The organism is Thiofractor thiocamini, assembly GCF_055384375.1.
Genome location: NZ_AP042389.1, coordinates 1,903,161 through 1,960,831 on the forward strand (window position 1 = coordinate 1,903,161; position 57,671 = coordinate 1,960,831).

General features: G+C 32.6%; 63 protein-coding genes and 2 tRNA genes (2 of these 65 cut by a window edge). 53 read left to right on the forward strand and 12 right to left on the reverse strand.

The window, feature by feature from the left end; genetic code table 11:
• Positions 1 to 403, reverse strand: partial view of a transglutaminase-like domain-containing protein gene (locus tag ACZ47B_RS09655; protein ID WP_464894321.1) — the 5' end (the start) only. Its footprint begins 686 nt before the window's first position; 403 of the gene's 1,089 nt are visible here — the first part of the coding sequence; the start codon lies at positions 401 to 403; its stop codon lies off the left edge, out of view.
• 210 nt (positions 404 to 613) lie between these two features.
• Between ACZ47B_RS09655 and ACZ47B_RS09660 the strand changes: the two genes are divergently transcribed.
• The 3 genes from ACZ47B_RS09660 (at position 614) to gltA (ending at position 3,156) form a co-directional block, all read left to right on the forward strand.
• A tRNA-Ser gene (locus tag ACZ47B_RS09660) sits at positions 614 to 702 on the forward strand.
• 229 nt (positions 703 to 931) lie between these two features.
• Complete coding sequence (locus ACZ47B_RS09665; protein WP_464894322.1) at positions 932 to 1,783, forward strand: sulfide/dihydroorotate dehydrogenase-like FAD/NAD-binding protein; 852 nt, start codon at positions 932 to 934, stop codon at positions 1,781 to 1,783.
• Positions 1,771 to 3,156, forward strand: a complete 1,386-nt coding sequence (gene gltA / locus ACZ47B_RS09670; protein ID WP_464894323.1) for an NADPH-dependent glutamate synthase — start codon at positions 1,771 to 1,773, stop codon at positions 3,154 to 3,156. Before ACZ47B_RS09665 ends, gltA begins: the two co-directional genes overlap by 13 nt.
• Before the next feature lie 36 nt (positions 3,157 to 3,192).
• On the opposite strand, the gene ACZ47B_RS09675 is transcribed toward gltA, so the two are convergent.
• The 5 genes from ACZ47B_RS09675 to purT are packed head-to-tail and all read right to left on the reverse strand — an operon-like array spanning position 3,193 to position 6,628.
• On the reverse strand, positions 3,193 to 3,507 hold the full coding sequence (locus ACZ47B_RS09675; RefSeq protein WP_464894324.1) for a hypothetical protein: 315 nt from the start codon (positions 3,505 to 3,507) through the stop codon (positions 3,193 to 3,195).
• Between the two features lie 11 nt (positions 3,508 to 3,518).
• On the reverse strand, positions 3,519 to 4,016 hold the full coding sequence (locus ACZ47B_RS09680; RefSeq protein ID WP_464894325.1) for a YajQ family cyclic di-GMP-binding protein: 498 nt from the start codon (positions 4,014 to 4,016) through the stop codon (positions 3,519 to 3,521).
• 1 nt (position 4,017) lies between these two features.
• The gene (locus ACZ47B_RS09685) at positions 4,018 to 4,956 is read right to left on the reverse strand and encodes a D-2-hydroxyacid dehydrogenase (protein WP_464894326.1); all 939 of its coding nucleotides are present in this window, start codon (positions 4,954 to 4,956) and stop codon (positions 4,018 to 4,020) included.
• Entirely contained in the window at positions 4,953 to 5,465 is a 513-nt protein-coding gene (locus tag ACZ47B_RS09690) for a helix-turn-helix domain-containing protein (RefSeq protein ID WP_464894327.1), read from the reverse strand. The genes ACZ47B_RS09685 and ACZ47B_RS09690 overlap by 4 nt, the downstream gene beginning before the upstream one ends.
• Entirely contained in the window at positions 5,462 to 6,628 is a 1,167-nt protein-coding gene (purT, locus tag ACZ47B_RS09695; protein ID WP_464894328.1) for a formate-dependent phosphoribosylglycinamide formyltransferase, read from the reverse strand. The genes ACZ47B_RS09690 and purT overlap by 4 nt, the downstream gene beginning before the upstream one ends.
• A 134-nt stretch (positions 6,629 to 6,762) precedes the next feature.
• Here purT and ACZ47B_RS09700 point away from each other — a divergent pair, with 134 nt between their 5' ends.
• Complete coding sequence (locus tag ACZ47B_RS09700) at positions 6,763 to 7,506, forward strand: alpha/beta hydrolase (protein ID WP_464894329.1); 744 nt, start codon at positions 6,763 to 6,765, stop codon at positions 7,504 to 7,506.
• Between the two features lie 28 nt (positions 7,507 to 7,534).
• Here the strand turns inward: ACZ47B_RS09700 and rpsU are convergent, their stop codons facing one another.
• The gene (gene rpsU / locus ACZ47B_RS09705; RefSeq protein ID WP_464894330.1) at positions 7,535 to 7,747 is read right to left on the reverse strand and encodes a 30S ribosomal protein S21; all 213 of its coding nucleotides are present in this window, start codon (positions 7,745 to 7,747) and stop codon (positions 7,535 to 7,537) included.
• Positions 7,748 to 7,822: 75 nt separating this feature from the next.
• Here rpsU and ACZ47B_RS09710 point away from each other — a divergent pair, with 75 nt between their 5' ends.
• Positions 7,823 to 8,251, forward strand: a complete 429-nt coding sequence (locus ACZ47B_RS09710; protein WP_464894331.1) for a hypothetical protein — start codon at positions 7,823 to 7,825, stop codon at positions 8,249 to 8,251.
• 11 nt (positions 8,252 to 8,262) lie between these two features.
• Here the strand turns inward: ACZ47B_RS09710 and rplT are convergent, their stop codons facing one another.
• From rplT to ACZ47B_RS09735, 5 genes are all read right to left on the reverse strand, one after another.
• Positions 8,263 to 8,613 carry a 50S ribosomal protein L20 gene (gene rplT / locus ACZ47B_RS09715; protein WP_464894332.1) on the reverse strand — a complete coding sequence of 117 codons (351 nt, stop codon included), beginning with the start codon at positions 8,611 to 8,613 and terminating at the stop codon, positions 8,263 to 8,265.
• 116 nt (positions 8,614 to 8,729) lie between these two features.
• Entirely contained in the window at positions 8,730 to 8,921 is a 192-nt protein-coding gene (rpmI, locus tag ACZ47B_RS09720) for a 50S ribosomal protein L35 (RefSeq protein WP_464894333.1), read from the reverse strand.
• 116 nt (positions 8,922 to 9,037) lie between these two features.
• Positions 9,038 to 9,535, reverse strand: a complete 498-nt coding sequence (gene infC, locus ACZ47B_RS09725) for a translation initiation factor IF-3 (protein ID WP_464895727.1) — start codon at positions 9,533 to 9,535, stop codon at positions 9,038 to 9,040.
• A gap of 20 nt (positions 9,536 to 9,555) precedes the next feature.
• On the reverse strand, positions 9,556 to 11,406 hold the full coding sequence (gene thrS / locus ACZ47B_RS09730) for a threonine--tRNA ligase (RefSeq protein WP_464894334.1): 1,851 nt from the start codon (positions 11,404 to 11,406) through the stop codon (positions 9,556 to 9,558).
• Positions 11,407 to 11,699: 293 nt separating this feature from the next.
• Positions 11,700 to 11,775 (reverse strand) — tRNA-Val (locus tag ACZ47B_RS09735).
• Positions 11,776 to 11,876: 101 nt separating this feature from the next.
• On the opposite strand from ACZ47B_RS09735, the gene ACZ47B_RS09740 reads away from it, so the two are divergent.
• The 48 genes from ACZ47B_RS09740 to mshL form a co-directional block, all read left to right on the forward strand.
• Positions 11,877 to 13,247, forward strand: a complete 1,371-nt coding sequence (locus ACZ47B_RS09740) for a phosphomannomutase/phosphoglucomutase (protein WP_464894335.1) — start codon at positions 11,877 to 11,879, stop codon at positions 13,245 to 13,247.
• Between the two features lie 67 nt (positions 13,248 to 13,314).
• Complete coding sequence (locus ACZ47B_RS09745; protein ID WP_464894336.1) at positions 13,315 to 14,499, forward strand: ATP-binding protein; 1,185 nt, start codon at positions 13,315 to 13,317, stop codon at positions 14,497 to 14,499.
• A 10-nt stretch (positions 14,500 to 14,509) separates the two neighbouring features.
• Complete coding sequence (gene pyrC / locus ACZ47B_RS09750; protein ID WP_464894337.1) at positions 14,510 to 15,523, forward strand: dihydroorotase; 1,014 nt, start codon at positions 14,510 to 14,512, stop codon at positions 15,521 to 15,523.
• Positions 15,504 to 16,154 (forward strand): response regulator transcription factor, encoded by a 651-nt coding sequence (locus tag ACZ47B_RS09755; RefSeq protein WP_464894338.1) that lies wholly within the window; start codon positions 15,504 to 15,506, stop codon positions 16,152 to 16,154. Before pyrC ends, ACZ47B_RS09755 begins: the two co-directional genes overlap by 20 nt.
• A 33-nt stretch (positions 16,155 to 16,187) precedes the next feature.
• Positions 16,188 to 17,045, forward strand: a complete 858-nt coding sequence (locus ACZ47B_RS09760) for a sensor histidine kinase (RefSeq protein ID WP_464894339.1) — start codon at positions 16,188 to 16,190, stop codon at positions 17,043 to 17,045.
• Positions 17,046 to 17,047: 2 nt separating this feature from the next.
• Positions 17,048 to 17,713 carry a 16S rRNA (uracil(1498)-N(3))-methyltransferase gene (locus tag ACZ47B_RS09765; RefSeq protein WP_464894340.1) on the forward strand — a complete coding sequence of 222 codons (666 nt, stop codon included), beginning with the start codon at positions 17,048 to 17,050 and terminating at the stop codon, positions 17,711 to 17,713.
• A gap of 8 nt (positions 17,714 to 17,721) precedes the next feature.
• Positions 17,722 to 18,750: a UDP-glucose 4-epimerase GalE gene (gene galE / locus ACZ47B_RS09770; protein WP_464894341.1), complete on the forward strand. Its 1,029-nt coding sequence runs from the start codon at positions 17,722 to 17,724 to the stop codon at positions 18,748 to 18,750.
• A 44-nt stretch (positions 18,751 to 18,794) separates the two neighbouring features.
• A complete protein-coding gene (locus tag ACZ47B_RS09775) occupies positions 18,795 to 19,109 on the forward strand; it encodes a hypothetical protein (protein ID WP_464894342.1) in 315 nt (104 codons plus the stop codon).
• On the forward strand, positions 19,094 to 19,753 hold the full coding sequence (locus ACZ47B_RS09780) for a nucleotidyl transferase AbiEii/AbiGii toxin family protein (protein WP_464894343.1): 660 nt from the start codon (positions 19,094 to 19,096) through the stop codon (positions 19,751 to 19,753). The genes ACZ47B_RS09775 and ACZ47B_RS09780 overlap by 16 nt, the downstream gene beginning before the upstream one ends.
• Before the next feature lie 91 nt (positions 19,754 to 19,844).
• A complete protein-coding gene (locus ACZ47B_RS09785) occupies positions 19,845 to 20,129 on the forward strand; it encodes a nucleotidyltransferase family protein (protein ID WP_464894344.1) in 285 nt (94 codons plus the stop codon).
• 111 nt (positions 20,130 to 20,240) lie between these two features.
• The gene (locus tag ACZ47B_RS09790) at positions 20,241 to 20,489 is read left to right on the forward strand and encodes a ComEA family DNA-binding protein (RefSeq protein WP_464894345.1); all 249 of its coding nucleotides are present in this window, start codon (positions 20,241 to 20,243) and stop codon (positions 20,487 to 20,489) included.
• 53 nt (positions 20,490 to 20,542) lie between these two features.
• Complete coding sequence (locus ACZ47B_RS09795; RefSeq protein ID WP_464894346.1) at positions 20,543 to 20,830, forward strand: nucleotidyltransferase family protein; 288 nt, start codon at positions 20,543 to 20,545, stop codon at positions 20,828 to 20,830.
• Positions 20,823 to 21,263: a HepT-like ribonuclease domain-containing protein gene (locus ACZ47B_RS09800; protein ID WP_464894347.1), complete on the forward strand. Its 441-nt coding sequence runs from the start codon at positions 20,823 to 20,825 to the stop codon at positions 21,261 to 21,263. The genes ACZ47B_RS09795 and ACZ47B_RS09800 overlap by 8 nt, the downstream gene beginning before the upstream one ends.
• 21 nt (positions 21,264 to 21,284) lie before the next feature.
• Complete coding sequence (locus ACZ47B_RS09805; protein WP_464894348.1) at positions 21,285 to 21,587, forward strand: MarR family EPS-associated transcriptional regulator; 303 nt, start codon at positions 21,285 to 21,287, stop codon at positions 21,585 to 21,587.
• Between the two features lie 36 nt (positions 21,588 to 21,623).
• Positions 21,624 to 22,007 carry a four helix bundle protein gene (locus ACZ47B_RS09810; RefSeq protein WP_464894349.1) on the forward strand — a complete coding sequence of 128 codons (384 nt, stop codon included), beginning with the start codon at positions 21,624 to 21,626 and terminating at the stop codon, positions 22,005 to 22,007.
• The gene (locus tag ACZ47B_RS09815; protein WP_464894350.1) at positions 21,994 to 23,301 is read left to right on the forward strand and encodes a nucleotide sugar dehydrogenase; all 1,308 of its coding nucleotides are present in this window, start codon (positions 21,994 to 21,996) and stop codon (positions 23,299 to 23,301) included. Before ACZ47B_RS09810 ends, ACZ47B_RS09815 begins: the two co-directional genes overlap by 14 nt.
• Complete coding sequence (pseB, locus tag ACZ47B_RS09820; protein ID WP_464894351.1) at positions 23,301 to 24,287, forward strand: UDP-N-acetylglucosamine 4,6-dehydratase (inverting); 987 nt, start codon at positions 23,301 to 23,303, stop codon at positions 24,285 to 24,287. The genes ACZ47B_RS09815 and pseB overlap by 1 nt, the downstream gene beginning before the upstream one ends.
• A gap of 1 nt (position 24,288) precedes the next feature.
• Positions 24,289 to 25,416, forward strand: coding sequence for a UDP-4-amino-4,6-dideoxy-N-acetyl-beta-L-altrosamine transaminase (gene pseC / locus ACZ47B_RS09825; RefSeq protein WP_464894352.1), 1,128 nt, complete (start codon positions 24,289 to 24,291; stop codon positions 25,414 to 25,416).
• On the forward strand, positions 25,409 to 26,125 hold the full coding sequence (pseF, locus tag ACZ47B_RS09830; protein WP_464894353.1) for a pseudaminic acid cytidylyltransferase: 717 nt from the start codon (positions 25,409 to 25,411) through the stop codon (positions 26,123 to 26,125). The genes pseC and pseF overlap by 8 nt, the downstream gene beginning before the upstream one ends.
• The gene (pseG, locus tag ACZ47B_RS09835) at positions 26,122 to 27,027 is read left to right on the forward strand and encodes a UDP-2,4-diacetamido-2,4,6-trideoxy-beta-L-altropyranose hydrolase (RefSeq protein ID WP_464894354.1); all 906 of its coding nucleotides are present in this window, start codon (positions 26,122 to 26,124) and stop codon (positions 27,025 to 27,027) included. Before pseF ends, pseG begins: the two co-directional genes overlap by 4 nt.
• On the forward strand, positions 27,024 to 27,665 hold the full coding sequence (locus tag ACZ47B_RS09840) for a formyltransferase family protein (protein WP_464894355.1): 642 nt from the start codon (positions 27,024 to 27,026) through the stop codon (positions 27,663 to 27,665). The genes pseG and ACZ47B_RS09840 overlap by 4 nt, the downstream gene beginning before the upstream one ends.
• A complete protein-coding gene (pseI, locus tag ACZ47B_RS09845; protein ID WP_464894356.1) occupies positions 27,652 to 28,674 on the forward strand; it encodes a pseudaminic acid synthase in 1,023 nt (340 codons plus the stop codon). The genes ACZ47B_RS09840 and pseI overlap by 14 nt, the downstream gene beginning before the upstream one ends.
• Before the next feature lies 1 nt (position 28,675).
• Positions 28,676 to 29,443 (forward strand): CBS domain-containing protein, encoded by a 768-nt coding sequence (locus tag ACZ47B_RS09850; RefSeq protein WP_464894357.1) that lies wholly within the window; start codon positions 28,676 to 28,678, stop codon positions 29,441 to 29,443.
• Positions 29,433 to 30,314 (forward strand): N-acetylneuraminate synthase family protein, encoded by an 882-nt coding sequence (locus ACZ47B_RS09855; RefSeq protein WP_464894358.1) that lies wholly within the window; start codon positions 29,433 to 29,435, stop codon positions 30,312 to 30,314. The genes ACZ47B_RS09850 and ACZ47B_RS09855 overlap by 11 nt, the downstream gene beginning before the upstream one ends.
• 8 nt (positions 30,315 to 30,322) lie before the next feature.
• The gene (locus ACZ47B_RS09860; RefSeq protein ID WP_464894359.1) at positions 30,323 to 31,474 is read left to right on the forward strand and encodes a cytidylyltransferase domain-containing protein; all 1,152 of its coding nucleotides are present in this window, start codon (positions 30,323 to 30,325) and stop codon (positions 31,472 to 31,474) included.
• Positions 31,471 to 32,337 carry an NAD-dependent epimerase/dehydratase family protein gene (locus tag ACZ47B_RS09865; protein WP_464894360.1) on the forward strand — a complete coding sequence of 289 codons (867 nt, stop codon included), beginning with the start codon at positions 31,471 to 31,473 and terminating at the stop codon, positions 32,335 to 32,337. The genes ACZ47B_RS09860 and ACZ47B_RS09865 overlap by 4 nt, the downstream gene beginning before the upstream one ends.
• Positions 32,328 to 33,950 (forward strand): hypothetical protein, encoded by a 1,623-nt coding sequence (locus tag ACZ47B_RS09870; protein WP_464894361.1) that lies wholly within the window; start codon positions 32,328 to 32,330, stop codon positions 33,948 to 33,950. The genes ACZ47B_RS09865 and ACZ47B_RS09870 overlap by 10 nt, the downstream gene beginning before the upstream one ends.
• Positions 33,951 to 35,387, forward strand: coding sequence for a lipopolysaccharide biosynthesis protein (locus tag ACZ47B_RS09875; protein WP_464894362.1), 1,437 nt, complete (start codon positions 33,951 to 33,953; stop codon positions 35,385 to 35,387).
• Between the two features lies 1 nt (position 35,388).
• Complete coding sequence (locus ACZ47B_RS09880) at positions 35,389 to 36,738, forward strand: surface carbohydrate biosynthesis protein (RefSeq protein WP_464894363.1); 1,350 nt, start codon at positions 35,389 to 35,391, stop codon at positions 36,736 to 36,738.
• On the forward strand, positions 36,713 to 38,101 hold the full coding sequence (locus tag ACZ47B_RS09885; RefSeq protein WP_464894364.1) for a DUF6418 domain-containing protein: 1,389 nt from the start codon (positions 36,713 to 36,715) through the stop codon (positions 38,099 to 38,101). Before ACZ47B_RS09880 ends, ACZ47B_RS09885 begins: the two co-directional genes overlap by 26 nt.
• Positions 38,102 to 38,266: 165 nt before the next feature.
• Positions 38,267 to 39,640: a capsular polysaccharide export protein, LipB/KpsS family gene (locus ACZ47B_RS09890; protein ID WP_464894365.1), complete on the forward strand. Its 1,374-nt coding sequence runs from the start codon at positions 38,267 to 38,269 to the stop codon at positions 39,638 to 39,640.
• Positions 39,630 to 40,442, forward strand: coding sequence for a glycosyltransferase family 2 protein (locus ACZ47B_RS09895; RefSeq protein WP_464894366.1), 813 nt, complete (start codon positions 39,630 to 39,632; stop codon positions 40,440 to 40,442). The genes ACZ47B_RS09890 and ACZ47B_RS09895 overlap by 11 nt, the downstream gene beginning before the upstream one ends.
• Positions 40,443 to 40,444: 2 nt before the next feature.
• Positions 40,445 to 41,302, forward strand: a complete 858-nt coding sequence (locus ACZ47B_RS09900) for an NAD-dependent epimerase/dehydratase family protein (protein WP_464894367.1) — start codon at positions 40,445 to 40,447, stop codon at positions 41,300 to 41,302.
• Positions 41,299 to 42,261, forward strand: a complete 963-nt coding sequence (locus ACZ47B_RS09905) for an MraY family glycosyltransferase (RefSeq protein WP_464894368.1) — start codon at positions 41,299 to 41,301, stop codon at positions 42,259 to 42,261. The genes ACZ47B_RS09900 and ACZ47B_RS09905 overlap by 4 nt, the downstream gene beginning before the upstream one ends.
• A 51-nt stretch (positions 42,262 to 42,312) precedes the next feature.
• Positions 42,313 to 44,046 (forward strand): polysaccharide biosynthesis protein, encoded by a 1,734-nt coding sequence (locus ACZ47B_RS09910; RefSeq protein WP_464895728.1) that lies wholly within the window; start codon positions 42,313 to 42,315, stop codon positions 44,044 to 44,046.
• A gap of 210 nt (positions 44,047 to 44,256) precedes the next feature.
• Positions 44,257 to 45,459: a type II toxin-antitoxin system HipA family toxin gene (locus ACZ47B_RS09915; RefSeq protein WP_464894369.1), complete on the forward strand. Its 1,203-nt coding sequence runs from the start codon at positions 44,257 to 44,259 to the stop codon at positions 45,457 to 45,459.
• Complete coding sequence (locus tag ACZ47B_RS09920) at positions 45,428 to 45,646, forward strand: helix-turn-helix domain-containing protein (protein WP_464894370.1); 219 nt, start codon at positions 45,428 to 45,430, stop codon at positions 45,644 to 45,646. Before ACZ47B_RS09915 ends, ACZ47B_RS09920 begins: the two co-directional genes overlap by 32 nt.
• A 185-nt stretch (positions 45,647 to 45,831) precedes the next feature.
• Positions 45,832 to 46,101, forward strand: coding sequence for a DUF4258 domain-containing protein (locus ACZ47B_RS09925; RefSeq protein ID WP_464894371.1), 270 nt, complete (start codon positions 45,832 to 45,834; stop codon positions 46,099 to 46,101).
• Positions 46,101 to 46,370: a hypothetical protein gene (locus ACZ47B_RS09930; RefSeq protein WP_464894372.1), complete on the forward strand. Its 270-nt coding sequence runs from the start codon at positions 46,101 to 46,103 to the stop codon at positions 46,368 to 46,370. The genes ACZ47B_RS09925 and ACZ47B_RS09930 overlap by 1 nt, the downstream gene beginning before the upstream one ends.
• 275 nt (positions 46,371 to 46,645) lie before the next feature.
• Entirely contained in the window at positions 46,646 to 52,339 is a 5,694-nt protein-coding gene (locus ACZ47B_RS09935; protein ID WP_464894373.1) for a LamG-like jellyroll fold domain-containing protein, read from the forward strand.
• Positions 52,336 to 53,004 carry a type II secretion system protein gene (locus ACZ47B_RS09940; RefSeq protein WP_464894374.1) on the forward strand — a complete coding sequence of 223 codons (669 nt, stop codon included), beginning with the start codon at positions 52,336 to 52,338 and terminating at the stop codon, positions 53,002 to 53,004. Before ACZ47B_RS09935 ends, ACZ47B_RS09940 begins: the two co-directional genes overlap by 4 nt.
• Positions 53,005 to 53,009: 5 nt before the next feature.
• Positions 53,010 to 53,987: a type II secretion system protein gene (locus tag ACZ47B_RS09945; RefSeq protein WP_464894375.1), complete on the forward strand. Its 978-nt coding sequence runs from the start codon at positions 53,010 to 53,012 to the stop codon at positions 53,985 to 53,987.
• Positions 53,984 to 54,439: a hypothetical protein gene (locus ACZ47B_RS09950; protein WP_464894376.1), complete on the forward strand. Its 456-nt coding sequence runs from the start codon at positions 53,984 to 53,986 to the stop codon at positions 54,437 to 54,439. Before ACZ47B_RS09945 ends, ACZ47B_RS09950 begins: the two co-directional genes overlap by 4 nt.
• Positions 54,436 to 54,960: a prepilin-type N-terminal cleavage/methylation domain-containing protein gene (locus tag ACZ47B_RS09955; RefSeq protein ID WP_464894377.1), complete on the forward strand. Its 525-nt coding sequence runs from the start codon at positions 54,436 to 54,438 to the stop codon at positions 54,958 to 54,960. The genes ACZ47B_RS09950 and ACZ47B_RS09955 overlap by 4 nt, the downstream gene beginning before the upstream one ends.
• A 19-nt stretch (positions 54,961 to 54,979) precedes the next feature.
• Positions 54,980 to 56,476 carry a hypothetical protein gene (locus ACZ47B_RS09960; RefSeq protein WP_464894378.1) on the forward strand — a complete coding sequence of 499 codons (1,497 nt, stop codon included), beginning with the start codon at positions 54,980 to 54,982 and terminating at the stop codon, positions 56,474 to 56,476.
• Positions 56,473 to 57,096 carry a hypothetical protein gene (locus tag ACZ47B_RS09965; protein ID WP_464894379.1) on the forward strand — a complete coding sequence of 208 codons (624 nt, stop codon included), beginning with the start codon at positions 56,473 to 56,475 and terminating at the stop codon, positions 57,094 to 57,096. Before ACZ47B_RS09960 ends, ACZ47B_RS09965 begins: the two co-directional genes overlap by 4 nt.
• Positions 57,093 to 57,497 (forward strand): hypothetical protein, encoded by a 405-nt coding sequence (locus ACZ47B_RS09970; RefSeq protein WP_464894380.1) that lies wholly within the window; start codon positions 57,093 to 57,095, stop codon positions 57,495 to 57,497. Before ACZ47B_RS09965 ends, ACZ47B_RS09970 begins: the two co-directional genes overlap by 4 nt.
• Positions 57,494 to 57,671, forward strand: partial view of a pilus (MSHA type) biogenesis protein MshL gene (gene mshL, locus ACZ47B_RS09975; protein ID WP_464894381.1) — the beginning only. The gene runs 1,256 nt beyond the window's last position; only the first 178 of its 1,434 coding nucleotides appear in the window; it begins with the start codon at positions 57,494 to 57,496; the stop codon falls past the right edge of the window. The genes ACZ47B_RS09970 and mshL overlap by 4 nt, the downstream gene beginning before the upstream one ends.

Sequence of the window (57,671 nt, forward strand, 5' to 3'; positions counted from 1 at the left end):
TATCTGGAATAGGCAGGTTTAATTTACTCGCTTTTTCTATGAGCTTTGGATCAACTCTTCTGTATCTTGTCTCTATCTCCATCTCTATGTGTAAAGTTTTCTTTTTATCACTTTTCTTCCACTTGGTGTATAAAACTTTTGCATCATAAGGATTTTTAAGATTTATATCAAATGAGTCATAATCACCCTTGAAGTTTAAAAACTTAACCTTTTGAAACTCGGCATTAAAAGGAAGAGGATTCCAAAGACGAGCGGGAAACTCTTTTTCATCATATTTGATATCGAAATCCTGTATGACCCTAAATCTTCTTATATTGTCATTATCTGCCAAGAGTAAAGATGGTGAGAGTGAAAGCACGCCGGCACCTATGGCACTATTTTTTAAAAAAACTCTTCTGTTCATTGAAGCATCTCCTTGAATTTTTTGCAAAAATCAAGACGATAAATGTTGCATGAAGGGGTTATGAAGTTTGCAATATTTATGTCAGCCTAAACCTTAGGCAGTTTGCTGATAAAATTATAGTGAAAAAAGATTATATCGCCCTTAAAAAGTAAAAAATATTTTACTTTTGTTATTTTAAGACAAATATGCTATAATCTCATTTCAATTTTTGGGCAGATGGGAGAGCTGGTTTAATCCAGTCGCCTGGAACGCGGCCGTAGGGAAACCTACCGGGGGTTCGAATCCCCCTCTGCCCGCCAGCTACTTCATATTCTTCGATCAAACATATCCCTTGCAAATAGTAGTGATCATAAACATTTAAAACACATAATATTTAACAACTATGTAAATTTATTTAAAATCAGCTAAAAAAAAGGAAATAATATTATTATTTTATATAATTAAAGAATTAATTAATTTTTATAGTGCTAAAATTGTGTTAGTTATTGTGAAGGAAGGGTTAATCACTTCCCACTAAAGGAGGAATATATGTCATTCAAGATCACGAAAATGCTCGATTTGGATTCGATAGACTTTTTTGTTGATGTGGAGGCTCCTGAGGTTGCCGAAAGGTTTCATCCGGGACAGTTTGTCATGCTAATGACCAGGAAAGAAGGTGAGAGGATACCGATGTCCATCCAAAAAGTCAGAGATGGAAAGATAAGCATGTTCATAAGAAAGCTTGGAAAAACTTCAAGAGAGTTAAGAGACGGTTTGACGAGCTTTGAAAATGTCATAGGTCCATTGGGGCACGGTATAGAAGAGAAAAAATATGGAACGGTCGTCGTCGTTTCCGATGCGGTATGCGGCCACGCTGAAAACTATGCTATATGCGAAGCACTAAGTAAGATAGAGGGAAATGATATCATATCCATACAGACTTTTCCAAGCAAAGATGAAATTTATCCTGAAGAGTATCTAGCCAGTAGGTATGCCCACAGACACTTTATAACTACAGAAGATGGAAGTTACGGAGAAAAAGGAAGCTATGTGGTAAAACTTAAAAAATTGATAGACAATGATGTACATATTGATTTTGTCTTTGGAGGAGGAAAACTTCCTACTATGAAAGCGGTTTCCACTCTTTTGGCTATAAACAATATAGACAACTTGTTTACCACAAGACAAATGATGGTTGATGGTTCGGGAATGTGCGGCGCATGCAGGATATATATAGATGGTAAAATGAAACTAGCTTGTGTTGATGGACCAATGTTTGATAGTAGAAAAGTCAACTGGAGCAGAGCGATGAAAAGATATGCGATGTTCAAAAAAGAGGAAAAAATAGCTCTTGAATATTATGAAGCTCATGAAGGAGGATGCGGACAATGCCAAAAATAAAACCAAGAATCCCGATGAAAGAGCAGCCACCGCTTCAAAGGATAAAAAATTTCAAATCCGTTCCCTACGGTTACAGCGAAGAGGAGGCTATGGAGGAGGCAGCGAGGTGTATTCAGTGCAAAAAACCAAAATGCGAACCGGCCTGTCCTGTCAATATAGGCATAAAAGAAATGAATCTTTTAATTTCTCAGGGAAAATTTGAAGAAGCATATCTTTTGGTAAAAGAGGACAACTTTTTCCCGGCTTGTTCAGGTAGGGTGTGCCCACAGGAGAAACAGTGTGAAGGTGCATGTATCCTGGAAAAATTCGATCAGCCTGTTGCCATAGGAAAACTGGAAGCTTTCATAGCTGACTGGGGCAGGACACACAAGGTTGAAGTGGATAAAGTTATAGCAAACAATGAAGACAAGCATGTTGCCATAGTAGGCTCAGGTCCTGCGGGACTTGCTTGTGCTGCTGAATGTAGAAAGTATGGATATGCAGTTACCATATATGAAACACTTCATAAAGCAGGCGGAGTTTTACAGTACGGCATACCAGAGTTTAGACTTCCTAAAGATATAGTGGATCAGGAAGTGAAAAAACTTGAAGATATGGGAGTAAAAATCATACTCAACCATACAGTAGGACAAAATATATATTACTATGAGCTGGTTTCCCAAAATGATGCGGTATTTTTAGCGATGGGTGCAGGTGCTCCAAAATTTATGGGAATACAAGGTGAAAATCCACTGGATGGGGTTTACTCTTCAAACGAATTTCTAATAAGAGCCAATCTTATGAAAGCTTACAAATTTCCAGAGTGGGATACTCCTATAGATGTAGGCAAGATTGTTGCCGTTATAGGTGCAGGAAATGTTGCCATGGATGCGGCTAGAACTGCACTCAGACTAGGGGCAGAAGAAGTTCACATCATATACAGAAGAACAAAAGAGCATGCACCGGCTAGAAAAGAAGAGTTAGAGCACGCACTTGAAGAAGGGATAATATTTCATGAATTGGTAAATCCGGTTAGATTTCACGGCAATGATGATGGATTTATCGACTATATGGAATTGGTCAGAATGGAGCTTGTTGAAGATGAAAATGGAAAACTACATCCTACCCCTATAGAAGGAAGTACGTTTTATATGGGAGTAAATACAGTCATAGAAGCACTTGGAACAGTGCCCAACAGGCTATTTTTAGACAGAGCTCCGGAGATAAAAAGAGATGAAAGAGGCGTTATCATAGTGGATGAAAATATGATGACAAGCGTGGAGGGTACTTTTGCCGGTGGTGATGCGGCAAGTGGTGCGGCAACAGTCATAAAAGCTCTAGGCGAAGGGAAAAGAGCGGCTAAAAGCATACATGCATATTTGAGTACTCATTGATATTTTAGACTTGTTATTTCAACAAGTCTTTTATGCTCAAAGAGGTTTTTGTATCCTCTTTGAGCATATGTTTTTATAAATATACCATTTGAGTATCTCATAAGTAGTATAATCCATCTCAATCTGATCATTTGGAGTAGAGTAAAACCTTATCTTTGATAAAATGATACCGGAAACAATTTGAAGAAAGATAAAGATAAACACTGCCATCAATCCATCATCATAACTGTACCAGAAATATATAGCCAAAATGGCCGGTAAAGTAAAAAACAATGAAGCCAACAATAAGGCTAGAATCCTACACTTGAAACTTAACTCAGGTAAAATTTCTATAGGCGGTATATCTTTCAAAATTATTCTTATTATTTGAGATTGATGAAATTTAACGGTATTTGCATATCTTTCTCTTTTATCGCTTTTATGCAAGTTTGCAAGTCATCTATGGATTTTGCGGTAACCCTTACGATATCTCCTCTAATGGATGGTTGAACTTTTAGTTTGAGTGATTTTATCTCTTTTACTATACTTTTCGCATCATCACTAGATATGGTATCGACTATACTTAGATATACTTTTATATTGCCACTGCTTGCACTCTCTCTTTTCGTCTCTTTGAAAGCTTTTGGCGAAAGTCCTCTTTTTATGGCTTTGCTTAAAAGTATATCTTTTATGGCGTCTGCTTTGTTATCGCTTGAAGCTAACAAAGTTATGAGTTTGTTTTTTTCGTTATAATCTATCTCGGAAACCAAACCCTTAAAATCATACCTGTTTGTTATCTCTTTTTTTGCCTGTTCTATCGCATTTTTAAGTTCTTGTTTGTCTATCTCGGCACTTATATCGAAACTATGCTCTTTTGCCATTTTAATTCCCTCCTATAAAATTTTCTATATTTTGTATGATTTTTTTAACCAAAGTTTTTCTTGCCTCGAGGCTTGCCCATGCGATGTGAGGAGTTATAACAAGCCTGTCTTTGTTTGTTATATTTAAAAGTGGAGAATCCTCTTCTATGGGCTCATTTTTTGTCACATCAAGTCCGGCATATATATCTTTATTGTCTAAAATTTCTGCCAAATCATTTTCGTTGATGATCCCGCCTCTTCCGAGATTTAGTATGATGGAACCATCTTTAATCATAGATAACTCTTGTTTTGTTATAAGATTGTTTGTGTTATCATTTAGAGGTGCATGGATGGATATGATGTCACTTTTTTTCATCAGTTCTTTTAAGGAAACTCTTTCATATCTTTTGTCACTGTTCTTTCCGCTTGTAGAGTAGTAGATGATATTTGCTCCAAAACACTCCGCTATCTTTGCAACCTCTTTTCCTATGTTCCCAAGCCCTATGATGCCCCATGTTTTTCCGGCAATTTCCCAAAAAGGTTTATCAAGATTTGTAAATATCTCACTTTCACACCACTTTTTCTCTTTAACCAGTTTATCATAGTATCCGGTTTTACCTAAGAGGTAAAAAAGCAGTGTAAAAGTATGCTGAGTGACAGACTTGGTAGAGTAGCCGGCTACATTTTTTACCGATACTCCTTTGTTTTTGGCGTACTCTAAGTCTATATTGTTCATACCTGTTGCTGCGACACAAATGAGCTTTAAGTTTTTTGCACTATCCATGATGTCTTTATCTATGATGACTTTGTTGGTTATGATGATATCTGCCTGTTTTACTCTTTGGATGGTCTCTTCTTTGCTTTTGGTTATATCATAACCTGTGAAAGTGCCGAATTTTTTAAAGTTATCAAGTGATATGTCATCCCCAACCGTTTTTGTATCCAAAAAGACTATATTCATTTTTTACCCTTCTTTTTTTTAGATTTTTTTATCTTCTTTTTTGGTTTTGGAAGTGCTTTATTGTCATTTTTCTTTTTATCTTTGTTTTTTACATTCGTATCGATAACTTCTACACTTTGGATTTTGGGAAGAGCGTATTTTTCATTCATTAGATGAAGTATCTGTTTTAGCTGTTCATCTCTTGTGGCAAATATCTCTTCAAGCTCTTTTTTTGATTGTTCGAGGATTTGTAATTTTTCATTGATGAGTTTTGCATTTTCATCTTCGATTTTTTTAATCTTTTTTTTTAACTCATTTACCTCGTTTTCTAAAAAAGTTATATATTTTTCATTCGTGGTTTTATTTGAATTTCTTGTTTTGGGTATACTTCTTATATCATCTTCGACAACTACATACTTGAGCCCGTTTTCGTTGACTGTTTTTAGTTTACCTCTTCTGACTCTGTTATAAATCGCTTCTTTGGTTATACCAAAAAAATTAGCCGCTTCACTAACTGTTAGTTTTTTCATCTTAATTCTCTGATATTTTTTATGATATTTTCTGCCTGCTCCATCGACGGTTTGATGTCTCCAAAAACAAGGGCTACTGCCATCCTCCTTCCTTTATGAGACTCGGGCTTACCAAAAATCCTAACAAAACTGTTTTCACTAAAAGCATTGTCAGGCAGTTCAAATGTCGGTCTTACACTGTCTATATAGCTTTTGTATGCCGCACTGACACCGCTCCCGTAAGTTATAAAATCAAGTGGCAGTCCAAGTACCGCTCTGATATGCAAAGCAAACTCACTTTGGCTTTGTGTTATCATGGTTACCATACCGGTATCGTGAGGTCTTGGGCTTACTTCACTAAAGTATACTTTATCACCCTTTATGAACATTTCTACCCCAAATATACCTCTACCGCCAAGTCCATCCGTTACTCTTTTGGCTATATCTTTAGCCCTGTTCTTAGCGGTTTCACTCATATCCATAGGTTGCCATGAAAAGATATAATCCCCATCTTTTTGTATATGTCCGACCGGTTCACAAAAAACGGTTTCTTTTTCGTTTCTTGCTGTTAGGAGTGTTATCTCATAGTCAAATTCTATAAACTCTTCTACTATAAGCTCACTCGCATCCCCTCTTGCCTCTTTTGCCATTTCCCAGGAGGCTTTCAAGTCATCCTTGCTTTTTGCTATACTTTGGCCATGACCACTTGAACTCATAACGGGTTTGATAACACACGGATAACCTATAACTTCTGCAGCACTTTCCAACTCTTCAAAACTTTTTACGAACTTGTATGAACTTGTCTTCAAACCCAATTCAACCGCTGCAAACTCTCTGATATTTTTTCTATTCATTGTTTTATTTACTGCTTCGGCGTTGGGTATGACGAAAAATCCCTCTTTTTCAGCTTTGAAAAGTGCTTCTATGTTGATAGCTTCGATCTCGGGAAGTATAAAATCAGGCTTTTCTCTTTTGATAACTTCTAAAACCTCACTTTCGTTTTTCATATCTATGACATAACTTTTGTTAGCCACTAAGTGAGCGGGTGCATTTGGGTATCTATCTACCGCTACCACTTCCACTCCTAGTCTGTTTGCCTCTATAGCGACTTCTTTACCCAATTCTCCGCTTCCAAGAAGCAGTATCTTTATGCTGTTACTCTTCAATGGTGTTGTTAGTATCATGTTTATCCTTGGTTAGTTGTTTGTTATAGTTAGTATATGATACTAAAATGGAGCTAAAAATTAATTAAATTTCTTAAAATTATGCTTCAAATTTTTTGTTATAATATTTTCTTATATAAAAAGGAGAGCGTATAATGAAGAAAATATTTGTAACTGTTTTATTGGTCATGTTTTCACTGAATGCAAAAGAGATCACCATTAAAAGTGAAGATGGTTTTATACTCAAAGGGTGGATCGATTTTCCAAAAAAGAAACAAAATGTCTATCCGCTGGCGTTTTTGGTGCATCAATTTGGCAGTGACCATACCAAATGGATAGAGTTTGCAAAAGAGTTGAGAAAAAGAGGGTACGCAACTTTGATGGTTGATCTAAGAGGGCATGGAGCATCTGTAAAACAGCGTAGTAGCATAAATAAAATAGTGCCTTTTACATCTTTAGCTGATTTGAAAAAGAGTATAGAAAAGAGCTCTAAAAAAGTAAATTTCCAAAAGATACCGAGTGATCTTTCTCTTTGGCTCGATACAGTTGAAGGAGGTTATAAAAATATAGATATCCAAAATCTCTCATTTTTTGGCGCGTCACTGGGAGCTGCGGGATTGATAAGCATTATGTTTGACTATGAACCCAAAATCGCCGTTCTTTTTTCGCCCGGAAGTACAGAAGAACTTGGTGCGGAAGATAGTATAGGAGATATAGCCATACCTTTGATGTTTGTAAGTTCCGCAAAAGACTTCGCTTTAGAAAGGACATTGAACTACACTAAAGAGGCTTCTACTCCGACTACTTTGATACTGCCTGGAAACGGTCACGGAGAAGCTCTGTTTGACTTGTCAAAAAATTATGTAAGTTTGTTTTTGGATAAATATGGAGCAAGATAAGGGATCAGAAGATCCCTTATGTGTGTGATTAGAGTCTTGACTCGTAGCGTCTTAGCATATAGAGTTTTTTGAGCATTTTCTTCTTAGCGGCAATTTTTTGCTTTTTACGCTTTTCAGTTTTTGTCTCATAGTACTTTCTAGCTCTAGCTTCTGTAACTATCAAGTTACGATCTATCTGCTTCTTGAACTTTCTATACGCTTCTTCGAAAGACTCTCTAGGTCCTACTTTGATACCTGGCACCTAACATCACCACCTTTCGTAATTTTTTAGGGATGTATTATATCTAAAAATTCTTAAATGTGATATAATCCTTCCATGAAAACTATAATGACGATGATGTTTATCCTGCTTTTTGCAGGGTGTGGGGACGATGATGGCATATATACCAAATTTTATCAAAAAGATATATCATTACAAGGTATAAAAAGTGTAAAGCTTGAAGGAGATAACTACTATCTTTTGGATAAAGTCGAACATTCTTTGAAAAAATATGACATCCACAGTGTAAAAAATTCAAAATATATAGTGAAATTATACTCCCACTACGTGATATCTTGCGCAAATCCTGTAATGCATGCGATACCTGCTGATTTTAACGGATATATGGGGCTCTCTTTTTTTGTCGGTAAAAATGAAATCTACAGAGTTCAAAAAGATTTTAGAGGAAAGGTAGATAATGATATAGTTGATATGGTGGTGAAAAGGATGATAAAAGATTTAAAGCTCACTTCAAAAATGAAGTGAGCTTTAAAGTATTAAAGTGCCGCTTTTGCGCTCTCTACAACTTTTGTAAATGCTTCAGCGTCATTTACCGCTAAATCTGCCAAGATTTTTCTGTCTAAGTTTATGTTTGCTTTGTTTAGTGCATATATGAATTTTGAATAACTGATTCCGTTTAGTCTGCATGCCGCATTGATTCTGGTGATCCAGAGTCTTCTAAAGTCTCTTTTCTTTCTTTTTCTATCTCTGTAGGCATATACCAAACTTCTTTCAAGCTGTTCTTTCGCTTTTCTGAAGTGTTTTCTTCTACCGCTGTAGAAACCTCTTGCAAGTTTGAGAAGCTTTTTATGTCTTCTTCTTCTGACTGTTCCTGTTTTTACTCTCATTTTGTCTCCTTGACCTTTATATTTGGTGTCGCTCTTGGCGAACTTTCCCTTATGACCTTAGGCCTTATAAGGGGGATGAAACTTAAAAGTTTGTCTTTTAAGTAAACTTTGGTGGCTTAGCTTTGAATCATAAGATTTACAGCTTTGATATCGGCTTTGTCCACATGTTTTGGACTTCTTAAAAGTCTCTTTCTCTTAGGACTTTTTTTTGTGAGGATATGACTTCTAAAAGCACTTCCTCTTTTGATACCGTTTTTGCTTCTCTTGAAACGCTTGGCCGCGCCTCTTAGAGTCTTCATCTTTGGCATTTTAGCTCCTTTAAAAATTCTTAGCCTTTTGCTGAAAAAATCGGCAAAACAAGTGCTAAGTATCAAACCATTGTTTTATGGCTTGATACTTAGCACTTTATCGGGAATTTTACTTTTTATTTCTCTTTTTTAGGGAATGTAAGCATATTGACATATCTTCCTTCTCTACTTGGAGGAGCGTCTCTGTCAGCTATGTCATTGACCATTTCCCATACACGGTTTAGAACTTCGACACCGCCTTCTGGGTTTTGCATCTCACGTCCTCTTAAGAATACCCTGAACTTGACATGCTTTCCGGCTTCTAAAAACTCTCTGGCATGTTTTACTTTGTAGTTGATGTCATTTTGTGCAATTTTAACAGAAAGTTTTATCTCTTTAACTTCGATGATCTTCTGTTTTTTTCGTGCCTCTTTTTTCTTTTTCTCTTGCTGGTACTTGAACTTACCATAATCCATAACTTTACAAACCGGAGGTTTGCCGTTTGGTGCTATGAGAACTAGATCAAGTCCCTGCTCGTTGGCAATGTCTTGAGCTTCACGAGAAGATATGATACCGTATTGTGTCCCGTCATCACCTATACATCTGACTTCAGGAAACCTGATATCACTGTTCATCACTACATCTTTATCCTTACTCAAAAGATAACTCCATCCATTTTCTCCTTAATGAAATCTTTAAACTCTTCCAAACTCATATCGGACTGCTTTCTCTCTCTTCTGTCCCTTAGAGCTATGGAGTTGTTTTGTACCTCTTCATCACCTACTACGATGATAAGAGGAACTCTTTGCTTTTCTGCCATTCTGATACGTTTGTTTAAACTCTCATTTTTACTTGAAACTTCGCTGTCTATATCCATTTGCATAAGTTCGTTTTGTATCTTTTTAGCATACTCTATATGAGAGTCGGCTATAGGAACTATGACAACCTGTGTCGGAGCTATAAAAAAAGGAAACTCACCGGCACAGTGTTCGGTAAGGATGCCTATAAATCTCTCAAATGATCCTAGTATCGCCCGGTGCAGCATAACCGGTCTTGCTTTTTCATTGTTACTGTCTGTGTACTCGAGTTCAAATCTCTCAGGCAGGTTAAAGTCTACCTGTATAGTTCCGCACTGCCACTTTCTTTTTAGTGCATCTGTTATCTTTATATCTATCTTCGGTCCGTAAAATGCACCACCACCCTCATCTATACCGTAACTTATACCATTTTCATCAAGTGCGTCCATAAGACCTTTTGTAGCCTTTTGCCATATATCATCACTTCCTATGGCTTTATCGGGTTTAGTCGATACTTCCATCTCATACTCAAAGTCAAAACTTTTCATGATGTCATCGACAAAGCCCAAAACTTCCAAAACATTCTCTTTGATTTGCTCAGGTGTACAAAATATATGCGCATCATCTTGGGTAAATTCTCTCACCCTGAACAATCCGTGTAAAACTCCACTCATCTCGTGTCTGTGAACGACTCCATACTCGAAAAATTTTAAAGGAAGGTCTCTATAGCTTCTAAGTTCACTTTGGTATATCTTTATATGACCTACGCAATTCATGGGTTTTATGCCGTACTCTACCGTTCTTGGATTTTTCTCGTCACCTTCATTGATCTGGGTAAAGTACATATTTTCGCCGTAATTGTCATAATGACCGCTTATCTTCCATGCTTTACTTTTTAGGATTTCAGGTCCACGAACCGGCTCATAACCTCTTCTTCTGTGAGACTTGTAAAGAAGATGCTCTAGCTTGCTTCTTAGTCTTGCTCCGTTTGGCAGCCATAAAGGAAGCCCTGCACCTATATCTTCATCGAAAGTAAAAAGCTTCAACTCTTTTCCGAGTTTTCTGTGATCTCTCTTCTTTGCTTCCTCTATCATTTGAAGATACTCTTTCAAGCTCTCCTTGGTAGCAAATGCAGTTCCATAGATCCTTGTAAGCATTTCATTGTTTTCATCACCACCGAGATATGCTCCGGCTATCCTTGTAAGCTTGAAAAATTTGATATATTTTACATTTGGTAGATGAGGTCCGCGACAAAGATCTTCAAAATCACCCTGCTTGTATATACCTACCTTGGCATCTTCCGGGATGCGTTTTAAAACTTCGAGTTTAAGATCGTCATCTTTGAATTTTTCAAGAGCTTCTTTTTTGGTTATGGTGTATTTGGTTATCTCATATCTTTTTTTAACAAGCTCTTTCATCTTTTTTTCTATATCTTTAAGATCCGCTTCGCCAAGACTCTTATCCACTCTAAAGTCATAGTAAAAACCGTCTTCTATGACAGGACCTACGAAAAACTTTGCTTCGGGATAGAGACTTTTTATGGCTTGAGCCATAAGGTGGGCTGCAGAGTGTCTTAAAACTTCAAGGGATTCTTTGGAGTTGTCAAGATGGATTTTTTGAGCATTTTGTATATCTATACCGTTTTCTTTTGCAGTTTGCAGGTCGATGATCTCGTCACCGACTTTTAAAGCTATAACTTCTTCTTCCAAAAATTACCTCGTTTTTATTAGATTGATACTACACAAAATTTATTCACGGTGCTAATTTACTAAAGGACACTACAAATTGACTAAAAACCGCAAACGGGAGAAGCGTAAAGCCAACGACAACTGCTTGTCGTTGGTAGCTTCGCACGGCGAGACGCTTATGCAAGTTTATCTTGCATAGTCTACGCCTGTAAAGCGCCCTTCGGGTTAAGTACGGTTTTCTTAATGTCAATTTTCCGTTTAAATTAGCAATGCTCATAAATCTTGTATAATATCGACTATATTATATATTGTAATGGTGGTCGCAACAGGACTTGAACCTGTGACCACTACCTTGTCGAGGTAGTGCTCTACCAACTGAGCTATGCGACCAAAATTAAGAGACTAATTTTATCGAAATTAAGTTTAAGTATAGTTTAGAGTAGTAAAGAGTATAATTCAAACAAGTAATTAGGCTTATTTTAAGGAAATAGATGGAAAATATCTTTAGAGAATACGATATAAGAGGGATTTTTGAAAAAGAGTTAAATGAAAAAAGTGTAAAACTCATAGGCTATCTTTTGGGGATAAAGCTTAAAAAACATGGAAAATATGTAGGTATCGGCTATGATGCTAGAACACATTCGCCGATTTTGAGAGATTATCTCGCAAGCGGTTTTATAAAAGCTGGAGTAAAAGTGCTTGATATGGGGCTTGTTCCCACTCCAGTATGCTACTTTGCAAATTATGTCGAATTTAGCGGTATACAAGCAGCCGGAACGGTCATGATAACCGGCTCCCACAACCCAAAAGAGTATAACGGTTTCAAGATAACCATAGATAAAAAACCTTTTTTTGGTAATGACATATATGCTTTAAGAGATGAGTTTTTCAAACTGCAAGATATGCACATAGAGGATAACACAACCTGCATCAAGATACCCGCAAAGAAAAAATATATCGACTTCATGATAAAAGAGTTCTCTTTCCTGGAAGGACTTGAAACAAAAGTTGTTTTAGACGGAGGGAACGGTACGGCCGGAGTGGTCATAAAAGATATTTTTGATGATTTGAGACTTGATTATAAAGGGTTGTATCTTGAACCTGACGGTAACTTTCCAAATCACCACCCAGATCCTACCATAGAAGAAAATCTAAAAGAGATAAAAGAGGAATTGAAAAAAGGATTTGATATAGGATTTGCCTATGACGGGGATGCCGACAGGATAGCCGTACTTACCAAAAAATACAATATCAAAGGTGATATTTTAGCCATACTTTTTGCAAAACAGATGAAAAATCCGGTAGTCGTAGGTGAAGTAAAATGCTCTAAGGTGATGTATGATGAGATAAATAAAATGGGCGGAAAAGCCATCATGTATAAAACAGGCCACAGTAATTTGAAAGTAAAGATGAGAGAGGTTGGGGCGGATTTGGCGGCAGAAGTAAGCGGACATATCTTCTTTGCCGATAGATACTTCGGATATGATGATGCCTTGTATGCGACATTGAGAGTTTTGGAACTTGTAAAAAACGGAATGGATTTAGATAAAGAGATAGATGCTCTGCCAAAAGTTTACTCAACAGAAGAGATAAAAGTTCCTGTTGCCGAGGATAAAAAGTTTGAACTGATGAAATGGATAAAAGAGATACTCTTTAAAAGACCCTCTTATCTGTCTGAGATAAAAAGTATCATAGATATAGACGGAGTCAGGATAAACTTTGAAAACGGATGGGCACTAGTAAGAGCATCAAATACCACTCCTGTTTTGGTAACAAGATATGAAGCAACCGACAAAGAGAGTTTGGAAAATTACCAAAAAAGTGTCCAAAGACTTATAAACGAGGCAAAAGATACACTTTAAAATTATGGATTGAGACATAATTTTATGATATAATATTTTGGCTACAAACAAAATTTTAGGAATTAGAATGTTAGAATATCTTAAAAATTTTCAATTAAACTATTTAAGAAGTTTAAAAAGTGATTATAAAAGATATATTTTTAATTATATTCATTTCGATCAGAAGCTTATAGGAATTGTTGGTGCAAGAGGAGTGGGGAAAACTACATTTTTACTTCAGTATTTAAAAGAGAGTAAAATCCCATTATCAAAAAAACTATACTTTAGCGCAGATGATATAGAAGTGGATTCTCTTTTTGATATAGCCTATGAATTTAGTAAAACCGGCGGAAAATTGCTTGTTATAGATGAGATACACAAATATAAAAATTTTGAAAAAGAGTTAAAAAAAATATATGATATTTTGGATTTAAAAGTTATCTTTAGTGGTAGCAGCGCTATTAAACTCGATCACTCTAAAGCTGATCTTAGCAGAAGAGTTATGCTTTATCATATGAGAGGATTATCTTTTAGGGAATTTATAGAGTTGTCTAAAGATATAAAACTTCCAAAATATACTCTTGAAGATATAGTAAAAAATCATGTAGATATAGCTTATGAATTGGCAGAACTTTTTAAGCCGTTTGAATATTTTGAAGAGTACTTGAAATATGGGTACTATCCATTTTACTTTGAAGATAAAAAATTATATCCTATAAAATTGAAAGAGACTGTCAATACCGTCATAGAAGTTGATATTCCATCAATTTTTTCTATACCTTATGAGAATATCATAAAGTTAAAAAAGCTCGTTAGGTTGATTTGTGAGTCGAAACCTTTTAAAATAAATATAAAAGAGTTATCAGGTAAAATAGGGGTGAATGACTATCAAACTTTATACAAATACCTTGAGTATCTAAAAAAGGGAAAGATATTGCAAATTTTTAAGAGTAAAACAAGGGGTGATGGTATCTTTTTAAAGCCTGATAAAATTTATCTTAACAATACAAATCTGCACTATGCATACTGTCAAAATATAGAAAAAGGTACTATAAGAGAGTTATTTTTTGCCTCTATGCAAGATGAAGATATGATCACTATACCAAAACAGGGAGATTTTTTGGTAAAAGATAAGTATATATTTGAAATAGGCGGTAAAAAGAAAAGTTATGAACAGATAAAAGATATAAAAGATAGTTATGTAGTCTCAGATGATATAGAAGTAGGATATAAACACAAGATACCTCTTTGGCTGTTTGGGTTTATGTATTAGGAGAAAAATTATGAAGATAACTTTACATTCACCTCTTGATATGCACTTGCATTTAAGAGATGGGGAAATGTTGCAAAATATAGCAAAATGTAGCTCAAAGTACTTTGCAGGTGCTATCATCATGCCAAACTTAGTCCCTCCGATAACCACCATAGAAGCTGTAAAGGCTTACAAAAAAAGGATAATGGATGCTATAGACGGTGACGAGTTCGAGCCGTATATGACACTCTTTTTTAAAAATGACTACACTTATGAGTTTTTGAAAGAGGCTAAAAATGAGATCAAAGCTATAAAACTTTATCCAAGCGGGATCACTACTAACTCTGAAGGCGGGGTGAGTAGCTTCGAGATAGATGACTTAAAAGAGACGCTTGAGGCTATGAGTGAGCTTGGACTCCCGCTTTTGGTACATGGCGAGACAAACGGCTTTGTGATGGATAGAGAAAAAGAGTTTGGAGCATTTTATGAAAAAATCGCAAAGGCTTTTCCAAAGTTAAAGATAGTGATGGAGCATATAACGGATAAAAACAGTGTAAAACTTTTGGAAAGTTATGAAAACTTGTATGCTACCGTCACGCTTCATCATCTTCTTATCACACTTGATGATGTTGCAGGAGGACTTTTAAAACCTCATCTTTTTTGTAAACCCATAGCCAAAAAAGAAGAGGATAAAGAGGCTTTGTTGGAAGTTGCATTAAATGCTCATCCCAAGGTAATGTTTGGAAGTGACAGTGCGCCTCATCCTCAAAGTGCTAAAGAGTCTTGCGGATGTGCGGCAGGGGTTTTTTCCGCTCCTGTAGCACTCCCTGTGCTTTGCGAACTTTTCGAAAAGCATAATAAACTTGCAAATCTACAAAAATTCATAAGTGATAATGCAAGAGAGATATATGGTATCAAACCTTTGAAAAAAGATATAACTTTGGAAAGAAAAGAGTTTTTGGTGCCTGAAAAGTATGGTGATGTGGTACCGATGTTTGCAGGGGAGAAACTTGATTGGAGCTATGATGAGAGTACTTGTTCTTGAAGACAACGAACTTCTTTTGGAAACGCTTGAGGACTTTTTAGAAAACGAGGGATTTGGTGTAGATCTTGCAAAAGACGGCGAGGAGGCACTGAGGCTAAGTTATAAAAATTCATACGCTCTTTATCTTTTGGATATAAAAGTACCGCTTGTTGACGGGATAGAGCTTTTAAAAGAGTTAAGAGAATACGGGGATAACACACCTGCAATCTTCATCACTTCTTCGGTTGACAAAGAGAGCATCACCAAAGGGTATGAAGCCGGATGTGACGAGTATATAAAAAAACCTTTTGATTTGGATGAGCTTTTGATGAGGATAAAAGCAGTTTTAAAAAGAGTAGAACCCGAAGAGATCATCAAGATAAACGATGAGTACAGCTACAATATCAAAAGAAAAAGACTTTTAAAAGGCAATGAAGAGATAAAGATAAATCTAAAAGATTTACAGCTTTTGGCACTTCTTTTAAGAAACAGAGGACAGGTGGTCACCAAGGAAATGATAAAAGATGAACTGTGGCAAAGTGAAGAAATTGTAAGCAGCGGGGCTTTGAGAGTGTATATAAACAATTTAAAAAAGATATTTGGAAAAGAGGCTATAGAAAATATACGAGGCCTTGGATACAGGTTTTTATAATTGAGAATTGAGAATTGAGAATTGAGGTAAGCGGTGGAAAAAGAGCATAAGTGGGTATTGGTAAAGATTTCTCTCTTTTTTTCTTTGTGGATGTTTTTTATATTTACTATCATATACTTTATCATCGATAGGTTTTATCTAAGTGAACATCTTTTTTATCTCATAGGTATAGCAGCTTTTTTGGTTTCTCTTTTTGGCGGATATATGCTGGCACTTTTTTTCTTAAATCCCATATTTCAAACCAACAAATTTCTTGACAGGCTTTTAAAAGATACTCTTCATGAATTAAATATACCGGTAGCCACCATCAAGGCAAATGCCCAAATGATCAAGACAAATCCAGCCAATGAAAAAAATATCAAAAGACTTGACAGGATAGAAAAAGCATGCGAAGATCTTCTGCAGCTTTACAAAGGGATGGATTACTACATAAAAAGAGAAATTGAACAGGTCGATAAAGAAACATTTAACCTCAAAGATGTGTGTCTTGAGAGTATCAAAAAATTTAGAGAGATCAGTAAAGATGTGGAAGTTACGGGAGAATTGGAGGATATAAAAGTAAGAGCCGATAAAACAGGCTTTGTAAAAGTTCTTGACAATCTCATATCAAATGCCATAAAGTACAACAAAAGCGGCGGATATGTAAAAGTGATACTAAAAAAAGATAAACTTATAGTAGAAGATAACGGCATAGGCATGGATTCGAGCGAGCTTTTTAGAGTATTTGACAGGCACTATCAAGCAGATGAGAGCAAAAGCGGGTATGGCCTGGGGCTTAGCATCGTCAAGTCATACTGTGATAAAGAGAAGATTTATATCAACATAGACTCCCAAAAAGGAGTCGGAAGCAAGTTTAAACTGAGTCTGAAAAATATAATGACAGAGGGGTGATAGTGCAGTTTTTATATGATGAAAATGCTTCGCAAAACGAGATAACAATAGCGCAGGAATCATACAGATATCTTTTTAAAGCAAGAAGACACAGAGTAGGCGAGAGGGTGGCTTTGAGAAATTTGGCAGATGATTATATATACTTTTATCGTGTAGAAAATGTATCAAAAAAAGATGCTATGCTTGTTTTGGAAGATAAAAAAGAGTTAGTTGTAACGGCTAAAAGATATCTTCATATAGGATGGTGTATCATCGATCCTAAAACCATAGAAAAAACTCTTCCCATGCTAAATGAGATGGGGGTAGCCAAGATATCGTTCATCTACTGTGAAAGAAGTCAAAAAAACTTCAAGATAAATCTTGAAAGATTGAAAAAGATACTTATAAACTCATCCCAACAGTGTGGAAGAAGTAAGATGATGGAGATGGAGATAGTCGATACTTTAGAAGAGTATTTTAAAAGATACCCAAAAAGTGCTGTTTTGGACTTTGGAGGAAATAGCATAGAAAGCAGTAAGTTTGAAAGCATACTCATAGGATGCGAAGGCGGCTTTAGTGACCATGAAAGAGAACAGTTTACCGATAAAGCAGTCTATAGTTTGGACACACCTATGATACTAAAAAGCGAAAGTGCAGCAATAGCCGTAGCGGCCATGAAGATAATATAGGAGAAAGTTTGAAGATATTAGTTACTGGCGGAGCCGGGTATATAGGGAGTCATACTTTAGTTGAACTTTCAGACGCGGGATATGAATTTGTAGTGTATGACAACCTTTGCAACTCTTCAAAAGTTGCTATAAAAAGAGTAGAAAAAATCATCAAAAAAGAGGTAGTGTTTGTCGAAGGTGATATAAGAGATACAGATAACTTGAGAAATGTTTTTAAAAGATATGATATAGACAGTGTTATTCATTTTGCCGGGCTTAAAGCTGTAGGAGAGTCGGTTAAAAAGCCTTTGATGTACTATCAAAATAATGTTTGCGGGAGTATAACTCTTTTTGAAGTGATGAAAGAGTTTAACTGTAAAAAGATAGTCTTTAGTTCATCCGCTACGGTTTACGGTGATCCTAAAACTACTCCCATAAAAGAGGATTTTCCGGTTGGTGCCACTACCAATCCATACGGAAGAAGCAAATATATCATAGAAGAGATGCTAAAAGATTTGTATAAAAGTGACAACAGTTGGAAGATAGCCATACTTAGATATTTTAATCCCGTAGGAGCTCATAAAAGCGGACTTATAGGAGAAGATCCAAACGGCATACCAAATAACTTGATGCCTTATATCTCCCAAGTTGCAGTCGGCAAAAGAGAGTATCTAAATGTTTTTGGAGATGATTATGATACAAAAGACGGTACGGGAGTTAGAGACTATATACATGTAGTTGACCTTGCAAACGCACATGTAAAAGCATTGGAGTATTTTGATAATTCTCGATTCTCCACTCTCAACTCTCCATTGATACTCAATCTTGGAACAGGTCAAGGCTACAGTGTGCTTGACATGGTAAAAGCTTTTGAAAAAGCAAGCGGAAAAAAAGTACCATATCAAATCACAAAAAGAAGACCCGGTGATATAGCCAAATGTTACGCCGATCCATCCTATGCCAAAGAGATACTCGGATGGGAAGCAAAAAGAGGCGTAGAAGAGATGTGCAAAGATAGCTGGAATTGGCAAAGCAAAAACCCGAACGGTTACAAATAATGGTATAATATATAAGTCCATAACCTAAAATATTTGAGGATCAAATGAAAGAAGTAAACTATGACCGCATTTTAAAAGAGTGTTTTTGGGATTATAATCTTACTAAAGAGGATATAGCAGATACTATAAAAAGTGATGACTATAGAAAGAAAAAAAAGTTATTTGAAAAAATTATATATAATTCAACGGATAGTTTAAAAGATTTACAAATTTTTAGTAAACAGGATTTAAAAAAAATGTTTGAAGATTTGCATATATCATACAATAAAAATTATATCAATAAAAAAGTAAAAGTTTTAAAATATTTGCTTTATGGAGATATGCAAGATATAGAGGATTTACAGTGGAGAAAATTTTAGATTATAAAAAATTGTATGATATTCAAGATAAAGTCTTAAGTGTAATTTTTTCTTTGGAAAATGAGTTTTATCTTACCGGCGGAACTGCTCTTCACAGGTTTTATTATGGTGCAAGATATTCAGATGATTTGGATATCTTTGAAACATTTGGAGAAAATTTTAACGAAAATGTAAAAGAGGCTATGCTTGAACTTGAAAAAGATTTTAAAGTTAAAACTGAAGTTACATCAAAAGATTTTTATAGAATTATAATTGAAGATATTTTGCAGATAGACTTTGTAAATGACAGGGTTTATAGATATAAAAAAAGCAATATTTTTAACAATATAAGAGTAGATAATAAGTTAAATATACTCACAAACAAAGTCAATACCATAATCAACAGAGATGAAGAAAAAGATGTATTTGATCTTTTTTGTTTGGCATTTCATGAAGAGTTTAATTGGGAAGAAGTTTTAAAAATAGCAAATGAAAAGGCTGTGATTCAAAAAGATATACTGATATACAGGTTGAAAACTTTTCCCTTGGATTGGCTGAAAAATATCAAGAAAACAAAAGATATAAACATAACCCAAAATGATATAGAGATTATGTGTAAAGATATAATTGATACAAAGTATAATTCACTATCGATTAGTAATTAATGTTTAAATATAAAATCTTAAGCAAACTTTAGATAAAATTCAAAAATTGAATGCAATATGCTTAATGTATTGATCAATCATCGGAGAAGATATGAGGCTTGAAAAAGAGCAGATAAATGTATTGAAAAACAAATTACGATCTCTTTCTTCAAATGCAGAGCTATATCTCTTTGGGAGCAGAGTAGATGATACAAAAAAGGGCGGAGATATAGACTTGCTTGTAGTTTCTGATGACATTACAAAAAAAGATTTGAGACACTTAAGAGTTGAATTTTTTAAATATTTTGGAGAACAAAAGATAGACATAGTGCTTGATAATGGAGAATTAAAAAGTCCGTTTGTGCGCCATATCATGAAAAAGGCTATCTTGCTATGATAACTCAAAAACTTAAAACAGACGAGGAACTACTATCATTTACAACACTATGACATATATAGAGACAAAGTGCATAAAAAGTACCAAATGATATAAACAGGAGAAGATACAGTGAAACAAATTATTATTTTATTATTTACATTTGTATCGCTTTTTGCACTCGATATAAACAGTGCCACAAAAAAGGAGCTTATCGGGATAAAGGGCATAGGACCAAAAAAGGCAAAAGCCATCTTGCATTATAGAAAAAAGCATAAGTGCTTTCAAAGTGTAGATGAGCTTATCAAAGTCAAAGGCATAGGTAAAAAGTTCATGGCAAAACACAAAGATGAACTTGAAGCAAAAGAGTGTGAAAAATGATAGAAAAATTAAAATCACAAGTCGCTAAAAGATAAATTTAGGAAAATGATACAATGAATACCTCAATTATAGATAAACTTAAAGAATTAAAACCCATACTAAGTGAATGCTATGGTATAGAAGAATTTGCCGTATTTGGGAGTATTGCAAAGGGAACTGACACAAAGGACAGTGATGTGGATATCGCGGTAATAAAATTGAATTTGAAGGATCCTTTTGCACTGCTTGATGCAAAAGAGTATCTTTCAAATATACTGCAAAGGTCAGTTGATATTGGAACTTTAAAATCTATGAAAACTTTTATAAAAAATAGAATAAAAAAAGATTTTATATATGTTTGATGCAAATCAAGTTGGTAGAAATATAGAGCTATTTATTTTTGATATATATGTAGCAATACAGAAGATCAAAAAAGTTTCCGGTGATTTTGATAACGTAGAGAAGCTTGTGTATGATTTTACTTCTTGGGACAGTATTGTAAGGGAGTTTGAGATAATCGGTGAAGCATCAAAGTATCTGCTGAGAGATAAACTTATAAAACAAAATTATAGAAGAATTGTAAATTTTAGAAATCAAATATCACATGAATACTTTGGAATTGACCAAGATATAGTATGGAGCATAATTCAACAAAAGATTGAACCGTTTGAAAATGATATTTTAGATCTTATTTCAAAATTAGAACCAAATTTAAAACAAGAGCTTATTGATTCATTTATAGAAGATAATCATTATCTAGATTTTATTGTAGATAGCTTAAAAAAATTAAGATAAAACATAAAAGGATGCAGATATATGCAACAAGAAGAGTTGACATTATCAGTTTTAAGATATGTGGAAGTTATGCAAAATCAAAAAAAACTTTCACAAAAACTCGGCATTAGTATAGGAAAAACCAACTATGTCCTAAAAGCCCTCATAGACAAAGGCCTTATAAAAGCAGACAATTTTTTTAAAAACAAGAACAAAAATCAGTATAGATATCTGCTAACGGAAAAAGGCATAAAAGAAAAGATAGAATTAACTAGAAAATATATACAAATAAAGAAAAAAGAGTATGATGAGTTACAAAGAGAACTTAGAGGAATTAGCGAATGAGAGTATGGGTAGATGAGTGAAGGAGTAGATAGATTTATGAGTGAGATAAGGACGCATAAGGATTTGGATATTTGGAAAATGTCCATATCGCTAGTTAAAGAAATATATAAAATAACTGAAAAATTTCCAACAAATGAACAATTTGGACTGATAAGTCAACTTAGACGAGCTTCTGTATCGATTCCAAGCAATATAGCTGAAGGCTCTGCAAGAAATAGCAATAAAGAATTTATACAATTTTGCTATATATCTTTAGGCTCTTTATCTGAAGTAGAAACTCAAATTATAGTATCTATGGAGTTAAAGTTTATCAATAAAGAAGTAACAGACAAAATATTAGCCGATATAGAAATCATAAGAAAAAAATTACTAAATTTTATAAAATATTTAAAAAATAGGAACACAAATGCAAGAAAATAACAATCCTGAAGCACCCATCCACCCATACTCTCATACACCCATCCACCCATCCACCAAATTAGCTATAATCGGTCTTGGCTATGTAGGCTTACCATTAGCTCATGCATTTAGCTCAAAGTACAAAGTAGTCGGTTTTGATATAGCTCAGTGGCGTATAGATGAGTTGAGAAAAGGGTATGATAGAACTCTTGAACTAAGTGAGAAGCAGGTAAAGGAAGCTATACAAAACGGTATGGAGTTTACAAACAAACTTGAAGATATAGCTGATTGCAACATCTATATAGTAACAGTCCCAACTCCGATAGACAAACATAAAAACCCTGACCTAACACCACTTGTAAAAGCAAGCGAATCCATAGGAAAAGTCTTAAAACCAAATGACATAGTCATATACGAAAGCACAGTATACCCCGGATGCACAGAAGAAGTATGTGTCCCGGTTTTAGAAAAAGCAAGCGGACTAAAATACATCTCCCAAGATAATTCTCAATTCTCAATTCTCAATTCTCAATTAAACCCAGAGGGTTTCTACTGTGGCTACTCCCCAGAGCGCATAAACCCCGGAGATAAAAAACACACCGTAACAAAGATAAAGAAAGTAACAAGTGGAAGTACCTCCGAAGTTGCCAAACTAATCGATGAACTATATGCAAGTATTATAGAAGCCGGAACTTACTTGGCCTCTTCGATTAAAGTTGCAGAAGCTGCAAAAGTGATAGAAAATGCTCAAAGAGATATAAATATAGCATTTGTCAATGAACTCGCGCTTATATTTGATAAATTAGGAATAGATACAAAAGATGTATTAGAAGCAGCAGGAACTAAATGGAACTTTTTACAGTTTAGGCCCGGGCTTGTAGGAGGGCATTGCATAGGAGTTGACCCATACTATCTTGCGTATAAAGCAAAAGAGATAGGATATCATCCGGAGATCATACTCGCAGGCAGAAGAACAAATGACAACATGGGAATCTTCGTAGCAAATAAAGTAGTAAAACTGATGATCCAAAAAGGACATACTATAAAAGGTAGCAAAGTATTGGTTTTAGGAATTACTTTCAAAGAAAACTGCCCTGACATAAGAAACAGTATAGTCATAGATGTTATACGAGAATTGCAAGAATTTGGTTGCAATGTAGATGTACACGACCCCTGGGCTGACCCAAAAGAAGTAAAAAGAGAATACAACCTTGAACTCTTACCCCATCCACCCATCCACCCATCCACCCATCCGCAAGTTATATTCGATATAAAAGGTTTTTTCGATAAAAATTTAATTGACGGGAGATTGTAATGTTTAATAATAAAAATATACTTATAACAGGTGGAACAGGAAGTTTTGGAAAAAAATATACAGATATTATACTTAAAGAGTATAAGCCAAATAAGATAATTATCTATAGTAGAGATGAATTAAAACAATATGAAATGGCACAAACATATAATAATCCATGTATGAGATATTTTATTGGTGATGTACGAGACTCTAGCAGACTATATGAGGCTATGGATGGAGTAGATTATGTTATTCATGCAGCAGCACTTAAACATGTTCCAGTTGCAGAGTATAATCCTATGGAGTGTATAAAAACCAATATAACTGGTGCTGAAAATGTTATTAAAGCAGCAATAAAAAATAATATTGAAAAAGTCATAGCATTATCAACCGATAAAGCATCAGGACCAATTAATTTGTATGGTGCTACCAAGTTAGCATCCGACAAACTTTTTGTAGCTGCTAACAATATAGTTGGTACAAGAAAAACTAGATTTTCTGTTGTAAGATATGGCAATGTTATTGGTAGTCGCGGTTCAGTAGTCCCGTATTTTAAGCAACTTATTGCCAATGGAACAAAAGAGTTACCAATTACTGATGTGAATATGACAAGATTTTTAATAACTCTTGAAGATGGTGTAAATTTTGTATTAAATAATTTTCAAAGAATGCATGGCGGTGAAATATTTATTCCCAAAATTCCATCAATGAAAATAACAGATTTGGCCAAAGCTCTTGCTCCAGATTTGCCACATAAGGTTATAGGCATAAGACCCGGAGAAAAAATGCATGAAGTAATGATAACGGAGAATGATACAGTAGTAGAATTTAGTGATTATTATGTTATAACACCAACTATACAATTTGTACATAAGGTAAATTATAATATAAATGCCTTAGGTCAAAAGGGTAAAGAGATTGGTATAGGATTTGAATATAATTCTTTAAATAACACAGCGTGGCTGACAAAAGAAGAATTTTTAGAAATGGATAAGAAGTCATAATATGAAATTTATTCCTTACGGCAAGCAATCAATAGAACAAGATGATATTGATAGTGTTGTAGCAACTTTACAATCCGACTATCTCACTACTGGCCCAAAAATAAAAGAGTTTGAAAATGCTTTAAGTGAGTATTGTGGAGCACAATATTGTGTAGCAGTTTCTAATGGAACGGCTGCTCTTCATTTGGCATCGCTAGTATTATTAAAAAAAGATGATAAAGTTTTAACAACTCCAAACTCTTTTTTAGCAACTTCCAATTCTATTGTATATGCCGGAGCGAAGCCTGTTTTTGTAGATATTGCACAAGATGGAAATATTGATCTAGATTTATGTGAAGAAGAGTTAAAAAAAGATTCCACCATTAAAGCTCTTTACGGTGTGGCATTTAGCGGCAATATGCTCAATCAAGAAAAACTGCAATACTTAAAAGAAACATATAATATAATTATACTTGAGGATAATGCTCATGCTATAGGTGCAAATTATAACGGCATTAAAGCCGGATCTTGTACAAACAGTGAGATAAGTATCTTCTCTTTTCATCCTGTCAAGCATTTAACAACTGCCGAGGGTGGAGCGATTACTACTAACTCAAAAGAGCTATATGAAAAACTTCTGATCCTTAGAAACCATGGCATGGTAAAAGCTAGCGGTATGAAACCTTGGGAGTATGAGATGCGAGAACTCGGTTTTAATTATCGCATTACAGATATACAGTGTGCCTTGGGACTTTCTCAGTTAAAAAAACTTCCTTTTTTTATATCTCGTAGAATAGAAATAGCAAAACAATATGATAAAGCATTTAAAAATTCAATAGTTAAACCCCTGTATACTTTTAATGGAAAAACGTCCTATCATCTTTATGTTGTTCAAGTTGATTTCAACTCTTTAAATATTTCAAAAGTAGATTTGTTTAATAGACTAAAAGAAAAAAATATAGGAATTCAACTTCACTATATGCCTATTAACAAGCAGCCATACTACAAAAGTTTAGGTTATGGAAAGGAACATACTCCAAATATGGACAAATATTATGAACAGTGTTTTTCTCTTCCTATGTATCCTTTGCTTAGTGATGAAGAACAAAAATATGTCATAAAAACTTTGATGGAGATTTTAAATGGCTAAAAATGCAATAGCTGTCATCCCTGCTCGTGGTGGAAGTAAACGCATACCAAAGAAAAATATAAAAGATTTTTTTGGTAAACCTCTCATTGCATATAGTATAGAAACAGCTCTTGCTTCAAATCTTTTCAAAAAGGTTATCGTGACTACAGATGATGAAGAGATAGCAAAAATTGCGAAAGAGTATGGTGCGGAAGTGCCTTTTTTTCGTCCAAAAGTGCTTTCAGATGATTTCACAGGAACACAAGATGTGGTCAATCATGCCGTTAAGTATCTTGAAAAGCAAGGAGAGAGGTATGAATATATATGCACTATATATGCAACAGCTCCACTTTTGCAAAAAAAATATCTTATTGAAGGATTTGAAAAACTGAAAAATAGTGATGCTGTGAATGCTTTTAGTGCAACTACGATGCCTTTCCCTATTCAGAGAACTTTTAAAGTAGATGAAAGTGGAAGATGTGAAATGTTTACACCAGAGCATTATATGGCTAGGAGTCAAGATTTAGAAGAAGCTTACCAAGATGCAGGACAGTTTTACTGGACAAATAGAGTAAAAGAAAAACATAGTACCAATAAAATACTTTTTAGTGAAGTAAGTATTCCTATTATATTACCTAGACATTTAGTGCAGGATATTGACACTTTAGAAGATTGGAAACGGGCTGAATATATGTACGAGGTGATAAATAAAGAGAGTACCCAAGCATGAAAAATATCATTTTTAGAGCAGATTCATCTTCTTATATAGGTACTGGGCATATCATGCGTGATTTAGTTTTGGTTTCTCAGTACAAAGATGCAAATATTATTTTTGCGATGCAAGATTTAGAGGGAAATATAAATACTAAAATTTCTGAAGCTGGATATAAACTAGAGATTTTACAAACAGATAAATTTGAAGAATTGAATGAACTGATACAAAAATATCATACAGATATGCTTGTGATTGATCATTACGGCATAAACTATAAGTTTGAGAAAAAACTAAAAGAACAAAATCCCAATTTAACTATAATGGTACTTGATGACACTTATGAAAAACACCATTGTGATATACTTCTAAATCATAATATCAGTGCTGATAAAAAGAGGTATGAAGGTTTAGTGCCAAAAGAGTGTAAAGTTCGATGCGGCAGTAAGTATACTCTTTTAAGAGATGAATTTTATCAAAATTTTCCAGCAAAAACAAAAAATAATCATATAAATGTTTTAGTCGCTATGGGTGGTGCAGATAGTCAAAATTTAAATATAAAGATATTAGATGTTTTACAAAAATTTGACAATATTGAAATACATGTTGTAACAACGACAGCTAATAGTAATCTTTATGAATTAAAAAATTATGTATCAAATAAAGACAACATTGCTTTACATATAAACAGTTCTGAAATTGCAAAACTTATGCACTTAAGTGATTTTGCAATTTTAACTCCAAGTGTTACAGTTAATGAAGCATACTTTATGAAACTTCCCTTTATTGCTGTAAAGACTGAAAAGAATCAAAAAGATATATACGAATACTTAGAAAAAAATAATTTTTCCCCACTTGAGCAGTTTAATAAAAATATACTATACAGTAGAATAAAAAAACAAATTGGGAAACTAAAATGAAAGTTGCTATTCTAACATCACCTAATCAATGGTTTGTCCCTTATGCTAAGATATTGAAAAAGAAAATTAATAATAGTAAAGTTTTCTTTTGTCATAAAGAACTGATGACTAATTATGATGTTGTTTTTATTTTAAGTTATCATAAACTCATACCAATAGAAAGATTAGCAAATAATAAACACAATATAGTTGTTCATGCAAGTGACTTACCAAGAGGCAAAGGATGGGCTCCTATGTTTTGGCAAATTCTTGAAAGTAAAGACAATATAGTTTTTTCTATGTTTGAAGCTTCAAGTGGCATTGATGATGGTGATATCTATATGAAAAAGACCCTTGTGTTAAACGGTTATGAATTAAATGATGAATTAAGAGAGAAACAAGCAAATTTTATAATTGAAATGTGTCATGATTTTTTATTGAATTATCAAAAACTTTCTACTCCTTTTAAGCAAAAAGGAGTAGAAAGTTTCTATAAAAAAAGGACTTCTAAAGATAGTGAATTAGATATTTATAAAACTATAGATGAACAATTTAATTTATTAAGAATAGTTGACAATGAAAATTATCCGGCATTTTTTTATAAAAATGGAAAAAAATATATCTTGAAAATAGAAAAGGCAAATGATGAAGATAGTTAATTTTGATTTGAACAAAGATGGCGTGTATATTATTGCTGAACTAAGTGCAAATCATAATGGAAATTTGCAAGTAGCACTCGATACTATTAAAGCGGCAAAAGAGATAGGTGCAAATGCTGTGAAGCTTCAAACATATACAGCTGATACTTTAACCCTAAATTGTAAAAAAGATGATTTTATCATTAAAGGTGGTACCCTTTGGGATGGTAAAAGTTTGTATGATTTATATAAAGAAGCATATACCCCTTGGGAGTGGCATAAAGAGCTTTTTGAATATGCACGAGAGATAAACATAGATATATTTTCATCTCCTTTTGATAAAAGTGCTGTAGATTTTTTGGAACAGTTTGAGCCATCTGCTTATAAAATTGCTTCTTTTGAGATTACGGACTATGAACTTATCCGTTATACTGCCTCGAAAGGACGGCCAATGATTATCTCAACTGGCATCGCAACCATACAAGAGATTCAAGATGCAGTTGATATTTGTCGCAGTGTTGGTAATGATGAGATAGTTCTTCTAAAGTGTACAAGTGCCTATCCTGCTGCTTTAGAGGATGCCAATTTATTGACAATTCCCAATCTAGCTGAAACATTTGGCGTTGTAAGTGGTTTTTCTGACCATACGTTGGGAACAACTGCTCCAGTGGTAGCAACAACATTAGGGGCAAAAGTAATAGAAAAGCATTTTATACTTGATAAATCCATTGGTGGAGCTGATGCTGATTTTTCACTTGATAAAAAAGAGTTTGCAGAGATGATTCAAGCTGTGCGAGATACCGAAAAACTTTTAGGAAAAGTTGATTATAGCATGACAGAAAAAAAGAAAAAATCAAGACAATTCAGCAGAAGCCTTTATGTGGCCAAAGATATAAAAAAAGGTGAGGTTTTCACAGAGGAAAATGTAAGAAGTGTAAGACCTGGTTATGGATTGCATCCTAAATACTTGAAGGATGTTTTAGGTAAAATTTCTGAAAAAGATTTTGAAGTAGGGGATAGGTTAGATTAAAATGTCATTAAAAAAATATTGGATTTACACAAAATCATCCATATTAGATGCTCTTAAAAAAATTGATGATAATAAACATGGTTTTTTAATAGTAATTGATAATGACAATAGGGTTGTTGGAACAATAACAGATGGAGATATAAGAAGAGAATTAATATCTGGCAAGTTTTTAGATACCGAAATAAGTTATAAAAAAAATTTTGAGAAACTTTTAGTTGGAGATGAATTTGGAGTTATTTGTAATAAGTTTAAATCTGAAAAAATTTCATTTTTACCGATAGTTGATGAAGATGAAAAACTTGTTAATGTATTAACAAAAAAAATTTTTCATACTTTATTGTTACATGATATAAAATGGGATTTAACAAAAGATTTTAGCAATATTAATGAAAATGCAATTGATTTTGAGATTTTTAATCGTCCATGGGGGTTTTATAAAAGCACCTTGATTTCTAATTTTGTACAATCAAAGATAATTACAATTTTTCCAAAAAGTGAACTTAGTCTCCAAAAGCATAGAAGAAGGGAAGAGCACTGGGTAATAATAAAAGGTAGAGGGAAAATAATTTTAGGAGAATCACATATAGAGGCTTATCCAGGAAAATATATATATATTCCAAAAGGCTGTAAGCATCAAATTATTAATGACTCCAATGAAAATATTATATTTTCAGAAGTGCAATTAGGTGATTATTTTGGAGAAGATGATATTATACGTTATGCAGATAAATACGGTAGATTGAAAAAAAAGGAAAAAAATGGCATTTAAGTTTGATTATAAAGCACCAAAAGTTATAGCTGAAATAGGTTGTAATCATATGGGACAAATGGATATAGCAAAAGAGTTAATTGATTTAGCAAAGAAAGCTGGAGCTGGTTATGTAAAGTTTCAAAAAAGAAACAACAAAGAACTTCTAACAGAAGAACAATACAATGCGCCACACCCAGTGCCTGAAAATTCTTATGGGGATACCTATGGAGCACATAGAGAATATCTTGAGTTTAATGTGGCACAACATAAAGAATTAAAAAAGTATTGTGATAATGTAGGAATAATTTATAGTACTTCTGTGTGGGATGTTACGAGTGCAAAAGAGATGATAACTTTTGAACCTGAATTTTTAAAAGTACCATCTGCTTGTAATAATAATTTTGATATGTTAAAAGTTTTAAGGGATGAGTTTAAGGGACAAGTTCAATTATCTATTGGAATGACAAGCAGGAATGAAGTAGAAGAGATAGTAAAATTTTTTGAAGAGACAAATCAAGCGAAATCTAGGCTTCTTATCTATTCTTGTACTTCAGGATACCCTGTTCCAGCAAAAGATGTTTCTTTGCTTGAAATCAAATGGTTGTATGAAAATTATGATCAGAGAGTATGTGAAATAGGTTTTTCAGGACATCATTTAGGAATAGCATTAGATATAGCAGCCTATACCTTAGGAGCAAGATGGATTGAAAGGCATTTTACGAAAGATAGAACGTGGAAAGGTACAGATCATGCTGCTTCTTTAGAGCCGGATGGACTACGAAAACTTGTGCGGGATCTAAACGCTACTTATGAAGCACTCCATTATAAAGAAAAAGATATACTTCCTATAGAGCAAGTTCAAAGAGATAAACTAAAAAATAGAAAGTAAAAAAAAGTATGAATATAGCATTTATCCCTGCAAGATGTGGAAGTAAATCCATACTATTTAAAAATATAAAAGAATTTTGTGGCAAACCATTAGTTTATTGGAGCTTATATGCTTTACAAAACTCTGCGGAAATTGATGAAATATTTGTAGCAACAGATTGTAATGAAATTAAATCTGTTGTAAATAATTTTAATTTATCTAAAGTAAAAGTTTATGATAGAGAAGCTAAAAATGCGAATGATACTGCAAGTACTGAATCCGTAATGCTTGAATTTATAAATAAAAACAATTTTGATGACAATGATATATTTTTATTGGTTCAAGCTACATCACCATTAATACAAACTAAAGATTTTGACAATGCATTGGCTAAGTTAAAAAAAGAAAATGCTGATTCTCTTCTTACATGTGTGAGAGTAAAACGGTTTTATTGGAATGAGAATAGTGAACCTTTAAACTATAATTATAAAAATCGTCCTAGAAGACAGGATTTTGATGGTATGCTTATGGAAAATGGAGCTTTTTATATAAATCGTATAAAAAATATTAAAAAAGATAAAAATCGTTTGAGTGGAAAAATAATTATATATGAAATGCCTGAATTTACAGCAGTTGAGATAGATGAAGAAGATGATTGGTTAATTGCTGAAAAATTAATGCAAAAGTATATATTAGGCAATAAAAAACAATCAAAAAAAATAAAACTATTTTTATCAGATGTAGATGGAACATTAACTGATGCCGGAATGTATTATGGAGAAAATGGAGTTGAGTTTAAAAAATTTAACACACAAGATGGAAAAGGTTTTGAACTTTTGAGAAAAGCAGGCATAAAAACAGGAATTATTACAAGTGAAAAAACAAAAATAGTAGAAAACAGAGCTAAAAAATTAAAAGTAGATTATATTTATCAAGGAGTTGAACATAAAGGTAAGTTGGAAATAGCTGAAGAGATATGTAAAAAAGAAAATATATCGTTAGATGAAGTAGCATATATAGGTGATGATATTAACTGTAGAGAGTTACTTGAATCTGTAGGTTTAGCAGCTTGTCCAGCAAATGGAGTTAATAAAATAAAAAATATACCAGGCATAATCAGACTTAATAAAAGTGGTGGTGATGGTGCCGTTAGAGAATTTATAGAAGAGATATTAAAATGAAAAGAAAGATATTGGTTACGGGTGGAGCAGGATTTATAGGTTCGCATCTTTGTGAAAGATTGGCGAAAGATATAAATAATGAGGTATATAGTTTAGATAACTATTTTACAGGCTCTGAAGATAATCATGTAGATAATGTAACTTACATTAAAGGGAATACTACAGACATTGAAAAGCTTGTAAAATTTACTCCGGATATGGTTTATCATCTTGGTGAATACTCAAGAGTTGAACAAAGCTTTGATGATATTGAGAAAGTTTGGAGATTCAACAAAGAGGGAACTTTCGCTGTTTTGGAGTTTGTTCGTCGAGCCGGATGTAAGATACTTTATGCCGGAAGTAGTACAAAATTTGGAGATGGTGGACTGGGTCGTAATGCATCTCCCTATGCTTGGACAAAAGCTAGTAATACAGAACTTGTTAAAAACTATGGAGTTTGGTTTAATGTCCCCTATGTTATCACTTACTTTTATAATGTGTATGGTCCAAGAGAAATAAAAACCGGTAAGTATGCAACACTGATAGCATTGTTTAAGGAAAAGATGAAAAATAATGAACCTCTTACAATTGTAAGTCCCGGAACTCAAAAAAGAAATTTTACACATATTGATGATATCATTGATGCTTTGATTCTTGTAGGCAATAATGCCTATGGAGATGAATTTGGAATAGGTAGCGAAGAAGCTTATACGATAAAAGAAATTGCTTATATGTTTGGTGGAGATATAGTAATGTTACCTGAAAGGAAGGGCAACAGAATGACTGCAGATGTTATGAGTGAAAAAACTAAAGCACTTGGATGGAAACCTCAAAGGACAATTAAGGAATATATAGAAAAAATGAGGCTTAATAATTGGGAATAGAAAATTTAAGCTCTAGGTTTAGTAGGATATTAGATAAAATACATTATTTGACAGAAAGATTTTATTTAAAATCTGAGATTAAAGAATATATACAGTTGAACAAAAAAAGATTTAAAATTAAAAAGCAACCAAAGTCGAAAGAAATTGTTTTAGTTGATTTTTTAGATTCATATCCAGTAAATGAGACTTATGCGTATATTGTAAATAATTTAATTGTAAAATATGATTGTCAAGTAAAATATTTTAAATTTGATTATGATAAATATGACTTAATGTCTTTTTTTGTAAATAAAAAATTAAAAAAAATTTATGAGTCTTTTAATACAAGACAAGGTTTTTCATATAATTTGTTATATATTTTTTCATCATTAATATATGCATATAAAATTTTTAAAAATTTAAACTCTAAACAAGATATTATAAAAATTAAAATTTATAGTATTCCAGTTGGAGAATTAATATATGATACTTATTTAAGAAAATTCAATGAAAAAACAATAAACATAAATTCAATAAAATTGTACTTAGTAATTTTTCAATCATGTTTAATATTGAAAAGTATCCATGTCTATTTTTCTAAAAATATTATCAAAGCAGTTCTTCCTGGCGATGTGGCTTATATTTTTTCTGGTTTAATTGCTAAGTATGCCATAAAACATAATATTGAAGTATATTCTATTGTAGAAACAGATGGCTTTTTAATTACAAAATTAGAAGATATTAATTATTATAGACGAATGCCTTATTGGGAATATTCACAAATATTTAATAGCCTTAATAAAAAACAAAAAGAAAAAAATCTTTATAAAGCTAAACAACTACTAGAAAATAGGTTAGCAGGAAAAAATGATAGTACATTATCATATATGGTAGGGGAATCTGCTTTTAATAATAAGGCAAAAACTAATCAAATATTATTGAATACTGATAAAATGAAAGTTTTGGTGCCATTACATGATTTTTTCGATAGTCCTCATATATATAGATATATGCTTTTTCCTGATTTTTGGGAATGGATTATAACAACTTTGGATAATGCAAAAAATACTAATTTTGAATGGTATATTAAACCACATCCAAATGCTTTGCCTCAAAATAAAAAAATAATTTTAGAGTTAAAAAATAAATATAAAAATTGTGACAATATAATTTTTATAGAGCCATCAGTATCTAATTTACAATTAATGGAAGAAGGTATCGGAGCAGTTTTTACTGTATATGGCTCCGTAGGACATGAATTTGCTTATAAGGATATCGTTGTAGTCAATGCTGGAGATAATCCACATATCTCATTTAGTTTTAATATTAATCCCCTAAATATAAATGAATATATAAATTGTATTAGATACGTAGATAGATTAAGAGTAAATATAGATAAAAATGAGATATTAAGTTTTTTTTATATGCATTATATTTATTATAAACCATTAGAGTTATTAAGTCCTGTTTATCCACCAAAAAATTATGTCGTTGAAAATAAAATAGATAGACTTAGTAGTAAAAAAAGAAGAATCTTTTATCATAAAAACATTGAAACAGTAAAATTTTATATAAAAAATTATTCTAAAAAACAAGATATTAAAATAAATAATTTTTTAGATGAGGTATTGTAGTTGAAAGAACTTTCTAAATTAAGAAAACAAATTATTTATTCGTACTTGCCTAGAGTTTTAAATTTACTGATTGTCCCTATTCAAGTATCAATATTGACAAAAAATCTATCAGTATCAGAGTATGGAGTACTTACTCTTTTACAGAGTTCATTTGCGATACTTACTTTTATTTTTACTTTAGGCATACAAAAATATTTATCCGTTAAAATCCCAGGAAAAAATACAAATATACAATACGCATATTTTAAATCTTTGTTATTTTTAGAATTATTATTATATATAATATTTGGATCTATATTGTATTTATTTATTAATGATTTGCTTCAGTTTCTTAATATTGAGCAATATAAACAATCAGCAGTGCTTTTTTTAGCCATATATTTTTTTAGTTTACTTTATAATGAACTTGGTAGATTTTTAAATTATAGAAAAATGATTGGTACAAGAGTTTTCTTGGGAGTAGTTGAGAAAGTAATTGAATTATTTACAATAATAATTACCATAAACGTATTACATAAAAATGATATATATCATATTGCGATGGCATATTTAATATTATATGTTTTAATGACAATTTTATATTCTTTTTTTTCAATCAACTATTCAGAATTTACTAAGACAAAAACTAGAAAAATAGTTGTTAAATATGCTATTGCATTTGGCATTCCATTAGTTATCTCAGATATTTCATGGAGGTTAATGCAAAATGTAGATTTTTATTTTTTGGCAAGTATGAATATGAAAGAAGACTTGGGTATTTATTCTTTTATAGCAAAACTTCTAAATTATATCTATTTAGCCGGTTCTCCAATTATTTGGGTAGTGTATCCATATTTAACTGCAGCATTTAATCAAAAAAAAAGAATGGATAAAAAAGTATATTTTTTTATCAAAAGGCAATATAAATATTCTTTTTTATTTTTAACATTTTCAATGGGAATTTTACTGATAAATTTAAATTTTTTTGTTTTACTTATATCAAAAAAAGAATATTTATCTTTGACCAATGCTTATTACCTATATGCCATCTATCCTATATTGCTAACAATAATGTATATACAACAACAAATATTACTATTAAGTGGTAGAACCAAATATATTGGAATGGTTTATTTTATTGGTTTAAGTTTAAATATTGTTTTAGATTATTTATTGATAAGCTTGTTCGGTATTTACGGAGCAATAATTGCAACTATTGTTGCTACTGTATTTATAATTTTAATGCAAAATAGATATACGATTTCAATAAATATGAAAATTTTAGTATTCCCTTTTATAATTCTTTTTATTGTTTTTGGAGTACATTTCTATGTAGAGGATACTTTTTTTGCAAATGTTATATTTATAGTTATATATATGTTGTTTGCATATTTTCTAAAAATATTGAACATTCAAGAAATTAATATGTTTAAGAAAAAAATACTAAAAGGTAAATAATTTGCAAAAAAGAATTTTAATATCCATTGATCATAAATGGAGAGATTTGCCCGGATATGTTTATCTTGGCATATTATTGGAAAAACAAAATTTTCAAGTAGAATATTGTAGAAATGGTCTTGAAAAGTTTTATATACAAGGGTTTAGACCTCATATAGTGGTCATAAACCATTTGTATGATAAAAAAAGACAAGAATATTTTAAAAAGGTAGCAAATTGGGGTGTAAAGGTTGTTATACTTCCAACTGAAGGTATCCCTACCTTGGCAAAATATAGGGAATTTGCAGCGGGAGTTGATAATGATTTAAGTTCTGTAGCACTTCACTTTTTGTGGAATAAACCCATGAAAGAAGTAACAGCTAAAAATAAAACTATATCAGAAGATAAGCTTAAAGTTGTTGGAGTTCCTCGATTTGACTTTTACAAAGAACCTTTAAGTAAAACACTTATTTCAAAAGAAGAATTTATAAAAAAATATAATTTAAAAGAAAATTTACCGATAGTTACTTTTGCTACAAACTATACACAAGCACAATTCGCAGTTCAAAATCAGGAATTTTTTAAAAAAGATGGTGATACTTTAGGATATAGCAAAATTATGGAAGAGTTTGAAGATGAAGAAAGTATTCCACAAAAAGATTTTAAATCAAGGGGTATAGCAGTAAAAGCTTTCGTAAAATTGGTAAAAGAATTTAAAAATGTGAATTTTATACTAAAGCTTCATCCATCAGAAGAGCATACATATTATTTTAATTTATTAGAAAATGAGCTAAAAGAGTACAAAGACAGGGTTGTCGTGATAATTCAAGAGTATATTTGGGATATATTATCTGTTACAGACATAGAACTAAAACGCTCATGTACTACAGGGATAGAGAGCTGGATATTAGGTCACTCTACAATAGAAATGAAACTAAATCCAAATGAATGGTATTATTCTCCTGAGCATGTAGTAGGTAGTGATATAGTTACTTCTTATGATGAACTAAAAAATGTAATTAAAGATTATTTAAATGGTAAAAGTATAAGTAAAAAAAAACAAGAAAAGAGAGAAGATTTTTTAAAGACTTGGTGCTATAAAGTTGACGGTAAATCTACAAGTAGAGTTGTTGATGAATTAATAAAAGTAAATGTTGAAGAGTTGAATATAAAAGTAAATATAAAACAATTAATTATATGTTATTTTCTACAATATGGAGATAATAAGATACATGATATTAAAATTTATGGATTAAAATCTTTTTTAACAAGAAAAAAAATAGATAAACTTGGAAGAATAGATAAGTATTTTAAAAAGGTAGATTTGAAAATATGGAGATTAAAAATTGATTCAATTTATTACAATAATTAGTATAATTATTTATATGTATATAATTTTAAAATTGTTTAAAAAGACTCCCTTTTATATTGTAATGTTTTTTAGCATTATCTTATTGTCGTTTTGGAGAATTGTATCTTCATTTTATATTGAATTGCATGATAGACTATATTCAAGAGAAATATTTGATTATATAACTTTGCATCATGGTTCAACTATAATTTTAATTTCTTATTATTTCTTATTATTCTCTATTATTTATATTGTTTTTAGTGGAAGAGAACTAAATAGATTAAGTATTTTAAAAACAAAATATTTGAAAAAAGATATTTCTTTTTGTGGATTCCCTTTATATTATTATATTTATATATTTTTATTATGTCTTGTGCTAATTTTATTGATAGATATTATTAGGTTTGGGCATAGAATTCCTTTGTTGTCTGGAGTAGAGAGATATGATTTTCAGCATACATTATTGATGTCTTTTTTTTTAAAATATCAATCACTCATATTTATATTTTTAGGAGTATCTTATTATTATGCACATACTAATTTAAGAGTTAGACTAAAAAAGAAAATAATTTATACATTATTTCTTTATATGTTATATTTATTACTTTTAGGGAATAAATTTTCAGCATTTTTTATTAATTTTAGTTTTTTTATTTTGCCAATTGCATTAATTTTTTTGGATTATAAATGGAATAAAAAATTATTAAATAGTTTAATTAAATATATTACTATTAGTAGTAGCATATTGTTTTTCTTTGTTTATGTAAAGTTTAGTTATATTGTTAATGAACGAGGAAAAAGCATTATAGAAGCTAAAGATGATGTTATAGAAAGAATTTTTGTTCAGCAAAATGAATTGTTTTCTCATGCCTTTCATAGACTGTTTATACTTAAACATTACAATTTTGAAGAAGCTATTTATAATATATTTATCAATAAATCACATCTTCCTGGTACAAATACATCATTGCATTATATAATGTATCAGGAATTACCATATAATAATTATATGAATGTTCACCAACAATATACTGGAGCTTTTCCTCAGATTATAATAGAGATGTTTGGTGTTTATGGATCCTATGTAATATTATCAATAGTGTATTTAATAATGTCATTTTTGCTTATAATATTCTATAAAGCTATATTAAAAAAGCATTATATGACTTTAGTTTTTGCTGCATTTGTTGTTCAGCCATTTATTATATTTACATTAAGTGGTAAAATGATTTTTCTAGTTCAATATAAATATTATTTAAAAGTATTATTGTTGATTATATCAATATTATTTGAAGGTAATTTGTATAAATATATAAATCTTAAAAATAAAAAAAACAATCCTGTAAAAAATAACTTAAAGGGAGAGAAGAAACTAAAAAGGTAATAGTCTAGTAACAAAAATGATTAAACAAATGAAAATTTGTTTGACAATGGTAAGGGGTAGCCATTTTAAATGACTATATGATTGTTTATCAAAAACTAAAGAATCACTATCAAATTACTACTTCTTTTGGATGTAGCAACTGATAAATTTATTATAAGGATATAAATGAAAATAATATTTACAACTTTAGCTATGAATCAAACTATATTTTTTGTTGGTTTAGCTAAAGAATTACAAGTGAAAGGTTATGATGTATACATAATTGCTTTTCATGAAGATAGTTGTATTTACATTGAAGAAAATAATATAAGAGCTTATAATATTTTTTCTTATGTAAATTATATAGAAAATATTGATGAAAAGTTTAAAAAAAATGTAGAACTTTATAAAATAAAAAATCCAAGTTTGATTTTAAGCCATGAAAAAGTTGCTTTTAATATAAAGGATGATACAGATATTATGCAAAAATATAATAATTATTTTTATGCTTTGGAAAAAATATTTAAAGATATAAGAAAGCAAGGAAATGAAGAGATAATTGTTTTTCAAGAATTAGGAGGATTTAGCTCTATACTGTCAACATACTTTTACGCACTAAAAAATAATATAGATAATATTTTTATAGAACCATCATTTTATAGAGGCAGAGTTTTTTTTATTAAAAATTCTTTAAAATCAATTAATATTCCAAATAATGAAATCAAGCCAATAAGCAGTGATGTAAAAGAATATTTGTATAATACACTAAATGAAAAGAAGATTGTGATACCTACAAAAGATAGAGAGGGATACAAGAGTCCTATAAATAAGATTATCAATCTTCATAATTTGAAAAGATTTACTCAAAAGATTTACTCAAAACTTTTATTAAAAAAGAAGGAAGAATTTTCATATATTGGGCATCATGTCAAGAAACATATAAAAATGCTTATTAACCAAATACTCTTAAAAAACTATTATCAGGATATTCCAAATGATAAATTTATTTACTTTCCAATGCATGTGCCGAATGATGTTGCTTTAACTATTAGATCGCCTGAATATTTAGATCAATTAGGATTCATCTATTATATTTCTAGGAATCTCCCGCTAGGATATAAGATAGTCATAAAAGAACATCCAGCAATGTTGGGCGATATTGATAGGTCAAGAGTTGTTCAATTGTTAAAAAATGATAAAAATATAGTATTGTTAAAGCCTGATATTAATAATTTTGATGTATTAAATAAGGCTGCTTTGATTATTACTATTAATTCAAAGGCTGGAGCAGAAGCTATACTAAATAAGAAAAAAGTTATTGTTTTGGGCGATGCATTTTATGATAAGTGTAAAATTATTTATAAAGTGAAAGCACTAAGTGATCTTTATGAAAAGATGGTTCAACTTTTAAAAACTGAATATAAAAATAATGATGAAGAAATATACTCATTTTTTCAAAATGTATGGGATAAATCTTATTTTGGTGATTTATACTTTGATGATAGTGAAAATTATAAAATATTCAGTAGATCATTAATGGATTATCTAAATGAGCATTAAACCATTAGTTACTATTATAACACCGAGTTACAATAGCAAAAAATATATTATTGAAACGATAGATTCTGTTTTAAATCAGACATATACTAATTTTGAAATGTTGATTATTGATGATTGTTCTAATGATGGTTCATATGATTTGATAAAAAATTATATTAAATATGATGATAGAATTAAACTGTATAGATTGGAAAAAAATAGTGGATGCCCTGCAATTCCAAGAAATTATGCTCTAAAGCTTACGAAGGGTGAATATATTGCTTTTTTGGATTCGGATGATATTTGGCACAATCAAAAGTTAGAATTACAAATAGAATATATGCTGAAGTATGATATTGGTTTTACTGCAAGTGAGATAAAAATATTTCATTATAAACAGGAGATAGAAAAAGAAACTTCTTTATTGGTTGATTCAAATGCTATACTAACAAGAAAAATAAGTCACAAAAACTTAATTTATAAAAATATAATACCAAACTCTTCAGTAGTACTAAAAAAAAGTATTCTCAAAAATTTTCTTTTTAATGAAGATCTAAAATATAAAGCAATTGAAGATTACCATATGTGGCTAAGGGTTTTGCAAGAACATGATTACTGTTATAAATTTTCCAATCAACTTTTATTTTATAGAATCGCAGAAACATCTATCTCTAAATCAAAATTTGACATGTTCAAAAAACATATTATGCTCTATGAAAATTATAAGTATAAAGGAAAAAGTTTGGGATCTAAAAAATTTTTATATCTTTTAAGCTATATCTATTTTTCTTTCATAAATAAAGTCATAAGAAAAAGAGTTTAGGTATGAAAAAAATTTTAGTAACAGGAAGTAATGGTTATTTGGGAAGTAGTTTCATAAAAAAATACCCAAGTAAGTATGGGTTTGAAAAATTTTCATTATTGAATGAAAAGATAGAATGTATAAAATTTGATGATATAAATACTGTTTTGCATTGTGCAGCGCTTGTACATCAGAAGAGAGATTATCCTTATGAGAAATATCATGAAATAAACGTAGATTACCCTGTAAAACTTGCACTTATGGCAAAGAAACATGGGGTAAAGCAGTTTGTTTTTTTAAGTACCATTGCTGTTTATGGTGAAGATAAAGAAAGATTAAATGAAAATACAAAATGTAATCCAATAACTCCCTACGGTAAAAGTAAGCTAAAAGCGGAAATAGAACTTAAAAAATTAGAAGATGACAACTTCAAGGTATCTATTATACGACCGCCGATAGTATACGGGTATAAAGCACCAGGAAATATGAGAAGCTTAGTTAATTTGGTAAAAAAGGTACCTATCCTGCCTTTTGGAGATATCCAAAACAGGAGAAGTATGGTTTATGTGGGTAACTTGTGTCATTTGATAGATGAGGTTATAGGGCAGGAGGAAGACGGTATTTTTTTAGCCGGTGATGATGTGACGGTGAGTACAACAAGACTTATAGAGCTTATAGCGAAGAATTTGGATAAAAAAGTATTGTTAGTTAGGATTCCTTTTTTTGAAAGTTTTTTAAAGATAGCCAAGCCATCGTTTCATAAAAGACTTTTTTGCTCGCTTGAAGTGGATATAAGTGAAACAAAAGAGAAGCTGGGCTTGAGCAATCCCTACTCCCTTGAAGAGGGCATAAAATATATGATAAAAGGTGAAGATTTATGATATATCTCCTATTGTTTGCCTCATCTTTCATCCTTACTTATATGATAAAAAATTTAGCACAAAAAAAATCATTACTAGCCGAAGTAAATGAAAGAAGCAGCCATGATGTACCTACTCCCCATGGTGGGGGTATAGCTATAGCCATTACATGGTTTCTGGGACTTGTTTATTTTTATATGAAAGGCGAAGTGGATGAGAGGCTTTTTTATGCTTTGATGAGTGGTATTGTTATATCCGCAGTTAGTTTTTTTGATGATTTGTACGGTTTGAGTCCAAAAACTCGTTTGATAGCTCAGAGTATAACCGCTTTTTTGGGATTGTATTTTCTTGGTGGGTTAGATAGTATAAATTTGTTCATATTTGACATAAACAGTCATATCTTTACGAACCTGTTTGCTTTTTTTATGACAGTCTGGTTTATCAATCTATATAATTTCTTGGACGGCATAGACGGATATGCCGGCAGCGAAGCTGTTTTTTTGGGTGTAAGCGGATATATTCTTTTTGGAGGAGTGCATTTTTTGGTGCTCATTGTTTCGGTTTTGGGATTTTTGTTTTGGAATTGGCACAGAGCGAAGATATTTATGGGAGATGTGGGAAGTACACTTCTTGGGTATACCGTAGCGGTATTTACCATATACTACGCCAACATCCAAAGTAGTAACTTTTGGGTATGGATCATTTTATTTGGTCTTTTTTGGTTCGATGCTACTTTGACACTTTTTAGAAGATATAAAAACCGTGAAAAACTCAGTCATGCCCATAAAAAACATGCTTATCAAAGAGCAGTTCAAGGAGGTCTCTCCCATAGTAGGGTCGTTGTCATATCTATAGTTGTAAACATAGTATTGCTTTGTTTGGTAAAGTTTTCTCCAAGCCTGCCTTTGGCACTTTCTCTATCTATCTTGCTACTGTATGGTATGACTAAGCTATGTGATCGAAGAAAGAGTTTTTCATGATTTATATGCTATAATGTTATCAAACCAAGAGAGCAAGGTTATATGCATAAAATACCCATAGATAAACGAATTTTAAATTTTTTAGTGATTATTACCCTTACATGTGCGACTTTTTGGTGGACTTTTTTTATATTTCATAAGCCGTTTTATACCAATTTGGTTCTTAGTGTTATATTGGTTCGGATGTTGGCATCTTTACTTTTGTTCAGCGACTATTCGTTATCATGGTCCAAAGCATCGCAAACTACCTTTCTTATAAAAAGTTTTGTATATATAGCCGCATTTTTCGCATATGCGCCTTTGTTTTATGGTAAAGTCAGATTTGCCCTGATGGCATCAGAACTGTTTTTTTATCTTTTTGCCATAAATTTTGCAGTTTATTTTTACTACTACCTGGTCAATAAAAATTATGTAAAAAAGACAAAATCAGTAGTCATATACGGTGCGGGCAAAGCCGGCACAAAACTAAAGTCCGAATTTGACAATACAGAATACAAAGTAAAATATTTTGTTGATGATGATAAATACATATATAACCGTTCTATTGATTCGGTAAAGATCATATCAAAGCAAAAACTAAAAGATAAGATAGGCAGTGAAAAGCTTGATCTCCTTGTCATAGCTATGCCTTCAGCTTCAAAAATCAGGATAAAAGAGATATATGACAGACTGTCGGTATATTTTAAACAGGTTAAAGTTCTGCCGACAATGGATGAGATACTTAAAACTCAGGATTTTTCAACACAATTAAAAAATATATCGGTAGAGGACCTGCTTGCACGTCATCCTAAAGATTTGGATAAAAAAACCATTTCAGCCTTTATAAAGGATAAAACCATTCTCATAACAGGAGCAGGAGGTAGTATAGGCAGTGAGATATGCAGACAATGTGAAAAATACGGTGCTAAAAAACTTATCCTTTTGGATCACAGTGAATACAACCTTTATACTATAGAGCAAGAGATAACAAAGATCGATAAAGTGGCAGTTTTGCAGAGTGTGACCAAGAAGGAGTTTTTAGATAAAACCTTTAAAACATATAAGCCGGATATCGTTATACATGCAGCTGCCTATAAACATGTGCCATTAGTTGAGTACAATCCCGAAGAAGCTATAGTCAACAACATAGTAGGTACAAAAAACTGTATAGATCTCTCTATAAAACATAAAGTTAAAAAATTCATACTCATCTCCACAGATAAGGCAGTCCGCCCTACAAATGTCATGGGAACGACTAAAAGGATCTGTGAGCTTTACGCGCAAAACTCCAACGGCAAAGGAACTGACATAGTTGGAGTCAGGTTTGGAAATGTGCTTGGAAGCAGTGGAAGTGTCATACCGAAGTTTAGAAAACAGATACAAAGTGGTGGACCCGTAACTGTCACTCATCCTGAAATCACCAGATACTTCATGCTCATACCCGAAGCTTGTGAACTTGTTCTTCAAGCAGGTGCCATTGGCGGCGGCGGAGAGGTATTTGTTCTTGATATGGGCAAGCCCATCAAGATAGTGGACTTGGCAAAAAAAATGATAGAGCTCAGCGGCAAAAAAGATATCAAGATAGAATTTACAGGACTTAGGCCGGGAGAGAAGTTATATGAAGAACTGCTTATAAGTGATTCGGACAAAACTACCAAATATGAATCGATATTTGTAGCAAAACCAACTTTTTACGATATAGACAAGTTGAATGAAGATATCAAAGAGTTGCTTGTATGCGAGGATAAAATCGCAAAACTTAAGGAAATCATTCCAGAGTTTGATCATAAAAACAATATTAAATAATAATTTAAATATATTTAAAATTTTAAAAAAGCCGATTTACTTATCGGTATATTTTAACATGATGATAGAGGGTTAAGCAATAGGGGTCAGGTATTGGGAATAATATATTTATGTTTTTATCATCATAATGTTAGGTTTTTGTTTATTTTATTTTACATTTTAATATCTTTTAGATATAATGTTCACTAATCTAAACAAAAAGGAAATTTAGTGATAGATATCTATCATCATGAAAACAAAATAGCAACTCTTTTTAAAGATGATAAGAAAACCGTTCTAAATTACCAGGATAATATTTTAAAAAACTCTATATCTCTATCCTTGCCAAATACTCAAAAGATATATCTTTGGGAAGATAGATTTTCTCCTTATTTTGAATCTTTTCTTCCTGAAGGTTATCTTTTTGAAATATTTAAAAATCTTTTAACTAAAGAGTATGGATATATTGATGATTATCTTCTTTTTTCTATCCTTTCGCCCAACATAGATGGCAGGATTCAATACAAAAGTGATAAAAAATCGGTTGAATTTGATTTTTTTAATATAGAAAATATCATAAATAATGATACTAAAGATACTTTTAACAAACTTTTAAATCAATTTTTAGATAAAAATGCCATTAGCGGTGTTCAGCCAAAAACAGTTGCTTTACTTAAAACAAAAGAAACTATAGAAGCTAAAGAATATATCATCAAAACTTGGGGCGATGAGTATGAATATTTGGCTGAAAATGAATATCTTTGTCTTAAAGCTGCTAAAAATGCAGGTATTCCGATCCCAAATATTACCCTCTCAAAAAATAAAAGATTTTTGATAGTAGAAAAGTTTACCCATCAAAAAGATGGGATTTGGGGATTTGAAGAGGCATTGTCGCTTATGGATAAAAATCGAATAAATAAATATCAAGGAAGCTACGAACAAGTAGCAAAAGTGATAAGCTCATTTGTAAATGATAGCGGAGAATCTTTGATAAATTTTTACAAAACTATCATCATGAACTATCTGCTAAAAAATGGGGATGCTCATCTAAAAAATTTTGGACTTATCTTTAGTGATGATTTTAGCTCTATAAAATTTGCTCCGGCTTATGATATAGTTACAACTACCGCTTATATCTTTAAAGATAAACCGGCTCTTACTTTAGAAGGAAAAAAACTTTGGTATGGTAAAAAAGAACTTATAACTTTTGGACAAAAATACTGTAATCTTTCACTATCTAACGCTGACAAATATTATCAAGAGTGCATAAGTACTTTAGAAGAATCAATAGGTGATTTAGAAGAGTATATAGCTAAAAATCCACACTTCAAAAAAATAGGAAAACGAATGTTAGATAGCTGGAGATCATCACTTGATCAAAAAACCATAAAGGAGATAGGCATTGACACTATCAGAAATTGGAATGAAAGTTAGAGAAAAAAGAAAAGAGATGGGCATTACTCAAGCTGAACTCTCAAAACAAGCAAAAATGAGCCGAACTACTCTTTCAAAACTAGAAAATGGCTACTTTGGAAATATTTCAGTAGCTACGCTTGATAATATTCTGTCAACTTTAGGTTTGACTATCGAGCTAAAGCCAAGAAATCCATTTGTAAAATAGAGAGTCATTTGTCATGTGTTGGATATAAGTAGCTACCGAGCAATGATCCGGCGGGGTGTCCAAATGGGGGTGGCGTGGACAAAATATAACTAATAGCAATACAATAGCAGGATTAGAGATTTACTTTTCTTGACAAGTTAAATCAGTTATCATATAATTATGTGATATGTATAAGGTATATATTAATGTATAAGTGGAATGAAGATAAAAATTTGAAATTAAAAAGAGAACGGGGTGTTTGTTTTGACGATATTGTTGAGGCTCTTAGCAAAGGTGAGATAGTTGACAACTATAAACACCCATTATCAGACAAATATCCAAATCAGTATATCTATGTAGTATTGATAAAAGAGTACATTTGCTATGTTCCTTATGTAATAGGCGAGGATTATATATTTTTAAAGACAATAATCCCAAGTAGAAAGCTAAACAAAAAATATAAAAAGGGGTCTTGATGCGGTACAGCAAAGAAGAGCTTGAAATCTTAGAAGCGATAGAGAGTGGAAATATTCAAAAGGTTGATTTTGATAAAGAAGAGATAAAACAAAAAGCAAAAGATACGATAAAATATAACCAAGACAAAAAACAAATCAGTATCAATGTAAAATTATCAGATCTTGAAATAATTAAACAAAAAGCAAAGCAGGTAGGTATCCCATATCAAAATATTATACAAGCTTTAATACATAACTATAGCTCCGATAAAATAAAATTGTCTATATAAAATAGCAGGGTTGGAGGTTTACTTTCAACTAACTTTTTATGATATAGATCAATTGAATGAAGATATCAAAGAGTTGCTTGTATGCGAGGATAAAATCGCGAAACTTAAGGAAATCATTCCAGAGTTTGATCATAAAAACAATATACAATAATAGCCTAAAGATATATTTAAAATTTTTAAAAAGCCGATTTACTCTTAGTATAACTAAAAATATGAATATAATTATCTAAAATAATATTATTTAGATAATATTATGAAAAATATATGGAAAAAATATGCATAAAAACTATAAAATTATTTTTAAAGCATTGACCCTGTTTTTGGTAAGTATATATGTAAATGCTGAAGTTAATCTGCTTGATCCGAACAATGGGGCTGTCATAACAAGACCGCCTTCGCAGTATAGTAGTTACTATTCATATACCAGACTGAATGATTTGCAAACTGATAAATATTGGCTCAGCCACTCCGGCGTATTTGTCAATAATGCAATTTTTAAGTTCGATGATTTAAACACCTCAAAAAGTTTTAATGTTTTTAAATTATACAATCATGGCGGATCGCCCTCCATCAAGTCCTTTGCTATATTGAGCTCAAGAGATATGAATCTATCGCAAGATATAGGAAAAAAAGGCTGGGTACGAGCCATATCCGATAATAATATATCAAAAAAAACAGATATGTTAAGCTGGATAGAAGGTGGCGTTTACCAAAATACCGCTTCACAATACAGTAACAGTTATCCTGCAACAAGAATGAACGATTCGGATTATCACAATCGATGGCTTAGTCACACCGGTGTATTTGTCAACAATTTTGACTACAAGTTCGATACCAACTGGGATGAAAACAGTAGTGAGAGGGTAAATGAATGTAGCGCATTCAGAGTAGTTGGAAGCTCTGCAAGCTGGGGCTTGAAGGATTTTCAAGTTGAAGTAAAGTACGCAGGTGATAACAACTGGACATATTTGAGTGTTCCAAACAGCGCGGGTGATACGAATTTTAACTTTCTAAACGAGTATGAAACAGGCGTTTACCAAAATACCGCTTCACAATACAGTAACAGTTATCCTGCAACAAGAATGAACGATTCGGATTATCACAATCGATGGCTTAGTCACACCGGTGTATTTGTCAACAATTTTGACTATAAGTTCGATACCGATTATGACGGGAATGCTGATAACAATATAACGTTTGACAGATTCAGAGTAGTTGGAAGCTCTGCAAGCTGGGGCTTGAAGGATTTTCAAGTTGAAGTAAAGTACGCAGGTGATAACAACTGGACATATTTGAGTGTTCCAAACAGCGCGGGTGATACGAATTTTAACTTTCTAAACGAGTATGAAACAGGCGTTTACCAAAATACCGCTTCACAATACAGTAACAGTTATCCTGCAACAAGAATGAACGATTCGGATTATCACAATCGATGGCTTAGTCACACCGGTGTATTTGTCAACAATTTTGACTATAAGTTCGATACCGATTATGACGGGAATGCTGATAACAATATAACGTTTGACAGATTCAGAGTAGTTGGAAGCTCTGCAAGCTGGGGCTTGAAGGATTTTCAAGTTGAAGTAAAGTACGCAGGTGATAACAACTGGACATATTTGAGTGTTCCAAACAGCGCGGGTGATACGAATTTTAACTTTCTAAACGAGTATGAAACAGGCGTTTACCAAAATACCGCTTCACAATACAGTAACAGTTATCCTGCAACAAGAATGAACGATTCGGATTATCACAATCGATGGCTTAGTCACACCGGTGTATTTGTCAACAATTTTGACTATAAGTTCGATACCGATTATGACGGGAATGCTGATAACAATATAACGTTTGACAGATTCAGAGTAGTTGGAAGCTCTGCAAGCTGGGGCTTGAAGGATTTTCAAGTATTTGTAAGCCATGACCACGGCTCAAGCTGGCAGCAAGTATCCATAAATGGCAATACAACTTTCACAGCCCAAAACACCAATACCCTTCAAACTTTCAACCTCGATTCAAATCTAAGTAATGTCACGGATGTAAGATTTAAAACTATCAATAATTACGGTCATGGAAGTTACGTGGGAGGAAAAGAGTTTGAAGTAATAGGCACAAACAATAAACCCATAAGAACTTTCACAGCCCAAAACACCAATGCACTTCAAACTTTCAACCTCGATTCAAATCTAAGTAATGTCACGGATGTAAGATTTAAAACTATCAATAATTACGGTCATGGAAGTTACGTGGGGGGAAAAGAGTTTGAAGTAATAGGCACAAACAATAAACCCATAAGAACTTTCACAGCCCAAAACACCAATACCCTTCAAACTTTCAACCTCGATTCAAATCTAAGTAATGTCACGGATGTAAGATTTAAAACTATCAATAATTACGGTCATGGAAGTTACGTGGGGGGAAAAGAGTTTGAAGTAATAGGCACAAACAATAAACCCATAAGAACTTTCACAGCCCAAAACACCAATACCCTTCAAACTTTCAACCTCGATTCAAATCTAAGTAATGTCACGGATGTAAGATTTAAAACTATCAATAATTACGGTCATGGAAGTTACGTGGGAGGAAAAGAGTTTGAGTTTATGTGTAAACCAGCAGGTGGTATACATACCTTTGAAGCTTTACAGACATCGAACGTTCAGACATTTAATTTTAATTATCTAAATGGATCTTTGTTTAGATTTATCACTTTAAACAACTATGGATATGGAAGCTATTTGGGTGCAAGAGAGATCGAACTGTATCTTAAGGGGCCCATAGCCAACTATCAGTTTGAATCATGCAAGTATAATGGTAGTGACAATGAAGTAATAGACTCTACCGGCAGTTATAACGGTACATCTGTAAATGGGGTAAATACAAGATATATCTCATCATATGATGATATGTTTGGAAGAGCAGCTGTATTTGATGGACACGACAGTTACATAAAGCTTCCTAACTTCCCAGATATTACTGGTTCAAGAACTATTACTGCTTGGTTTTACACCAAAGATGCCGGCAAGCCCGGTCAAAGAATCTTTGCAGATGATGAGCAAAATGGAAATGGTAATTATGCTTTGAGCATAGGAGATCCAGGAAGCGGGAGAGCGAGATTTTATATACGTGGATTATCTCCTATATCTTTGGACAGTCACAATATCATACAAAGTAAGCATTGGTATTTTGCGGCAGCTACATTTGATAAAGACAGTATGAAAAAAACTCTTGATATTTATGATATAAACGGAACACTGCTTGATAGTGTTTCTCAAACAGTTTCCGGAACGGTAGGTACTCCATCAGGCACTGCAAGCATTGGTGGTGAAACAGATAGCGGTGAAGTTCATAACCGCTTTAAAGGTTATATCGATAAAGTTCTGATTTTCAAATCAGTATTGAGCAGCACCCAGATCGAAGGTATAGTGCAAAACAATCTTCATAAAAAACAGTATAATGGTATCGATATACCAAGATATAAAATATGCCCCGTTGCCGATTACAGACTCGATGATATGTGCAACTCCGGGGGGCAGTCATTTTATGTGGCTGAGAGTGCTATCGGTCTGGTTGGAGTCATAAAGCCTGACGGCGATGCTTTAAAATCAAAAAGAGCAAAGGTATGTACAGGTGCTGAATTTGATGGTCAAAAACAGTATATAGACGTAAATGACAGTGATATTTTGGATAATACGAAAACACTCACAACTACAGCATGGATATATCCGACACAACTTAGACAGACAAATGGAACAAACGCAAGAGGTATATTTTCAAAAAGAAACAGTTATACGGGAAACTCACAATATGCATACGGTGTATTCTTTTGGAACGGACACAATATGAACAACAACGAAGCGGCACTGTATGTTGACATAGACACACAAAATGACAGAACGCACTCTAACAAAAAGATAAAAGCGAATGAATGGACGCATATAGCCATAGTTTTTGACGGCAGGCTGCCAAAAAGTGAACGAACGAAGATATACATAAATGGTATTTTGGACTCGGTGCATAGTGAAACAAGTAGTGCCATACCGGATTATTCCTCTGATTTTTATATAGCAAATTTATACACCGGAAGCCACGAGTTAAAAGTTTTTAAAGGTATTATGGATGAAGTAAAGATATTTGATCAGGCTTTAAATGACTCCGATATCAAAAGGATTTACGATAATGAAAATGCAGGGAGGGATTATACCGGTCAGATAAGACAGTGTGTTTGTACTTCAAACGATAGAAATATTACTTTTAATGCGGTCGATAGATATGGAGGGTGTTACAACTGGGATAATAACATAAAAACAAAAATAGTCAATCAAAATATAAATCTAACTATTTTGGCAAAAGACAGTAATGGATCGGCAGCCAAAGATGCCAATATAACAAAAGTTGAATTGCTGGATTATGGTGCAAGTTGTTCAAATATAAAAAACAAATTTACTATCTGGAGTGGAAACGCTTTGACCGATGAGAATGGATGTTTTGACCTACCTGTTTTTCAATACAGTAAAAGTACGAAGTGCGCGAAGATACAAATCTTTGGAAAGACCGATACCAACGAGACAAACGCAACTTCAACAGATAACTTTGCCATAAGACCCAAAAAGTTTACTCTTTTGCCAAATGCGCCTTTTTATGCGGGTGATACATTTGGCATAACTTTCAAGGCACTTGATGCAAATGATGTGAATGCAACCGACTACAATGAAACAAAAGATGTCTCATTTGTCATAGAATCAAATATAACAAAACCGGGCTGTTTTCAAGGTGTTTTGAATGTAAATGGTTTTAGTTTTCAAAACGGCTTGGCAAATGATGTCAATGCCACTTACTCCAATCTCGGAGATATCAATATAACCATCAAAGAAAAGCCAGGAAGCGAGTTTGCCAAAGTCGACAGTGACGATACAAACGATACCCAAAGATATATCACTCCGGGTTCAGTGATGATTGAAGTTAAACCGTACGATATAAATATCACGAATGTAAATTATCAAAATTCAACCGCAAAAGAGTGGCTTTATGATGCAAATGCAACTGATATGAATGCTACCGTGCAAGCTACCATAAAAGCTTATGCAAAAGGCTCAAGCACAGCTTTGGCGGATTTTAACTCTACATGTTATGCAAAAGATATGAATATATCGTTTAGTTACGATGCAAATTACAGTGATACGAATGTTTCCCTGGACGCTGTTCCTATAGAAGGGGGTTTGAATCTTCAAGATATCAATCATGCATATATCACTCTTGCCTCTTTATCTTTTATTGGCGGTGAGGCAAACGCATCTTATGCTTTCAATGTAAAAAGAGAACGCAATCACCCTTTAAATCCTGTAAAACTAAGCTTGAAAGATATAAATATCACTACATCCGATATCAGTAAATACCAAAATGACGCTATATCCACCGGTAACATAAACGGTGATCAAAACAGTACTTTTTACTATGGCAAGATTTATGTCCAGGATTTTCAAACAACCGAGCAAAATACTACGAGTGGATTTTATATAGATGTTTACTGCAACGGCTGTCAAGATAGTATAAACGGTTTTTTCCAGGATAGTTTAAGCTGGTATAGAAATGCATACGACGGCGGGGTCAGCAAATCCGCACTTTTTACCATCAAACCAAAGCAAAACTTACTTCTCTCATCGTCTGACAAAAGTAACATAACCATATCCCATATAACAGATGCAAACAATGCAAAAGTAAGTTTCGATATCTTAAACTCAAAAGATAGCTACGATACTGCCGTGCTTCATCTCTTGATACCAAAATGGTTATGGTATAATGATTATAAAGATTATAACGATAGCAATACAAGTGACTGTTCAACTCATCCTTGTATCGAGTACAAGCTTTTGAAAAACTCGAGTAGCAGTATAAAAAGCGGAACTTTTCAAGGTTCAGACATCGGGCATGAACAAAACAGAACTATCAAAAAAGTAGGTGTGAAGGTTTACAGGTGACAAAAAAAAGAGAAGGTTTTACTCTTATCGAGCTTATCTTTTCCATGGTGATCATAGCTTTGGTTTTTACCGTTATCCCCAAGATCATCTTTGCTTTTAACAAAAGTGATAATTTTTCCATAAGAGAGGATGCTTTGTTCAACGGTGTATCAACAGTCAATATGATTTCAAGATTGCCGTGGGATGAGAACAATACCTTGCACAATGATATACTCTTAACTAACAGTTCAAACAGCAGATTTGATTGCAATACGACTTCTCACTACAGAGTAGGAGGATTTGTCGGTTCGAGAAACTGTGAAAATGCTTTACAGGCAAGCGCGATATCAAGTGACGGTGAAAGTGATCCTGCGTTTCTCAATGACTTCGATGATTTTAACGATATAAACATAAGTGCCAACATAGGAACAGATAGTCTTTATACGCTTTCAAACAGAGTTTTTTACGCTTTGGATGACAGCACTGTTTTTAGTTATGACTATGCCGGTAAAAGTGTAGTTATACATCTTGAAAATATAAGTGAATCAAACAGTTCAACCAATTTGAAAATGCTTAGAACTGATGTTTACTATAGCGGTAAAAGAGGAAAAGTCAGACAAATATCCAACTTTTACTATGTCTCTTCAAACATAGGACAAGTTTTGATAAAGAAGAGAAGTTGGTAAGAGATATGAAAAAAGCTTTTACTCTTATAGAAATGATAGTTGTCATCGTCGTTGCAGGGATACTTTCAGCCGGAACTTTCATAGCGTTAAAAGAGATATATCTAAGGGCGGCAAAGTCAAAAGCTATCAGTGAACTATCTCAAACTTCACAACTTGTTAGCTCCGAAGTAGCTTCCTTGCTTTATGATAGAGTGCCATCGTCAGTCATAGGATACGATACAGCCACAAATGAGTACCGCTCCATTTACGATATCAATAAAACTTACAATGTTTTAGAGTGGATATCTCTTGCTAAGGAGTCTTTTTTGCACAGAGATTACAGCGGTTTTGTGGATATGAACGCTTCAAATCCTTTAACAAATACTCTTGTTTCACCAGATACAAATATCTCATCCATATCTGATACCGAGAAAAAAAAGTTTGACACAACACAAAATATATATGACAATGACTTGGTAGCACTTATCTTTGCAGGCTCGTTTGACAGCGGTTCTTTGGCGCTTAACAGCGACTTTGACAACTCTTTTGGATGGCATGGAGGAGATGCCAAACTCATATACAAGATAAGCTCATCCTCGATAAATAATCTTATCAGATTAAAATCACACCCAAGCGAGATATATGAAAAGTACTATCTTGTAGACAGTGCTTATGCCTTAGCAAGAGGAGCAGACTTGAATGAAAGCCTTGTGCAAAGCGGATGCGGTTTGGATCTAAGCGGTATAAAAGAGAGTGATTTCAACTCGACAATGTTTTTGTTTTATGATTACAGACCATGGAAAAAAGAGACTTTTTGCGCAGACCCAAATATAACAGGCAGCGAAACAAGGGAAGGTAATGTTACGGTACTCTCAAGCGAAGTAGAAGGTTTTAGGGTAGATATCGTAAACAACAACCTGCAGTTTAATTTGACTTTTAAAAGGGTAATTTCAAGTGATAAAAAGTACAGTGTCACTATATCAAAACAAAAGGTGATATTTTGAGAAAAGGTTTTGGACTTATCTATGCTCTTTTTGTCATAGTGCTTGTTGGGGGACTTATATCTTTGGCGCTAAGATATGCAAAATCTTCTATCGTAAAAACTACAAATATATATGAAAAAGAGAGCGCGGAGCTTTTTTTAAACAGCGCGGTCGAGCTTTCGCTGCTTGCCATAAGCGGGTATAAAAGAAGCAGCGCCAACGGATGTTTAAAAGATATCAACATCACTTCGAATGATAAAAGATTTATAGCTAAAGTACATATCAAATGGTACTATCTTACAGGCGGTTCAAGTGATGCACTTTACTGTGCCAATGACAATATGACTCATGTCATCACCACGGAGGATTCGCAGGGTATGGCGATGCTTGAAGTGGAAGTTGACAGCAATGATACAAATCCGAAAAATTCCATACCTCTTAGGATCATAAGAAGGACATTGCAAAGACCATGAAAAATAAAAGAGCTTTTACTATGATAGAACTTATCCTGGTTATCATCGTTATAGCCATACTTGCCGGCAGTGCCATATCGCTTTTTCCGGATAGAAAACTAAATGACAATGTAAATTATCTTAGCTTACAGATAAAAAGCAAACAGGCAAATGCTATTAATTATGACCATTACCGATTTGGCGATACATTGTGGAAAAAAAGAGATGCTTCAAAAGAGTATGATTTAACATGTATAGACTTAAATATATCCGGCCAAAGATCAGCTTACGGCAAGTCCACTTTGGACAGATTCGAAGAGCAAAAAAACATACCAAAACATTTCTTTTTGGATAAAAGTATAGTTATACAAACGACAGGTTTAAATGATCAAAACCAAACGCTTTGCTTTGATGGAAGCGGAAGGCCTTACACTATGGAGCAAAAATTGCTTAAAAGTATCATAGATATCAAAATGAGCTTAAAAAACAAAACAAAGGATATTTTAGTTTATCCTATATCAGGTTATGTTATAATAAAGTAGAAAGAAAATAGAGGTAAAAATGTCTGCCAAAGAAGCTATAGTTTATATAGATCCATTTTCCAAATCCATCATAAAAGCTGCAAAAAACAGTTTTGAGCCTGCAAAAGCATTAAAAAACTACTTTATAGGTTCAAGAGTAGGGTATGAAGATATCATCACTTACAGTTTTAAAGTCCACAAAAGCATATCCAAAGAGGATCTTGATATCCAAGTAGAGCTTAAGATGTATGAGGATGTGGGACTGAAAACCGATAGAAAGTACAAGATAGGCTATATCAAAAAAGAGCTTGATTATGAAGAGTCTTATATCATAGAAGTTTTTGCCTTGGATATACAGGAGGTAAAAGAGGAGCTTTCTTTTGTTTTTGAAAAAACGAAAAGATTGGATTTTTTAGCACTTCCAAGCCTCGCATTTGAGACATTTTACAAAACCAAAATCCTATCTCCCAAAAAAGATATATTTATATATTTCGATGAAAAAGAGGCATTTTTATCCATATACAAAGAGGGCAGATACCTTTCATCATCATCTTTAAATACTCTCGAAGAAATTGCAAAAGACATTGAAATGGCGATTTCTGAGCCTTTAAGTGTAAAAACTTTGAGAGAGATACTAAGTGAAAAAGGTTTGGATGCCAAAAGATATGATGATAGTGAACAGGCATTATATGATGCTTTAAGATCGGTATTTTCATCCATATTTCAAAAAATCAACAATATAGCCATGCACAATAGAAGCATATTTGGCTTCGATGTGATTGAGAGGATATTTTTAAGTACGGTTGACGGAAGGATAAGAGGGCTTAGGGAATTTGTAAAAAGTATAGGATTTGAAGAAGCCCAACTTGGGGATTTCAACCTTTTCAAACAAAAGAGTGAACATAACTTTTTAGAGCATATCGTAGCTTCATACATCCTCCAAAAAAAGTTGAACAATGACAATGCTGATAATTTTACTTTCGTGGAAAAAAGAAAGCCTTTTTATAAAACCAAAGCGGGAAGCTTCATACTTTTTGCTGTTTTTGCTGTTTTTGCTTTTGGTTCATATCCTGCATATCTTTTGTATGAAAACAATGCCTTGACAAAACAAAGAGATATGTTGCAAAAAAGATATGAAGTATTGCAAAACAGAACAAGAGATATAAAAAGACAGATAGTACAAAGCAAACTCGATATCAAAAAGGTAACCGATGCCATAAATTCACAAAAAGAAAAATTATCCAATCTTGATAAAAGTATAGATGAGTTGGCACTTCTTACTTCAAAAGAAAAAAAGAGTTACAAAACCATACTGCTGCTTGATAAATACTTGCAAAAATACAACCTCTCTTTAAGCGGATTTGAACAAAAACAAAACAACCGTTTGATTTTGGATATAATAGCCAAGTACGATAAAAGAGATGACATAGCAAAATTTATGAAAGATTTGATAAATATCGGATTTGTAGAAGTTTCCACAAAAGAGATAAAGTTGAATGAAAATTACTATATAAGTAAAATCGAGATAGAAAAATGATAAAGTTGTATGAAAATTTTAACAAATACTTGGAAAAACTGCCAAAAAGCCAGCTTGTCATGTTGTATCTGATAGTTATCATCGCCGGCATAGCGCTTGTTTATAACACAGTACCCGATATGACATCCAAAAACGATCTTTTAAAAGATGAGGTGAGTACTCTGCAAAAAAATATACAAAGAAGCGGATCTTTGAGACTAAAAAGAGCTTTGGCGAACAATAAAAAGATATTACTTCAAAAAAAAGAGGAGTTTAGGAAGCTAAAAGAGCAAACCACTTTGGTTTTATCCGAACTTTACTCTTTGAAATTTGCTTTTTTTGATGAAAAAGAGTGGGTAAATACGCTCGATAAAATACTAAAAAAGTCCGTTGGTTATGATATAGAGATACAGTATGTCAAAAATAGTGATATCAACAAACCCACTCAAGAGTTTTCTCTCATAAAAAAGAAAAAAAATATCCAAATCGAAGCCGTGGGAAGTTTTGCAAATATAGTCAAATATATAAGCTACATTGAGACTCTACCGTCACTTTTGAGATTTGAAACTATAAAATTTGGTTTGCAAAACGGTAAAGTAAAAGCTTTGATGGTGTTTGATACATATGGGATAGGCATATGAGATATATAGCATTTATGATCATCTTTCTTGTAGGAGTTCAGGCTTTTTCTATAAAAGATATGGAGAAAAAGATCGCTCTGCTAAAATCTGCCAAAGACTACACCTTTAAAGAGGCAAAAGTACCCTATGATCCTTTTTACAAAGCAAAAAAGATAGTTTCACAAAAAAAGAAGAGCATTAAAACAAAAAAGATCAAAAGAACATACCCGAAACTTATAACGGTACTAAACAATCAAGCTTTTATAAATGGCAAGTGGTACAAAAAAGGTGATATTATAGAGGGTATGATGGTCAAAAAGATCTACAGTGATCATATCATCCTGCAAAAAGGGAGTAAAAAAGTGGTTTTAAAGATAAAACAAAACAGAAAATTTTTAAATATCGTGGAGAAGCGTAAATGAAACAAATACTCAGATGGATTATAACAGCAGGTTTATTTATAACCCTCTCTCAAGCAGCTTGTGAGAACAAACTCTTTTCTTTTAGCATAGGAAACTCTTCCACTTCACAAATAACCATAAAAAACATCCTTGACAATATAGCTGGTAGTTGCGGTATAAGCCTTATATACCAAG

Excerpts from the sequence above, each read along its gene's own strand:
- ACZ47B_RS09665 (WP_464894322.1), top strand. The coding sequence starts at position 932 with ATGTCATTCAAGATCACGAAAATGCTCGATTTGGATTCGATAGACTTT.
- gltA (WP_464894323.1), top strand. The coding sequence starts at position 1,771 with ATGCCAAAAATAAAACCAAGAATCCCGATGAAAGAGCAGCCACCGCTT.
- ACZ47B_RS09680 (WP_464894325.1), bottom strand. The coding sequence starts at position 4,016 with ATGGCAAAAGAGCATAGTTTCGATATAAGTGCCGAGATAGACAAACAA.
- ACZ47B_RS09685 (WP_464894326.1), bottom strand. The coding sequence starts at position 4,956 with ATGAATATAGTCTTTTTGGATACAAAAACGGTTGGGGATGACATATCA.
- ACZ47B_RS09690 (WP_464894327.1), bottom strand. The coding sequence starts at position 5,465 with ATGAAAAAACTAACAGTTAGTGAAGCGGCTAATTTTTTTGGTATAACC.
- purT (WP_464894328.1), bottom strand. The coding sequence starts at position 6,628 with ATGATACTAACAACACCATTGAAGAGTAACAGCATAAAGATACTGCTT.
- ACZ47B_RS09700 (WP_464894329.1), top strand. The coding sequence starts at position 6,763 with ATGAAGAAAATATTTGTAACTGTTTTATTGGTCATGTTTTCACTGAAT.
- ACZ47B_RS09710 (WP_464894331.1), top strand. The coding sequence starts at position 7,823 with ATGAAAACTATAATGACGATGATGTTTATCCTGCTTTTTGCAGGGTGT.
- rplT (WP_464894332.1), bottom strand. The coding sequence starts at position 8,613 with ATGAGAGTAAAAACAGGAACAGTCAGAAGAAGAAGACATAAAAAGCTT.
- rpmI (WP_464894333.1), bottom strand. The coding sequence starts at position 8,921 with ATGCCAAAGATGAAGACTCTAAGAGGCGCGGCCAAGCGTTTCAAGAGA.
- infC (WP_464895727.1), bottom strand. The coding sequence starts at position 9,535 with ATGAACAGTGATATCAGGTTTCCTGAAGTCAGATGTATAGGTGATGAC.
- ACZ47B_RS09740 (WP_464894335.1), top strand. The coding sequence starts at position 11,877 with ATGGAAAATATCTTTAGAGAATACGATATAAGAGGGATTTTTGAAAAA.
- ACZ47B_RS09745 (WP_464894336.1), top strand. The coding sequence starts at position 13,315 with ATGTTAGAATATCTTAAAAATTTTCAATTAAACTATTTAAGAAGTTTA.
- pyrC (WP_464894337.1), top strand. The coding sequence starts at position 14,510 with ATGAAGATAACTTTACATTCACCTCTTGATATGCACTTGCATTTAAGA.
- ACZ47B_RS09755 (WP_464894338.1), top strand. The coding sequence starts at position 15,504 with ATGAGAGTACTTGTTCTTGAAGACAACGAACTTCTTTTGGAAACGCTT.
- ACZ47B_RS09775 (WP_464894342.1), top strand. The coding sequence starts at position 18,795 with ATGAAAGAAGTAAACTATGACCGCATTTTAAAAGAGTGTTTTTGGGAT.
- ACZ47B_RS09785 (WP_464894344.1), top strand. The coding sequence starts at position 19,845 with ATGAGGCTTGAAAAAGAGCAGATAAATGTATTGAAAAACAAATTACGA.
- ACZ47B_RS09795 (WP_464894346.1), top strand. The coding sequence starts at position 20,543 with ATGAATACCTCAATTATAGATAAACTTAAAGAATTAAAACCCATACTA.
- ACZ47B_RS09800 (WP_464894347.1), top strand. The coding sequence starts at position 20,823 with ATGTTTGATGCAAATCAAGTTGGTAGAAATATAGAGCTATTTATTTTT.
- ACZ47B_RS09805 (WP_464894348.1), top strand. The coding sequence starts at position 21,285 with ATGCAACAAGAAGAGTTGACATTATCAGTTTTAAGATATGTGGAAGTT.
- ACZ47B_RS09810 (WP_464894349.1), top strand. The coding sequence starts at position 21,624 with ATGAGTGAGATAAGGACGCATAAGGATTTGGATATTTGGAAAATGTCC.
- ACZ47B_RS09815 (WP_464894350.1), top strand. The coding sequence starts at position 21,994 with ATGCAAGAAAATAACAATCCTGAAGCACCCATCCACCCATACTCTCAT.
- pseB (WP_464894351.1), top strand. The coding sequence starts at position 23,301 with ATGTTTAATAATAAAAATATACTTATAACAGGTGGAACAGGAAGTTTT.
- pseC (WP_464894352.1), top strand. The coding sequence starts at position 24,289 with ATGAAATTTATTCCTTACGGCAAGCAATCAATAGAACAAGATGATATT.
- pseF (WP_464894353.1), top strand. The coding sequence starts at position 25,409 with ATGGCTAAAAATGCAATAGCTGTCATCCCTGCTCGTGGTGGAAGTAAA.
- pseG (WP_464894354.1), top strand. The coding sequence starts at position 26,122 with ATGAAAAATATCATTTTTAGAGCAGATTCATCTTCTTATATAGGTACT.
- ACZ47B_RS09840 (WP_464894355.1), top strand. The coding sequence starts at position 27,024 with ATGAAAGTTGCTATTCTAACATCACCTAATCAATGGTTTGTCCCTTAT.
- pseI (WP_464894356.1), top strand. The coding sequence starts at position 27,652 with ATGAAGATAGTTAATTTTGATTTGAACAAAGATGGCGTGTATATTATT.
- ACZ47B_RS09850 (WP_464894357.1), top strand. The coding sequence starts at position 28,676 with ATGTCATTAAAAAAATATTGGATTTACACAAAATCATCCATATTAGAT.
- ACZ47B_RS09855 (WP_464894358.1), top strand. The coding sequence starts at position 29,433 with ATGGCATTTAAGTTTGATTATAAAGCACCAAAAGTTATAGCTGAAATA.
- ACZ47B_RS09860 (WP_464894359.1), top strand. The coding sequence starts at position 30,323 with ATGAATATAGCATTTATCCCTGCAAGATGTGGAAGTAAATCCATACTA.
- ACZ47B_RS09865 (WP_464894360.1), top strand. The coding sequence starts at position 31,471 with ATGAAAAGAAAGATATTGGTTACGGGTGGAGCAGGATTTATAGGTTCG.
- ACZ47B_RS09890 (WP_464894365.1), top strand. The coding sequence starts at position 38,267 with ATGAAAATAATATTTACAACTTTAGCTATGAATCAAACTATATTTTTT.
- ACZ47B_RS09895 (WP_464894366.1), top strand. The coding sequence starts at position 39,630 with ATGAGCATTAAACCATTAGTTACTATTATAACACCGAGTTACAATAGC.
- ACZ47B_RS09900 (WP_464894367.1), top strand. The coding sequence starts at position 40,445 with ATGAAAAAAATTTTAGTAACAGGAAGTAATGGTTATTTGGGAAGTAGT.
- ACZ47B_RS09905 (WP_464894368.1), top strand. The coding sequence starts at position 41,299 with ATGATATATCTCCTATTGTTTGCCTCATCTTTCATCCTTACTTATATG.
- ACZ47B_RS09925 (WP_464894371.1), top strand. The coding sequence starts at position 45,832 with ATGTATAAGTGGAATGAAGATAAAAATTTGAAATTAAAAAGAGAACGG.
- ACZ47B_RS09930 (WP_464894372.1), top strand. The coding sequence starts at position 46,101 with ATGCGGTACAGCAAAGAAGAGCTTGAAATCTTAGAAGCGATAGAGAGT.
- ACZ47B_RS09935 (WP_464894373.1), top strand. The coding sequence starts at position 46,646 with ATGCATAAAAACTATAAAATTATTTTTAAAGCATTGACCCTGTTTTTG.
- ACZ47B_RS09945 (WP_464894375.1), top strand. The coding sequence starts at position 53,010 with ATGAAAAAAGCTTTTACTCTTATAGAAATGATAGTTGTCATCGTCGTT.
- ACZ47B_RS09955 (WP_464894377.1), top strand. The coding sequence starts at position 54,436 with ATGAAAAATAAAAGAGCTTTTACTATGATAGAACTTATCCTGGTTATC.
- ACZ47B_RS09960 (WP_464894378.1), top strand. The coding sequence starts at position 54,980 with ATGTCTGCCAAAGAAGCTATAGTTTATATAGATCCATTTTCCAAATCC.
- ACZ47B_RS09965 (WP_464894379.1), top strand. The coding sequence starts at position 56,473 with ATGATAAAGTTGTATGAAAATTTTAACAAATACTTGGAAAAACTGCCA.
- ACZ47B_RS09970 (WP_464894380.1), top strand. The coding sequence starts at position 57,093 with ATGAGATATATAGCATTTATGATCATCTTTCTTGTAGGAGTTCAGGCT.